45 protein-coding genes and 1 pseudogene (2 of these 46 only partly in view) are annotated in these 57671 nt (G+C 46.9%); 23 read left to right on the top strand and 23 right to left on the bottom strand.

Going from position 1 to position 57671, the window contains the following annotated elements:
- The 5 genes from OZ401_RS16145 to OZ401_RS16125 form a co-directional block, all read left to right on the top strand.
- Window positions 1–343, top strand: the 3' end of a protein-coding gene (locus tag OZ401_RS16145; protein ID WP_341468008.1) for a tyrosine-type recombinase/integrase. 761 nt of this gene lie to the left of the window's left edge; 343 of the gene's 1104 nt are visible here — the last part of the coding sequence; its start codon lies beyond the left edge, outside the window; the stop codon is at window positions 341–343.
- Window positions 333–2192 (top strand): tyrosine-type recombinase/integrase, encoded by a 1860-nt coding sequence (locus tag OZ401_RS16140; protein ID WP_341468009.1) that lies wholly within the window; start codon window positions 333–335, stop codon window positions 2190–2192. Before OZ401_RS16145 ends, OZ401_RS16140 begins: the two co-directional genes overlap by 11 nt.
- The gene (locus tag OZ401_RS16135; RefSeq protein ID WP_341468010.1) at window positions 2185–2583 is read left to right on the top strand and encodes a DUF6262 family protein; all 399 of its coding nucleotides are present in this window, start codon (window positions 2185–2187) and stop codon (window positions 2581–2583) included. Before OZ401_RS16140 ends, OZ401_RS16135 begins: the two co-directional genes overlap by 8 nt.
- Before the next feature lie 280 nt (window positions 2584–2863).
- On the top strand, window positions 2864–5857 hold the full coding sequence (locus tag OZ401_RS16130; RefSeq protein WP_341471474.1) for a Tn3 family transposase: 2994 nt from the start codon (window positions 2864–2866) through the stop codon (window positions 5855–5857).
- A gap of 21 nt (window positions 5858–5878) precedes the next feature.
- Entirely contained in the window at window positions 5879–6643 is a 765-nt protein-coding gene (locus tag OZ401_RS16125) for a tyrosine-type recombinase/integrase (RefSeq protein WP_341471473.1), read from the top strand.
- Window positions 6644–6721: 78 nt separating this feature from the next.
- Here OZ401_RS16125 and OZ401_RS16120 read toward each other — a convergent pair whose 3' ends face one another.
- The 3 genes from OZ401_RS16120 to OZ401_RS16110 all read right to left on the bottom strand — a co-directional run bounded on the left by OZ401_RS16120 (window position 6722) and on the right by OZ401_RS16110 (window position 8891).
- On the bottom strand, window positions 6722–6985 hold the full coding sequence (locus OZ401_RS16120) for a hypothetical protein (RefSeq protein ID WP_341471472.1): 264 nt from the start codon (window positions 6983–6985) through the stop codon (window positions 6722–6724).
- Between the two features lie 529 nt (window positions 6986–7514).
- On the bottom strand, window positions 7515–7769 hold the full coding sequence (locus tag OZ401_RS16115) for a hypothetical protein (protein ID WP_341471471.1): 255 nt from the start codon (window positions 7767–7769) through the stop codon (window positions 7515–7517).
- Window positions 7770–8126: 357 nt separating this feature from the next.
- The gene (locus OZ401_RS16110) at window positions 8127–8891 is read right to left on the bottom strand and encodes a hypothetical protein (RefSeq protein ID WP_341471470.1); all 765 of its coding nucleotides are present in this window, start codon (window positions 8889–8891) and stop codon (window positions 8127–8129) included.
- Window positions 8892–9129: 238 nt separating this feature from the next.
- On the opposite strand from OZ401_RS16110, the gene OZ401_RS16105 reads away from it, so the two are divergent.
- The 3 genes from OZ401_RS16105 to OZ401_RS16095 all read left to right on the top strand — a co-directional run bounded on the left by OZ401_RS16105 (window position 9130) and on the right by OZ401_RS16095 (window position 12450).
- Window positions 9130–9426, top strand: coding sequence for a transposase (locus tag OZ401_RS16105; protein WP_341471467.1), 297 nt, complete (start codon window positions 9130–9132; stop codon window positions 9424–9426).
- On the top strand, window positions 9423–9875 hold the full coding sequence (locus tag OZ401_RS16100) for an IS3 family transposase (protein WP_341471469.1): 453 nt from the start codon (window positions 9423–9425) through the stop codon (window positions 9873–9875). The genes OZ401_RS16105 and OZ401_RS16100 overlap by 4 nt, the downstream gene beginning before the upstream one ends.
- A 436-nt stretch (window positions 9876–10311) precedes the next feature.
- The gene (locus OZ401_RS16095; RefSeq protein WP_341471039.1) at window positions 10312–12450 is read left to right on the top strand and encodes a recombinase family protein; all 2139 of its coding nucleotides are present in this window, start codon (window positions 10312–10314) and stop codon (window positions 12448–12450) included.
- 40 nt (window positions 12451–12490) lie between these two features.
- Here the strand turns inward: OZ401_RS16095 and OZ401_RS16090 are convergent, their stop codons facing one another.
- The 3 genes from OZ401_RS16090 to OZ401_RS26020 are packed head-to-tail and all read right to left on the bottom strand — an operon-like array spanning window position 12491 to window position 13526.
- Window positions 12491–12943 (bottom strand): IS3 family transposase, encoded by a 453-nt coding sequence (locus OZ401_RS16090; RefSeq protein WP_341471468.1) that lies wholly within the window; start codon window positions 12941–12943, stop codon window positions 12491–12493.
- Window positions 12940–13236, bottom strand: a complete 297-nt coding sequence (locus tag OZ401_RS16085; protein WP_341471467.1) for a transposase — start codon at window positions 13234–13236, stop codon at window positions 12940–12942. The genes OZ401_RS16090 and OZ401_RS16085 overlap by 4 nt, the downstream gene beginning before the upstream one ends.
- Window positions 13206–13526 carry a transposase gene (locus tag OZ401_RS26020; RefSeq protein WP_486599299.1) on the bottom strand — a complete coding sequence of 107 codons (321 nt, stop codon included), beginning with the start codon at window positions 13524–13526 and terminating at the stop codon, window positions 13206–13208. The genes OZ401_RS16085 and OZ401_RS26020 overlap by 31 nt, the downstream gene beginning before the upstream one ends.
- A gap of 341 nt (window positions 13527–13867) precedes the next feature.
- Here OZ401_RS26020 and OZ401_RS16080 point away from each other — a divergent pair, with 341 nt between their 5' ends.
- The gene (locus OZ401_RS16080) at window positions 13868–14959 is read left to right on the top strand and encodes an IS4 family transposase (RefSeq protein WP_341467879.1); all 1092 of its coding nucleotides are present in this window, start codon (window positions 13868–13870) and stop codon (window positions 14957–14959) included.
- Window positions 14960–15102: 143 nt separating this feature from the next.
- On the opposite strand, the gene OZ401_RS16075 is transcribed toward OZ401_RS16080, so the two are convergent.
- Complete coding sequence (locus OZ401_RS16075) at window positions 15103–15351, bottom strand: hypothetical protein (protein ID WP_341471466.1); 249 nt, start codon at window positions 15349–15351, stop codon at window positions 15103–15105.
- Window positions 15352–15589: 238 nt separating this feature from the next.
- On the opposite strand from OZ401_RS16075, the pseudogene OZ401_RS25825 reads away from it, so the two are divergent.
- From OZ401_RS25825 to OZ401_RS16060, 3 genes and pseudogenes are all read left to right on the top strand, one after another.
- Window positions 15590–16777: pseudogene (locus tag OZ401_RS25825) on the top strand (IS256 family transposase).
- Entirely contained in the window at window positions 16774–17040 is a 267-nt protein-coding gene (locus tag OZ401_RS16065; protein WP_425607637.1) for an integrase core domain-containing protein, read from the top strand. Before OZ401_RS25825 ends, OZ401_RS16065 begins: the two are co-directional and overlap by 4 nt.
- 112 nt (window positions 17041–17152) lie before the next feature.
- On the top strand, window positions 17153–17713 hold the full coding sequence (locus OZ401_RS16060) for a transposase (RefSeq protein ID WP_341471465.1): 561 nt from the start codon (window positions 17153–17155) through the stop codon (window positions 17711–17713).
- A gap of 152 nt (window positions 17714–17865) precedes the next feature.
- On the opposite strand, the gene OZ401_RS16055 is transcribed toward OZ401_RS16060, so the two are convergent.
- The 3 genes from OZ401_RS16055 to OZ401_RS16045 all read right to left on the bottom strand — a co-directional run bounded on the left by OZ401_RS16055 (window position 17866) and on the right by OZ401_RS16045 (window position 20652).
- Entirely contained in the window at window positions 17866–19659 is a 1794-nt protein-coding gene (locus OZ401_RS16055) for a PHA/PHB synthase family protein (RefSeq protein ID WP_341471464.1), read from the bottom strand.
- Between the two features lie 76 nt (window positions 19660–19735).
- On the bottom strand, window positions 19736–20197 hold the full coding sequence (locus OZ401_RS16050) for a MaoC/PaaZ C-terminal domain-containing protein (protein WP_341471463.1): 462 nt from the start codon (window positions 20195–20197) through the stop codon (window positions 19736–19738).
- An 8-nt stretch (window positions 20198–20205) separates the two neighbouring features.
- Window positions 20206–20652, bottom strand: coding sequence for an FAS1-like dehydratase domain-containing protein (locus OZ401_RS16045; RefSeq protein WP_341471462.1), 447 nt, complete (start codon window positions 20650–20652; stop codon window positions 20206–20208).
- A 291-nt stretch (window positions 20653–20943) separates the two neighbouring features.
- On the opposite strand from OZ401_RS16045, the gene OZ401_RS16040 reads away from it, so the two are divergent.
- The 6 genes from OZ401_RS16040 (at window position 20944) to OZ401_RS16015 (ending at window position 34971) form a co-directional block, all read left to right on the top strand.
- Window positions 20944–21582, top strand: coding sequence for an NAD(P)-dependent oxidoreductase (locus tag OZ401_RS16040; protein ID WP_341471461.1), 639 nt, complete (start codon window positions 20944–20946; stop codon window positions 21580–21582).
- Between the two features lie 17 nt (window positions 21583–21599).
- Window positions 21600–22355, top strand: coding sequence for a 4'-phosphopantetheinyl transferase family protein (locus tag OZ401_RS16035; protein WP_341471460.1), 756 nt, complete (start codon window positions 21600–21602; stop codon window positions 22353–22355).
- Between the two features lie 270 nt (window positions 22356–22625).
- Entirely contained in the window at window positions 22626–27968 is a 5343-nt protein-coding gene (locus OZ401_RS16030; protein WP_341471459.1) for a beta-ketoacyl synthase N-terminal-like domain-containing protein, read from the top strand.
- Window positions 27965–29722 (top strand): SDR family NAD(P)-dependent oxidoreductase, encoded by a 1758-nt coding sequence (locus OZ401_RS16025; protein WP_341471458.1) that lies wholly within the window; start codon window positions 27965–27967, stop codon window positions 29720–29722. Before OZ401_RS16030 ends, OZ401_RS16025 begins: the two co-directional genes overlap by 4 nt.
- Complete coding sequence (locus tag OZ401_RS16020; RefSeq protein WP_341471457.1) at window positions 29709–33308, top strand: PfaB family protein; 3600 nt, start codon at window positions 29709–29711, stop codon at window positions 33306–33308. The genes OZ401_RS16025 and OZ401_RS16020 overlap by 14 nt, the downstream gene beginning before the upstream one ends.
- Before the next feature lie 16 nt (window positions 33309–33324).
- Window positions 33325–34971, top strand: coding sequence for a PfaD family polyunsaturated fatty acid/polyketide biosynthesis protein (locus OZ401_RS16015; protein ID WP_341471456.1), 1647 nt, complete (start codon window positions 33325–33327; stop codon window positions 34969–34971).
- A gap of 70 nt (window positions 34972–35041) precedes the next feature.
- Here OZ401_RS16015 and galT read toward each other — a convergent pair whose 3' ends face one another.
- The 5 genes from galT to OZ401_RS15990 all read right to left on the bottom strand — a co-directional run bounded on the left by galT (window position 35042) and on the right by OZ401_RS15990 (window position 41439).
- On the bottom strand, window positions 35042–36052 hold the full coding sequence (gene galT, locus OZ401_RS16010; RefSeq protein ID WP_341471455.1) for a galactose-1-phosphate uridylyltransferase: 1011 nt from the start codon (window positions 36050–36052) through the stop codon (window positions 35042–35044).
- A gap of 84 nt (window positions 36053–36136) precedes the next feature.
- A complete protein-coding gene (locus tag OZ401_RS16005) occupies window positions 36137–37537 on the bottom strand; it encodes a glycerate kinase type-2 family protein (RefSeq protein ID WP_341471454.1) in 1401 nt (466 codons plus the stop codon).
- A 93-nt stretch (window positions 37538–37630) separates the two neighbouring features.
- Window positions 37631–40012 (bottom strand): FtsX-like permease family protein, encoded by a 2382-nt coding sequence (locus OZ401_RS16000; RefSeq protein WP_341471453.1) that lies wholly within the window; start codon window positions 40010–40012, stop codon window positions 37631–37633.
- Between the two features lie 151 nt (window positions 40013–40163).
- Entirely contained in the window at window positions 40164–40625 is a 462-nt protein-coding gene (locus tag OZ401_RS15995; RefSeq protein WP_341471452.1) for a GtrA family protein, read from the bottom strand.
- A gap of 19 nt (window positions 40626–40644) precedes the next feature.
- Window positions 40645–41439 (bottom strand): dolichyl-phosphate beta-glucosyltransferase, encoded by a 795-nt coding sequence (locus OZ401_RS15990; protein WP_341471451.1) that lies wholly within the window; start codon window positions 41437–41439, stop codon window positions 40645–40647.
- Between the two features lie 671 nt (window positions 41440–42110).
- Between OZ401_RS15990 and ilvD the strand changes: the two genes are divergently transcribed.
- The 3 genes from ilvD (at window position 42111) to OZ401_RS15975 (ending at window position 46462) form a co-directional block, all read left to right on the top strand.
- Window positions 42111–43787: a dihydroxy-acid dehydratase gene (gene ilvD / locus OZ401_RS15985; RefSeq protein WP_341471450.1), complete on the top strand. Its 1677-nt coding sequence runs from the start codon at window positions 42111–42113 to the stop codon at window positions 43785–43787.
- A 313-nt stretch (window positions 43788–44100) separates the two neighbouring features.
- Window positions 44101–45327 (top strand): competence/damage-inducible protein A, encoded by a 1227-nt coding sequence (locus OZ401_RS15980; protein WP_341471449.1) that lies wholly within the window; start codon window positions 44101–44103, stop codon window positions 45325–45327.
- Window positions 45328–45475: 148 nt separating this feature from the next.
- Window positions 45476–46462, top strand: a complete 987-nt coding sequence (locus OZ401_RS15975) for an alpha/beta hydrolase (protein WP_341471448.1) — start codon at window positions 45476–45478, stop codon at window positions 46460–46462.
- On the opposite strand, the gene OZ401_RS15970 is transcribed toward OZ401_RS15975, so the two are convergent.
- From OZ401_RS15970 to OZ401_RS15950, 5 genes are all read right to left on the bottom strand, one after another.
- A complete protein-coding gene (locus tag OZ401_RS15970; protein ID WP_341471447.1) occupies window positions 46459–47007 on the bottom strand; it encodes a DUF6812 domain-containing protein in 549 nt (182 codons plus the stop codon). The genes OZ401_RS15975 and OZ401_RS15970 overlap by 4 nt on opposite strands.
- Window positions 47008–47061: 54 nt before the next feature.
- Window positions 47062–48363 (bottom strand): pyrimidine-nucleoside phosphorylase, encoded by a 1302-nt coding sequence (locus tag OZ401_RS15965; RefSeq protein ID WP_341471446.1) that lies wholly within the window; start codon window positions 48361–48363, stop codon window positions 47062–47064.
- Between the two features lie 2 nt (window positions 48364–48365).
- On the bottom strand, window positions 48366–50630 hold the full coding sequence (locus OZ401_RS15960; RefSeq protein WP_341471445.1) for an APC family permease: 2265 nt from the start codon (window positions 50628–50630) through the stop codon (window positions 48366–48368).
- A gap of 235 nt (window positions 50631–50865) precedes the next feature.
- A complete protein-coding gene (locus OZ401_RS15955; RefSeq protein WP_341471444.1) occupies window positions 50866–52035 on the bottom strand; it encodes a zinc-dependent alcohol dehydrogenase family protein in 1170 nt (389 codons plus the stop codon).
- 48 nt (window positions 52036–52083) lie between these two features.
- Complete coding sequence (locus OZ401_RS15950; protein ID WP_341471443.1) at window positions 52084–52872, bottom strand: class I SAM-dependent methyltransferase; 789 nt, start codon at window positions 52870–52872, stop codon at window positions 52084–52086.
- 302 nt (window positions 52873–53174) lie between these two features.
- On the opposite strand from OZ401_RS15950, the gene OZ401_RS15945 reads away from it, so the two are divergent.
- A complete protein-coding gene (locus OZ401_RS15945; RefSeq protein WP_341471442.1) occupies window positions 53175–54119 on the top strand; it encodes a SirB1 family protein in 945 nt (314 codons plus the stop codon).
- A 49-nt stretch (window positions 54120–54168) separates the two neighbouring features.
- Window positions 54169–56085, top strand: coding sequence for a M6 family metallopeptidase (locus OZ401_RS15940; RefSeq protein WP_341471441.1), 1917 nt, complete (start codon window positions 54169–54171; stop codon window positions 56083–56085).
- 18 nt (window positions 56086–56103) lie between these two features.
- On the opposite strand, the gene OZ401_RS15935 is transcribed toward OZ401_RS15940, so the two are convergent.
- The 3 genes in view from OZ401_RS15935 to OZ401_RS15925 are tightly spaced (at most 54 nt apart) and all read right to left on the bottom strand, a layout consistent with a single transcriptional unit that may run on beyond the window.
- A complete protein-coding gene (locus tag OZ401_RS15935) occupies window positions 56104–56529 on the bottom strand; it encodes a M67 family metallopeptidase (protein ID WP_341471829.1) in 426 nt (141 codons plus the stop codon).
- 2 nt (window positions 56530–56531) lie between these two features.
- Window positions 56532–57488, bottom strand: coding sequence for a PLP-dependent cysteine synthase family protein (locus OZ401_RS15930; protein ID WP_341471440.1), 957 nt, complete (start codon window positions 57486–57488; stop codon window positions 56532–56534).
- Between the two features lie 54 nt (window positions 57489–57542).
- On the bottom strand, window positions 57543–57671 hold the 3' portion of the coding sequence (locus tag OZ401_RS15925; protein WP_341471439.1) for a ubiquitin-like small modifier protein 1. Its footprint extends 150 nt past the window's final position; 129 of the gene's 279 nt are visible here — the last part of the coding sequence; the start codon falls outside the window, past its right edge; it ends in the stop codon at window positions 57543–57545.

Raw genomic sequence — 57671 nt, 5'->3', positions numbered from 1 at the left:
TTATACCCGCTATTTGCTGGATGAATTTGGCGATACTGACAGCGACTATGTTTTCGTCAATTTGTGGGAAGGGGCAATAGGGCAACCCCTGCACTATGAGAGTGTAATCGATTTGTTTCACCGCTTAAGTAAGCAAACCGGTTTGGCAGTCCATCCCCATATGCTCAGGCATACGCATGCTACTGAGCTTTTCCAAAATGGCTGGGATGCAGCCCTTGTCCAAAAACGCCTGGGGCATGCTCAGGTACAAACCACCCTCAATACCTATGTTCATCTGACTGAAGCTGACTTAAAGAAAGCCTATCAGATCTATCTGGAAAGGAGAGCCCCACGTGACGAATAATCTGGAAACAGCCGGGGTAAGTACCCAGCAACAGCATTTAGCCGAGCAACCTCAAGGCTGGTGGGCACAGGACAGGTGGAAAATGGCAACTTGTCCCTTATTTGCTGGCAAGCCTGAGTTCTTAGCTGACAACCGCATAATTGAGTTTAGCTGCAAGTCTCCATTTCTCAATATTGAGCTAAAGTACGGTTGCTGGTATAAACTTGAGAGAGGGGATTGGAACATCCAAACCTGGTCTGGACCAGCCTTGGTAGCCAGCCTGAGCGACTGGCTGAATTCCACAGCACCCAAAGCAACTTCATTGATGATCTATAACCTGGATAAATGGCTTTTTTCCTTGAGAACTTACCTTGTCAGCATGGGTCGCGCCTATAGCCATCAGAGTGCCTATCTGGATAGCTCACAAAAGACCCGGTTCAGTCACTCCAATTCTCAACTTGTTTCAGCCTTTCGCCAAATTTATCTGGTAATTCAAGAAGCTTATGACGACCGTCCCGAATATGAGCGAGAAATCTGGGATTTGCGGCGATTAGGGGTAACACTCAACCCCGCTATTTCCAATTACAAGCTTAATTTCACTAAAATATCCCAACCCTGGTTAGTGCAAGCGGCTAAGCATTTTATGCGCTATAGCCTAGCCAGTTGTACCGCTGGTACCTGTAAAAGTCGGCTGATAGCGCTAACAATCTTTTCTAGTTTTCTAAAGGAGCAATATCCTTTACTAGAATCGGTCGATTTAAACCGAAGTGTGATAGAAGCTTACTTGAGTTACCTGAACAAAAGCGGCATGATGGCTTCCACCTGGTTCCATCACCTGGTTCACTTGCGAATTTTCCTAGAATTATGCAGTCGTGAAGATTGGGCTAAAGTCCCTGGCAAACGTTTAATTTACAATGAAGATTTTCCGCACCTGCCCAAGTTACAACCACGCTTCATTCCGGCTGATGTAATGGAGCAACTTAACTGTCACTTGAATACTTTCCCAGAACCTCTCCGACAGATGGTTTTTATGTTACGAGAGTGCGGGATGCGGCTGAGTGAAATGTTAACCCTCTCTCTGGATTGCCTATTGCAAGATGCCAGCGGCGATTGGTTTCTGTGTTATTACCAGCATAAGATGAAAAAGGAGCATACTATTCCGTTTTCTCAGGAAGTCGCCGCTGTTATTCAACAGCAACAAGCTACTGTCAAAAGCAAGTGGGGCAATACTATCGCTATCCTATTTCCGGGTCCTAAAGGACAGCCCTTCAAACAAAGGGGGTTCTTTAATGCTTTGAACCGGGCTTGCTGCGCCAGGGATATTCGTGATAGTAGTGGGCGGCTTTACCGTTTCCACGCGCACCAATTTCGGCATACCCTGGCTACCCAAATGATCAATAATGGAGTACCACAGCATATTGTGCAACGTTTTCTGGGACATGAGTCACCCGAGATGACAATGCGCTATGCTCATATTCACGACCAAACCCTTAAAGAAGCATATATTCGTTTTCGAAGTCAGGTTATTGACATTACAGGGCAGGTAGTAACAGCGACGCAGGTCAATTCAGGTGAAATGCAATGGTTCAAGAAAAACATCCTGGCTCAAACACTACCCAATGGCGATTGTGCTCTGCCGGTAGTTGCCGGACCGTGCCCACACGCTAATGCTTGCCTGACTTGTACTCATTTTCGCACGGATGCCAGTTTTCTGGAACGTCATAAAGTTCAAAGGCGAGAAACCGAGTGTTTGTTGCTGATCGCTCGTAATAACAATTGGCAACGCCAGGTCGAGATGAATGAGCGGGTCAAGGAAAATCTGGAGCGGATAATTGAGGCGTTGGAAAAAGAGGAGAAAAAAGATGCATAAACGCAACGTGGAAGGTCTCCGGCTGCAGGCACAAGCCCGGCATCAAGCTGCTTTGCAACGCGCCGAACAAGGAATTGCTAGGTTGTTACGAGAGGAACAACCCGTAAATTTTATGTCAGTAAGTAAAGTAGCAGCGGTTTCTACTGCCTGGCTCTACCGGCAAACTGCCATACGAGAACGGATAGAATATTTAAGGAACCAATGCAAAACGGATAATATGCAGCCAGAGAAGCTGGGCGTTAAGACAGGTGCTTCAGAAGATTCGAGGAAGGCTATACTGGTTACCTTGCGTCAGCACATTAAACAGCTTGAGGCAGAAAACCGAGAACTCAAACGACAAATTGAAGTAGCTTACGGACAGATCTATAAGCAGCCCAGTCCTAAACAATAACGCCGAAGGAGTGAAACAGCCCTCTAACAACTCTCCATACCTAACGTACTGCACGGCTGTTTCACGGATGTAGGCGGGTTCGAGGTCGCAACCTCGAACCTATGTATTTAAAAACTTCTACGTTGAAAGTATAGCTACGAAGTATTCATCCCTTTGTTAAGCCCAGAGCCTCTACTCCCCTACAGATAATGTATAGTGTGGGAACTTCTTTGTTTTCTAGCCTACCTTTTCCTACTCCCTAGGCTTTTAGTCGAATCTCAAAAGTGAAAAGAGGAAAATCATGAAGCGTCAATGGCTACCCGCCGAACTAGACGAACATTTCACGCTGCTCCCAGCCGAATTAGCCCTTTTAAGCGGTAAATCCGATGCCCATAAACTGGCAATGGCCGCTTTACTTAAATGCTTCCAGTATGAGGGCCGTTTCCCGCTACATAAAAATGAGGTGACCCGCGCAATATTGGTTTATCTGGCCCGCCAACTTAAACTTGACCCGGACCTTTACCTCCTCTACGACTGGCGCGGACGTTCGGTCATTTCACATCGTGCTCAAATCCGGGATTATTTGCATTTCAGGGAAGCGCGTGATGGGGATGTGGAGGAGATGAGGGATTGGCTTAACACCCAGGCCCTCCGCCATGACCAGGAAGAAGAGCATCTTAAGCAACGCATCTACAGCCGTTTTCGGGAATTAAAAATTGAACCAACTACCCCGGCCCGGATTGATCGTTTGATTCGTTCGGCCTTACACGCCTACGAGGAGCAATTCTTCCAAAACATTGTGAACAAACTAAGCCCGAATAGCCGACACAAGCTTGAGGCCACCCTCACTAGCACCACCGTAATCGCCCCTAGCGTGGAAGCGGTCAACCAACCAATCACGCCAACTATCGACCTTCCTTTCTGGCAACAGTTAAAAGCTGAACCGGGCAAACCTGGCCTAGAAACGGTGCTGGCTGAGGCTGCCAAACTTAAGAAACTAAGGGAACTGGCCTTGCCGCTGGATTTATTCGGCGATGCCACCCCTAAATCAGTTACACGCTATGCGGCTCGGGCGGCCACCGAGAGTCTGCGCCAGCTCAAAACCCATCCCTTAACCATTCGCTATACCCTGATGAGTGCCTACTCTTTATGGCGACTGGGGGAAGTTACCGACAATTTAGTAGAGTTATTGATTGAGATCATCCACGGGATTGGAGCAAAAGCCGAACGAAAAGTAGACAAAGAACTGGTGGCTGAGTACAAAAAAGTAGATGGCAAACCTAATCTGCTTTACAAACTGGCCCGGACTACCGCCAGTAATCCCAAAGGGGTGATTGAAGAAGTGGTTTACCCGGTGATCAACCAACAAACCCTTCAGGATATTGTGAAAGAACACGAAAGCACTGGTTCTAACTACCGCCAGAAAGTATATAGCGTGATGCGGGGTTCTTACGGTCACCATTACCGGCGAATGGTGCCAGAACTCTTGGAGGTGCTGACTTTTCGCTCAAATAATCTGGTGCATCGTCCCCTAATCCAGGCTCTGGAATTATTAAAGAAGTATGCCCAGGTGGACAACGACCAACTGCTCTATCCTGCGGAGGAGAAAGTGCCGCTTGAAGGAGTGGTGCTGGGCAATTGGCTAGAGCTGGTGGTGGAAAAAAGTAAACGCGGTAAGCGCAAGCGGATTAATCGCATTTATTACGAAATGTGTGTTTTGCAAACGCTGCGGGAACAACTGCGCTGCAAAGAAATCTGGGTTGAAGGGGCCGGTCGCTACCGTAATCCTGACCAGGATGTACCCGCCGACTTCGCTACCGCCCGCCAGGAATATTATCAGGCTTTGAACCAACCCCTATCTGTCGAAGATTTCATTACTAACTTGAAGAAAAAGATGCACACAGCCCTTACTATGCTAGACCAGGGACTACCAACCAATCCCTACCTCAAAATTATCACCAAAAAGGGTGGGGGCTGGATCAATCTATCACCGCTGGAAGCCTTAGCGGAGCCTGCCCAACTTGACCGTCTTAAAGTCGAAGTAGGTCGTCGCTGGGTGATGCCCGGTTTGTTGGATTTCCTCAAGGAAACCGATCTCAGGGTGGATTTCACCACCATTTTTCGGAGTGCCGCCCAAAGGGAAAGTTTGGACCGCCCGACTTTGCAAAAACGGTTGCTTTTGTGCCTCTATGCTTTGGGTACAAACACTGGTTTTAAGAGTATGGGTGCCGGTGAATTAGGCGAAGCCTATCGGGATTTACTGTATGTTAAAAATCGCTTTATTACCAAAGACCACCTGCGTGAAGCCATAATTCAGGTTTGTAATGCGATCTTTCGCGCTCGCCTTCCCACTATTTGGGGTGAGGGTACCACCGCCTGCGTCAGTGACTCTAAAAAGTTTGGAGCCTGGGATCAAAATCTCTTAACCGAATGGCATGTGCGTTATGGTGGACGAGGGGTAGTCATTTACTGGCACGTTGAACAACACTCCACCTGTATTTATTCCCAACTCAAGAGTTGTTCATCTTCGGAAGTGGCGGCGATGATCGAAGGAGTATTACGTCACTGCACCGAAATGAGCGTAGACCGAAATTACGTGGATACCCACGGACAGAGTGAGGTCGCTTTTGCTTTCTGCCAGCTTTTAGGCTTTCAACTGATGCCACGAATGAAAAACATTTACAGCCAGAAGTTATACCGACCCGAAACTGGCAAGCCCGAAGCCTACCCTAACTTGCAAAAGATCCTGACCAGACCAATCAATTGGGATTTAATTCGTCAGCAATATGATGAAATGGTTAAATTCGCGACCGCTTTGCGACTGGGTACGGCCCAAACCGAGGATATCTTACGACGTTTTAGGCGCAATAATCTTACTCATCCGACCTATCAGGCTCTGGCGGAACTGGGTAAGGCTATCAAAACCATCTTTTTATGTGAGTACCTCAGTTCCCGAGAGTTGCGGCAGGAAATTCACGCTGGCCTTAATACCGTGGAGAATTGGAACAGTGCCAACTCTTTCATTTATTATGGCAAAAGCGGTGAGTTTCATAGTAACCTGTTAGCCGAACAGGAAATCTCGATGCTGGCTTTGCATCTACTCCAGATTAGCCTGGTCTATATAAATACACTGATGCTACAGCGGGTGTTGGGTGAAAAAGATTGGCTAGCCTTAATGAAACCCGAAGATATGCGGGGTCTTTCGCCCTTGATTTATAACCACGTCAACCCTTACGGACTCTTTCAGCTAGACCTCTCTACCCGCCTGGCAATTGAGGAAGATAGGGCCAGTTAAAGCCAGAAAGCGAGCATTTGGATGGATAATATTTCTATTGAACCCCTGGTCACCCTTATTCCGGCGGATAGTGAGCCTAACCCTTGCGGGCGGACTTCTGCCAAAAAGAAGGCCCACGAGTTGGCCCGCCAATTACGTGGGGAGCGACCAGATTATGCTTATCTCAAAGATGTTTTCCGTTATCTTAGAGACGAATTGGAAATAAAAGTTCCCAAAGCTTCGCATAAATTGCCCTATGTGCCGAGCGAGGCCGAAATCCAGCGTTACTATCAGGCAGTCTGGCAAGCCGAAAATTTTAGTGACATGGTTTTAATCAAGGTACTGTTGTACACGGGGGTTCGGGTCAGTGAACTCTGCAACATGCATCTGGTCGAGGTGGATTTTGAGCAATGCCAGATTAAAATTACTGCCGGGAAAGGTGGCAAAGATCGTCTGGTACCTTTCCCGGTGTTTTTTAAGGAAGCTCTAGCCATGCATGTGCGCCAGCTAAAAGAACGGGGTGCCGCCTATTTATTTGAATCGAGTTGGAAGAAGAAATATACCGAGCGAGGGGTGCGTAAAATCCTGGAACGTTACTCCAGGGCAGCGGGACTTACTCAGCTTATTTCGCCGCATAAGCTGCGCCATTTTCTTTTAACCTGGCTTAAAAAACAGGGGATCGATGATGCTTTTATCCAACCTTATTCCGGTCATGCCAGTCGTCAGGCTTTAGAAATTTATTCCAAATTGGCCCTGGTAGATGCTCAGAAGGAATATAACCAGGTTATTGTTCACTTCCCGGTCTAAAGGTTTTAGTCTCCAGCCTTCCCTGGGTATAACACTATTACCACTGGTGGGATAGCGGCCATATTAAAACCTTTAGGTTTAGGCTTTGGGGCGAGTTGGAGCAGTTCGCTTGGTCTTAATTTTGGAGGTGGTGGTCGGGTTGGGTTGCACCTCAGCCTCAAAGGTGGGAGGAAGGCGGTTTTCAGCCGCTTTTCGGTCTGTTTGAGCTTTGACGTAATCGGCTATAACTACTTCGCCCAAGTTGGAGTTGGAACGTCGTTCCAGTTCGGCTAAATTAGAAAAAGCCGCGTACAACTCAGGTTCAAGCCGTATAAGTAGGGATTTGTATTCTTTCTTTGCCAATATGTTCACCTTATATCATATTATTACAATTTGTATAATATGGTACTAAGGTTGTATCAAATTGTCAAACTATGAAAGAGATTGTAACAAAAAAGAGCTTGTTAGATACAATAAGAAATAAAATGTATCAGATTGTATCTAATTCTTATCAATATGTTACATTCTCTATCAAAAATATGAGTGAATCCCGTTAAAAAACCGCCTAGATTGCTTCTGGCTACAGCTATATTCTACCGGGGCCTACCAGGTCGATTTCTAGAAAACCTGGTTTTACCTCATTCCATTCAGCAAAAGTGCGGATTGGCACCTGGTGTTTGAGAAGTGTACCGGCCTTGGTAGTCCCAATACCTTTTGGCTGATCTTCTTTTCTGAGCCTGGTGAGGATACGATCCGCCGTAGCGGAACTCATGGCAAGTAGTTGCTGATGAGTATCAACTGGCAGTTTGAGATGACCGTGGCGCTCCAAATTAGCCACCAGTTCGGGTAGAAATGGAACCAGGCGTTTAGCACAGATAAAATTGGAGGCGGTTCAGGCGGTAGCTAGCGCTTCTTGTATATCCTTACCATATCTTTTCGGTCGTTCCCGTTTAAGGATAGTCTTAATAGAGACGGACTGCTTTTGGCATTGGGAAAGGATGCGAATGGCATATTTGCGGGTATAACCAGTAACCTGAATAAATTCACTCAGGATAATACCTTTCTGGACTGGGGTAGCCTCAGCATAGCGAGGGGCTATCTGGATCAATAATTCTCTTTTAGCTGGAAAGCTCATAGTTGTTCTCACTTTATTGCTCCCTTCGCCTAATCATAATTTGGGCGTCGGGTTACATTACTCGTGATGCAAAAGAGCTGTCAAGGTTACTTTTTAGGTGATGCCATGCGCCAACGTCATTTCAAGACCGTAATGAACTTTTAGGAATAGCAGGTTTATTTCTTCATCGGTGGCGGTGGGGTTGACTCGCGGGATCGCCTGCCAGACCATTTGCCGGGTGGCCGTCGTAATGGAACGTAACAACCCAAAGCGACGTTCGGGAGAAGCCTGGCGGATTAAACTGACCTGAACCTGCTCGGTTTCTGGACTGGTATCTGAAGATTAGGTTATCATTTTAGCGCCTTCTTTCCGGGTAATCTTATACCAGCGTCAAGCTTCGGCGTGGTAGTAGTTGAGACCAGCTTTCTGTATGCGCTCCTCAGCTTCTTCATTCACCGTCCCATCCTCTCGTTTGATTAACGCTACTCCGGTCAGGGGGAAGATGCCAAAGATGCCGGGGGTTAGTCCCGCCACGCTTTCCCCGCTGGGGGTGTAGCTGTAGCGAAAACTCGGCATTTCCCTAAAAGCTATTTCTCCCGACTGTTGTCCCGCCGGTACCGGTAGCAGGTTATATATTTTCCCCAAGCACGGTCCCTCCTGTGGTCTCGCACCAATTGAGGTTACCACCTCCAGCCCCCGCTCCTCTTCCATTTCTATGCCCGGCGCTATTACGGTGACCCGGTAGTAGTGCAGGTCAAAGGAAGGGGGTGGCTGCAAGTGGAGATGGGCAGGGTTGCTTTTGGGGCAGTAGTCCGGTGGAATTTGCTGCTCCCAGTTGAGATTTATCGCTTTGGGGTGGAGCAGTACCATTTGGCTTTTCCCTGCCGTTAGCTTTTCGAAGGGGAAATTGGCGCGGATTCGCCTAGAAATGCCAAATCGCCGCGCTTCTTCAATAAAGTCCACCACTTGCGGATAATGTTCTTCTCCCACCAAGATGAGGACGTGATAGAGGGGTTGTTCTTCCTCCGGGTGGGCGCTCCACAGTTGCGGCTTATTTATCAAATCCAAAACTTCGGGGGGTGATTGTGGCGAGCAGATTAAGAAATGGTCGAAGGGCAAGCCTCTTTTGCCCAACACCACAGGTTTATCAAGCATTGGCATGTCCGGATACCAACGGTGAAAGATTTTACGCCACTCTTCGGGTTTTATTTTCAGTATTCTCTTGATAGAGTAATTCTGGTTTATCCATTACTAGACTTTTGCCCAGATAAAATATACCAATCGCGAACTTCATGCCCTTAACTGTTTTTGTCAAGGGAAAAAATGAAGTTGACCCGGAATCGTGGAGTAAAGGAAGAGGCAGATGCTATAATAAACCACGAAAGGGGCAGAAATGGGAGATAAGCAGAAAGAGTATCCAGTAGAATTTAAGCGAGAAGCAGTGCGGTTAATGGAAACCAGCGGTAAAACAGCGGTACAAATCGCTAGAGAATTAGGGGTATCCGACAGTGTACTCTACCATTGGCGTAAAATATTGGCTGAAAAAGGAGAGCAAGCTTTTCCTGGTAAAGGTCATCAAACTGAGGCTGAAGAAGAACTCCGTCGGCTGCGACAGGAGAATGAACGACTGCGGATGGAAAGGGATATCTTAAAAAAAGCCCTAGCCATCTTCACGCAGAACCAAAAGTGAAGTTTCAGTTCATTTATGAGCACAAGCAGGAATTTGCGGTGAGGTTAATGTGCAAGGTGCAGGTGGTTTCTGAGAGCGGCTATTACGCCTGGCGGAAACGACCAGAAAGTGCCAGAGCCAAGGCTGACCGAGCACTGGAAGCAGAAATTGAGCCTATATTCGAGCAGTCTCGGCAAACTTACGGTAGTCCCAGAGTAAAGGCGGCGCTAAGGGGTAAGGGGATAAACTGTTCGAGGAAGCGGGTAGCCAGACTGATGCGGTTGCTGGGGCTAGTCTCCTGTCATCGACGTAAGAAGCGAAAGGTCATAACGACTGATAGCCAGCACAGCAATCCGGTGGCACCCAACCGGCTAAAGCGGGATTTCACGGCTACCAAGCCTGATGAGAAATGGGTGGGAGATATTACCGGGGTGTGGACTAATGAAGGTTGGTTGTACCTAGCTAAATGAAATCCACACTACGATATCTGTCGAATCTTCTTGGGATCTTGTACCAGATGGATCCCTAAATAAGGACTTTGAGAAACAGCCAGTCCCAATCCTTTTTAATTTACAAGGCCTTCGCCAACTAATAAATTTTCTCGAACCTATTCTTCTTAATAATCCTGGCTTAGTGGAGCATAATATTAATGCAGATCCCTTAAATAAGGGTTCTGCCAATTGTTCTTGTGCTCCAAATAATTCTTTAAGCGGAGGAGACGAAAAGTGAATAAGGTAAGCGTTTCTCCAGGGCAAATTTCTCCAACCCAACTTTGGCCAACCCTGCGGCCAGAATTACAGCTTAGGCTCATTCAATTATTGGCCCGCCTAGCTTCTAACCTGATCAGCACACAGGTCCAGGTTCAAATTACTAGTTCTAGCAAGATTGAAACTGAGGAGGTTTGTAATGCTACTTAGCCAGCTTACTAGTTCAAAGATTACACCTCAGCACTTCAATCGGCAGGCTTTGATCTATGTCCGCCAGTCTACCCTGGCCCAAGTCCGTCAAAATACCGGTAGTACTTCTCGCCAATATGATCTTAAGCAACGTGCCCTTAAGTTAGGCTGGCAGCCTGAGTGTATCATAATTATTGATGATGACCTGGGGCGCTCCGGTACCTCGGCACTTAATCGGGATGGTTTTCAATGGTTGGTTGCCCAGGTGGGATTAGGTTTGGCTGGAGCAGTATTGTGTCTGGAAGCCTCTCGTTTAGCTCGCTCTTGTAGTGATTGGTATCGTTTACTCGAGATTTGTGCTTTGACCGATACGCTGGTTATTGACGAAGAAGGTGTTTATGATCCTGGTCAGTACAATGACCGTCTGCTTCTAGGTTTTAAGGGTACTATGAGCGAAGCAGAATTACATTGGATCCGTCAGAGAATGGACGGTGGTAAACTGGCTAAAGCCCAGAAAGGTGAACTTCAACAGCCTTTGCCAGTTGGTCTTGTTTATGATCCGCTTGGCCGAATTGTGCTAGATCCGGATGAGCAAATAGCTGGCGCAGTCAGGCTTGTTTTCAATTTGTTTGACCAATACGGTTCGGCCCTGGCGGTAGTCAGGCATTTCAATCAACAAGGCTTAAAATTTCCCACCCGCCCCCGGCTGGGGTCAAGAGAGAGCCAGCACCAGCAATTTCTATCGCAATCTCAGGCCACTCCGCGTTGGGAACCTTTGAAGCATGGCAGAGTTAGAAGTATTTTACACAACCCATTTTATGCGGGAGCTTATGTTTATGGCCGGTTGCGTCAAATTAAAACTGTTGAAACTCAAAAGTTAGATAGCCCTACTAAAACTCGTCTGGTTAGACTTAAACCATCGGAATGGCCAATTGTCTTTTTAGAACATCACCCTGGTTACATTACCTGGCTGCAATTTCTTAAAAATGAGCAGCAATTAGATCAGAATCGTACTTACCGCTTTGAGGAGCGTGCCGGAGCCATCCGAAAAGGGGCAGCCTTACTACAAGGCTTATTACGCTGTGGTAAGTGTGGAAGAAGGATGCGGGTAAATTATCTGGGTAATATACAGGGTCCACTCTATGTTTGTAATGAAGAGCGGATCAGATTTGGTGGGAATATGTGCCAAACTATTCGTGGAGATGGTATAGATGAAGCAGTAGCAAGGTGCTTTTTAGCTGCTCTGCAACTGGCTCAATTAGAGATTTCGCTAGCTGCTATTGCCCAACTTGAAACACAAGCCCAACAATTCGAGCAGCAGTGGAAATTAAGTCTGGAACGAGCAGAATATGAGGCAAATTTAGCGCAACGCAGGTTTATGGCAGTAGAACCAGAAAACCGCTTAGTAGCCCGTAGTCTGGAAAAAGACTGGAATGAAAAGTTAGCTAGGCTGGAAAAATTACAGCAGGAATACCTTGCTAAAGCGAAACTTCAAGCGGAAGTTACATCCTTAAGTGGAGAAGAGCGTGAAAAGATATTGGCTTTAGCCCAAAATGTTCCAGCTGTTTGGTATGCAGCCACCACTACGCAAGCGGAACGCAAACAGCTCTTGCGGTTTCTAATTAAGTCAGTTACCCTACTAAAAAGAGAAGAGGAAGGCACAGTAGATCTGGATATTTGCTGGCAAACCGAGGCTCATACGGTCCTTAAAGTTAAGGCCCCAGTATTATCTTGCAATAAATACCGGACTGACATCAATCTATTGGACAAAGTCCGCCAACTAGCAGTTGATCATACCGATGGGCAAATTCTGCAAATATTGAACGAACAAGGTTGGAAGAACTCCCATGGTCAGCCTCTCAGCGTCGCACGGGTCAGGGGAATACGTCGAGATTTTGGAATTTTCTTAGGCTCACCTGAACGACCGGGGAAACTAGGAATAAGCCAACGCAGTGATGGACGTTATACAGTAGAAGCAGTTGCGAAAATATTACAGGTAGATCCAAGTACAGTAAATGATTGGTGTGTAGCGGGGCGATTGGACAATGTTCAATTACGAAAAGGTGGAACCCGGTGGATCAAATTAAGTTCAGAAGAAATAGCCGAGTTAGGTCGGTCAATATTACGTCATAAACATAAAAGGAATTGAACTTAACCCTAGAATGTGCGAGAAGGGGGTATTGTGAACATTATGAGGCTAGGTACAACCAACCTTCATTAGTCCACACCCCGGTAATATCTCCCACCCATTTCTCATCAGGCTTGGTAGCCGTGAAATCCCGCTTTAGCCGGTTGGGTGCCACCGGATTGCTGTGCTGGCTATCAGTCGTTATGACCTTTCGCTTCTTACGTCGATGACAGGAGACTAGCCCCAGCAACCGCATCAGTCTGGCTACCCGCTTCCTCGAACAGTTTATCCCCTTACCCCTTAGCGCCGCCTTTACTCTGGGACTACCGTAAGTTTGCCGAGACTGCTCGAATATAGGCTCAATTTCTGCTTCCAGTGCTCGGTCAGCCTTGGCTCTGGCACTTTCTGGTCGTTTCCGCCAGGCGTAATAGCCGCTCTCAGAAACCACCTGCACCTTGCACATTAACCTCACCGCAAATTCCTGCTTGTGCTCATAAATGAACTGAAACTTCACTTTTGGTTCTGCGTGAAGATGGCTAGGGCTTTTTTTAAGATATCCCTTTCCATCCGCAGTCGTTCATTCTCCTGTCGCAGCCGACGGAGTTCTTCTTCAGCCTCAGTTTGATGACCTTTACCAGGAAAAGCTTGCTCTCCTTTTTCAGCCAATATTTTACGCCAATGGTAGAGTACACTGTCGGATACCCCTAATTCTCTAGCGATTTGTACCGCTGTTTTACCGCTGGTTTCCATTAACCGCACTGCTTCTCGCTTAAATTCTACTGGATACTCTTTCTGCTTATCTCCCATTTCTGCCCCTTTCGTGGTTTATTATAGCATCTGCCTCTTCCTTTACTCCACGATTCCGGGTCAACTTCAGCCCGCCGTTGTTCCATTACCAGGTGCTGCTCTTTAGGCCGCAAGGTTAGTTCCCGTGGTGCGTTCTTGGCTTTGGTACACAAAGCCCGCTTGGGGCAGGGTTGACAATTTCGCTGCTTACCACCAATTCCAGGTTTTAGAGAACCTTGTAAAGCACCCAAACAATTGATAGTGACTCGTTTTTGAAAATATGCCTTTGAATCCCAACCATAAGAGGACATAACTTTTGACAATTTTCATTGTCATTAGTAATAATTACGGGAACTCGTCTCATTAATCTCTCTTCATTATTAGCATATATCTATGTGGCGGATTTCTAAAACCACCGGAGATTTTCCCAAATGTGTTTATCTGCGAAACACATAAGATCTCAGGCGGCATTTCTATCTAAATAGCGCTCGAAAAGCCAATCCATAAGAAACTTTGAAAAATCAGGATTATCGTTTACCTGCTTTTTGCTACCGTACAGATATAAAGGAGAGGAAAAGGAGGAGAAGGTTGAGGCAGAGTGGTAAACTGTAGTTTTCTTACCGACCAAAGTAGAAAGCAAAAGGATACCAAAATGAGTGACAACCTTCGCCGACATCGTGCCATAAAACAGCAATTGTTGCAACTCCACCCACAAGCGCAGGGGCGCGAATTACAATATTTAACAATTCTAGCGATGGTGATCAGTGGGATTGTAGGTAGTCGGCATAGTGCGTTGCCTAATATCGCCGCCAAAGTGCCAGATAAAACTAAACGGGAAAGCCGCATCATCCGAATGCGCCGATTGCTCAAAAATGATAACTTTAACCAAAAAGTGGTGTATGCTCCTTTCGCCAAACAATTGCTGAGTAGCCTGTGTCATTGTCCACTGGTACTGGTGATAGATGGCAGTCAGGTTGGTGCTGGTGGAATGGGCTTAGTAATCAGTGTAGTATATCAGGGGCGGGCTTTACCTTTGGGTTGGTTGGTGGTTAAGGCTAAAAAGGGACATTTAGCTCAAGCTTTGCACATCAGATTGTTAAAGCAAGTTCACTCGTTGGTTCCGTCTGGTAGCCAAGTAGTCTTTTTGGGTGATGGTGAATTCGATGGCTGTCGTTTGTTAAGACGGTTAGATTATTACGGTTGGCAGTATGTCTGTCGTACTGCTAAAAATAGCCAGGTCTGGTTGGATGAACAAGCTCATTATGCCATCAGTAAGTTAGGGGTTCAGCCTGGTCAGGTAGTGAGTCAGAGCGGCGTAGCATTCAGCAAACACGAGTACGGACCAGTACTGGTCATAGCGGTCTGGCAAAAGCCTTACCGTGAGCCACTTTATCTGGTGAGTAATTTGGCTCTAGCCCAGGAAGCAATCCGGTACTACAAAAAGAGGTTTAGGATTGAAACCTTCTTTTCCGATAGCAAGAGCCGAGGGTTTCGGCTGGACAAGAGCCATTTGGATGACCCTAAACGGCTAGAAAGGTTATTGTTAGCGGCTTGTCTGGCTTATCTTTGGATTGTACATCTGGGTACGATAGCTTTAGCTGAAGGCTGGAACCGGGTCATTCATCGCACCGAACGACTGGATTTGAGCCTGTTCAATTTAGGTTTGAACCTGCTTGAGCATTTTTTGAATGAACATTTACCCTTACCAGTCGCCTTTATCCCTTTTCTTTTAGAGGATTTCTAATTGTGTACGGTAGCAAAACCTGCTTATAAAATTTGAAGTTTTTGTCCAGAAATTCCTGAAGATACTCTTTGGTATTTTTCTCGAAAGTTAAGCGCACATTCTCTGTGGAACTTGCCTTCAAACTGGCTTTCAAAGAAATGTCCTCATGTAATTTCCTCAAGATTATTGATAAGCAATTTATCCTCATCCCCAAACTCTGTGCCAAAGCGCTTATTGAGTTCAGAAATTATCAGAGAGAGGGGCTCTATATCTTCCGGTTTGACCCCGTAATCCTGCTTTTCTTTGATTGGATCAAGTTCACCTATTTGCGCCTTCAGCTTTATCTTGCCCTTAGTGGTTTCCTGTACCCGATACGACTCTATGTCAATTGCCTGTTGTACTTCTAATGGCAAGACGTCTCTTTGAATCGGCAATTTACGCTGTAGCAATTTTCCAAATTCATACAATTTTTCGAGGCTGGTATCGGCGAAGGGCAGTATTTGTGAAATGAAGGCATAAAGCCGAGAGTGTATCCTAACGTGTGTAAAAGGAAAAAGCTGATGGTAAGATAGCCGAAAATAAAAACAGCTATTAAGGAGAAAACCAGTGGCGGCTAACAACAAACCAGCAAATCCAGCAAAACCCAGCAATTTGCCATCAGTAGAAGTGGTCCAGCAAGAACTGGACAAGGCTAGCTCCATCGAAGATTTCTTTGGTCGGGAAGGGATCTTCGCCAAACTGTTCGCTCGCACCCTGGAGCAAATGCTCGAGGCGGAACTGACCGACCATCTGGGTTATGAGAAATATGAGGCTAAAGGTCGTAATAGTGGTAATAGCCGAAACGGCAAAGTTACTCGCCAGCTAAATTCCTCAGCCGGTAGCACCACCATCCAGGTGCCAAGGGATCGCAATGGCGAGTTCGAACCCACCCTACTCAAAAAGTACGGTCATAACACCAACGAACTGGAAGAAAAGATCCTGGGTCTGTATGGCAAAGGGCTCTCTATCCGAGACTTGCAGGAGACTTTACAGGATCTGTATGGGGTGGAAATCTCGCCCGCTACCATCAGCGCCATTACTGATAAGATCTGGCCGATGGTAGAAGCCTGGCAGAACCGGCCACTGGCCCGATCATCTATCTGGACGCCATCTTTGTGAAAATGCGCCGGGAAGGCAAAGTCGAGAATATGGCAGTTTACAATGTGTTGGGGGTCGATCTGGAAGGGCGGCGCGATATTCTGGGTCATTGGGGAAGGAGCTAAATTCTGGCTGGGAGTGATCAGTGCTCTGAAAGGGCGTGGGGTCGAGGATATTTTTATCGCTTGCGTGGACGGGCTAAGCGGTTTCAGTGAGGCGATCCAGGCGGTCTTTCCCTACGCCCAGGTTCAGCGCTGCATTATTCATCAAATCCGCACCAGCCTGCGCTATGTGGTGTGGAAGGATCAGAAAGCCTTTATGGCTGACTTGAAAACGGTTTACAAGGCGGCTACTCGGGAAGAAGCCGAACTGAACCTGCTAAACCTGACCGATAAATGGGGTGGGAAGTATGCGATTGCGGTAAAGAGTTGGGAGAACAACTGGGCGGAACTGTCCACCTATTTCGACTATCCACCAGATATCCGGCGGCTGATCTACACCACGAATTCCGTCGAGGGCTATCATCGCCAATTGGGTAAAGTGATCAAAACCAAGGGGGCTTTTCCCTCCGCGGAGTCAGTAAGGAAGTTATTTTACCTGGCAAATTGTGATATTACCAGCGATTGGACCATGCCGATACCTAATTGGGCATGTATTTTGAACCAGCTTTCGATCTGTTTTAAGGAAAGAGTAACTATTTGAATTCAGCAATCAATTCCATTTACACAAAACTATTGACATACCCGAACGGGATGGCTGAAAGCTTTAACAAGACGGTTAGTTATGAGAAACTCTATTTAGAAGAATTTCAGAATTTGGCAGAGGTAGCAGTGGGTTTGGAAGATTGGCTAGAACGGATTTATAATGAAGGTCGCTTACATTCGTCTTTGGGCTACTTATCGCCGATAGAATTTGAACATAATTGGTTGGCTCAAAAGCAGCTAGAATGTGGTCTGGTCATATAGGGGGCATTCCAGACTGCGAAACAAACGAGCCGAATTAGCCCAGGCGTTAGTTGGTCAGCTTAAGGAACATCACCGTTTTATGCTGGCGGAGTAGTTAAGTCATCTGGATTATTTGGATGAAGCCATCGAACGCTTAAGCACCGAAGTAGCCAGTCGCCTGCAACCATTAGAAGAAGAAATTGAACGGCTGGATCGGGTTGTTGGGGTAAATCAGCGGATAGCTGAGATCGTGTTAGCTGAAATTGGCAAGGATATGAGCCGTTTTCCAACTCATATGCACTTGGCGAGTTGGCTGGGTTTATGTCCTGGCAATCATGAAAGTGGCGGAAAGCGTTACAGTGGTAAAACCCGGAAGGGCAACCAAGCGGCGCGGCGAGCTTTAATCGAAGCGGCTTTAGGCGCGGCGAGAAGTAAGGCTAGTTATCTGGGCACCCAATACCGACGAATAGCGGCGCGACGAGGTAAAAAGCGGGCAGCGGTGGCCGTGGCACACAGTTTAGTAGTGATTATCTACCATCTGCTAAAGGAGGAAAGCGAATACGAAGATTTGGGAGCGAACTATTTTGACGAGCGGGATAAACAAGCCATAGAGAAGAGTTTGGTCAAGCGGTTGGAGCGGTTAGGCTATTCCGTGCAGCTTCAAAAGCGGGCTAGTACCACAGCAGTAAAGTAGGTACGACCCTTTCGGGGCGAGGAAGTGAATATTTTCAGAAGAGTATCGACTCGTGTTCCTACCCGAACCTCTTGAGTTCTGCCGGATTATTTCCGATAGATACTCAAGAGGTTTTTTTACTCTGCATTTATAACCGTGAACTTAATTATTTGCTAGGGCTGTAACACATACGTGCCCGGCGCATCCGCCAAAGGAGTAAAACAATAATGTGAGCCTCCCGGTACAGGAGGTGTAACCAAACCGCTAGAGTTTAGCGTTAACCATTCCTGCCACTTAAGCCACCATGATCCTTTTTGTACGGGAATAGAGGCTTTCCACGTATCAGGGTCAATATATTTTGAGCCAGAGGGATGCTCGGCTATCTGGAAACTACGGCGGGGATGTCCCGGTTCACTTACAATACCGGCATTGTGTCCACCACTGGTAAGCACAAAGGTGGTATCGGTATCGAGAGGTAACATTATCTTATAAACCGACTTCCAAGGCGCAACATGGTCTTTTGCAGTGGCAATAATGTAAACCGGAATACGAATGTCACTGATAGAAACCGGACGACCCTTGACCATGAAGTGACCTTCAAACAGCGCATTTTTAAGGAACATACTGCGCAAGTATTCGGAGTGCATGCGGTAGGGCAAGCGCGTACCGTCTGCATTCCAAGCCATCAAGTCGTTGAGTGGTTCACGATGCCCTAACAGGTAATCTTGCACACCTTTCGACCAAACCAAGTCATTCGAGCGCAACATCTGGAATGCGCCCGCCATCTGCCCGGTATCGAGATAGCCTTGTCGCCACATGATATTCTCAAGGTAATCGACCTGACTTTCATCAATAAAATACATCAAATCTCCCGCTTCGGTAAAATCCGTTTGGGTAGTGAAAAGAGTTAAGGACTTGAGGCGATCATCCCCATCGCGAGCCATAGCGGCGGCAGTTATCGTTAGCATTGTACCGCCGATGCAGTAACCCACTGCCTGAATTTTTCGATCCGGCACAACTTGGCTGATTACCTCGATAGCAGACATGATTCCCATCGTGCGGTAATCATCAAAGCTAATATCGCGATCTTCGGAAGTAGGGTTCTTCCACGAAATCATGAAAACAGTATGACCCTTATCAACCAGATATTTAACCATAGAGTTATCGGATTTTAGATCGAGTATGTAATATTTCATAATCCAAGCAGGCACGAATAAAATTGGTTCTGCCTGTACCATATCAGTAGTGGGGCTGTACTGGATTAACTCAATCAAACGATTGCGATAAATGACCTTACCGGGGGTAGCTGCTACCGTTTTACCGACAACATATTTCTCCGATTTAGGAGGGTTCTGTTTAAGCATGGCGCGTTGCAAATCTTCTGAAAAATTATTCGCCCCACGCACGAGATTCCTACCCTTTTCCTTGATGGTTGTTTCTACAATCTCAGGGTTGGTGGTCGGATAATTTGAGGGAGATACCGTATCAAGCACTTGACGAGCGGTAAAGGAGACAACATTTTCGGAGTGTTGCGCTACACCCGGAATATTCGTAGTGGCATTTTGCCACCACTGTTCAACCATTAGAAAGGATTGAGACATCAGGTTATAGGGCCAAACTTGCCAACTAGAGGCGGTAAAACGTGAATCTTGCGCTATCGGTGGAACTTTTAAACCCGGCGCGGGTATAGCAGCGGTGGAGGCATACATCGCGAGACGTGCAGTATCACGTTGTGTTTTAGTAATCAATTCTGCCTGTTTGCCGGGAGAGTTTGCCAGATGGAAAAGCCAATCGAGATATGCCAACATCATCGATGCCGGAGACATACCCATAGTTAGTTTAGCCTGATAAGAGTGCATTAAGCGATCGAGGTTGGCATAATTCAAATCTGGTGTAGCAGTTGTAGTGGGTGTAGTAACTGGAGTAGCTGTATTAGCTATAGCAGTTGTATCTGTAGAGCTTTCCATATTATTCCTGTGTCTGTAATATGATGTTATGTTGCGTTAAGTTGCTGCTAAAATGTTAATTATTTGCTTTATAGCTCTATTTTTTTGGTATGCAGGCAGTGAAAGTTCCGGTTGCTTTTACCTGACCTTCAGGATTAGTCGCACGAACCTCCGCTTCAATAAAGCCCTTATCACCTTCTTCGTATTTGCGGGTAACTTTACCGGAACATATGAGGATTTCTCCCGGGCGCGACATATTAGCGAAACGCACTTTGAAGTTGCTCAATAAGGCAGGACCGCCGAGATAATCGCTTACCAAGTGTCCTAGAAATCCCATAATTAGCATGCCATGCGCAATAGTGCCGCCAATTCCGATGGATTTGCCAATTTCAGGATTGGTATGTAATGGGTTAAAATCACCGGACGCGCCGGCATAACGCACCAACTGAACATGAGTGATCGGAGGGTTGGTTAAAGTGGGTAATTCATCTCCAACTTCGACGTTATCGAAAAGCAAACGAGTGCTAGGGTTAGACATAGGGGTCATTTGAAGAGTCATCTCACACCTCAATGGATTACAGCCACTTGCCGGGTATGTAATACCGGCTCATGGTGTTGGTTAAAATAATCGAATTCAAAGGTTACTACCTCAAACGGTCCGGTGCTACCCTGCTTTTCATCAACTTTTGTCATGCGCACTGTTCCAGTAATAGTATCTTCGGCGTAAACTGGGGCAAGATAGGTATATTCCTCCTCACCATGTAACATGCTCGACATTGGAATATTCAGATTTTCAAGGATGGAAAAGCCGTCTTCGTGATCCCAGAAACCGAAAAGGATAGGGAAAGTGGGAGAGATGGGAATTTTGGGGTAACCTGCCTCAACGGCAGCGTGCAGATCGTAATAAATTGGGTTAGAATCACCCAAAGCTTCAGCCAGTTCTTTTATTTTTACCGGCTCAATGTGATAAGTGAACACGCTCAAAGGCTGTCCAATTTTTTCGCGATTAATCATTCGCGGATGCTCCTTTCCAGGAGATAGAACTACGACATATATGCGCAAACGTAACTTAAATGTAAAGCATCCTTAATTATTTTATGCTTCCTGTCAAGAGTAGCAATAGTCGCAGTGCTTATTTGCGGTAGCAAAATCAGAAATTCTAGTGGTGAAATTTCCCACAATAGCTAAATATTAGTTAGACAAATAAATTCATAACAGAGAGTAATATTGTAGAATAGTAATTATTCCAGATAATCAAATATTTCATTAGTGTAATAAGGGTTCGAAGAAAGAGAGAGGGAACAAATGAAAATAGCTATCGTTGGAGCAAACGGTAAAACCGGGTTTCAGACTATTTTAAAGGCGTTGGATATGGGGCACAGCGTAACAGCAATTGTCCGCAACCCGGCAACAATTAGCCTGAAGCATGAATGTCTCCAAATCAAACGGGCAGATTTATTGAGCGAGAATACCGCGCTGGAAGAAGCAATTGCAGGACATGACGCAGTAATTTCCGCAATCGGTATATCTTCTGGGCTGAACGCTAAGGTAACACTATATTCAAAAGGGACTGACAGGCTGATTAAGGCACTGTCAAATAAGGGAGTCAAAAGGTTGGTATGTATCTCTTCAATCGGAATAGACCAAGAAAAAGACCCGAATATACCTTTTATTTTTCAAGATGTGTTGTTCCCGCTAATTTTTAGCAATAGTGCCGCCGATATGCGAAAAATGGAGTCTAGTATCAAGGATTCGGAACTTAACTGGACGATAATTCGCCCTGCCGGATTAACCAACAAGTTGCCCACCTGGAAATATCGGATAGCGGTTGCGCCTAGTTTGCCACGTCCATACGTGATTTCGAGAGCAGATGTGGCAGATTTTATGATAAAAGCGCTGGATAAGCCCGAATATTTTCGACAAACTGTATCGTTAGCCGATTAGGTACGAGCAAGAAATTTATGAGTAACCAATCGGAAACTGATTGGCAACCTGCATCGGTGGTGTCAAGCTTGCAGGAAAACGAGGTGCAGGTTTGGAAAATCGAATTAACACAAGCCCGTTTACTGTTACCGCTATTCAATGAGTATTTAACCTCAGAAGAAATAGAAAGAGCTAAACGCTATCGGAGAATTCAGGACGGCGAGAGGTTCATTATTGCACGTGGGCTGTTACGGCATTTGCTTGGGCAATATCTTAACGAAAATCCAACCAAAATTAAATTATCTACCTTAGCTCATGGAAAACCAGCCCTTTCGCAAACTACATATCAAAAACCTGTAGAATTCAATATTTCCCATTCTGGAGAACTTGCGCTACTTGCCTTCAGCACAGAGATGAGGCTAGGGATTGACCTTGAACAGATAAATATAGCTATTGAGTATTCGAGCATTGCAAGGAATTTTTTCTCTGTTTCCGAGATACGGTTGCTGGAAGAATTACCGCTTTCTGAAAAGCCAAAATACTTTTTTCGATTATGGACTATTAAGGAAGCTTATTTAAAAGCATGCGGAAAGGGGCTAACTTTCCCATTAGATCAGGTTGAAATCGTACCCGCACCATCGCAAAATATGGTATATTTTACAATTAAGACACCCACACCTAATTTGCAATACTGGAAAGTATGCGAACTAAAACCGGATGAGGGTTATTGTGGTGCATTAGCGGTAGATGGTAATGATTGGGCGTTACGATGCTTTAAGTGGAAGGAACCATAACGGGTATTTTTACCTGTTATCAACCAGATTTTACTGCTAAATTAACCGGCTTCTAATAATATTTAGGGAAAAGCTGGCAGATAAGCTTGGGTGATGGTATTGGAATTTTTGCTACTTGCGTCTTACCCTGTTAAAATATAATAGTGTTCAAGGCGTTTTCTGCTTTCACTCTCTCAGGCACTAACACAATAATATACACCCATAATAAGGTGTCACGAGGCTGCTGGTTATTGTTCCAGCACAGTCACCCTAGTTAATTATGGAGAACTGATGTCACAACAAATTACTGAAACGGATAAAGCGGGCGCTCCCTTACACCGTACTCCAATTGCAATCGTGGGAATGGCTTCCATATTCCCACAAGCCCGTAACCTGCAAGAATACTGGGATAATATTCTAAACAAAATAGACAGTATTGTTGAGGTTCCGGCAACCCGCTGGAAAATCGAGGATTATTACGATCCTAACCCCAAAACGCCCGATAAATCCTATTGCAAACGCGGGGGATTCATACCAGATGTTGATTTCGACCCAAGTGAATTTGGTATCCCACCTAACCTGCTAGAAGCCACCGATGTGTCTCAGTTACTGGCATTGCTGGTAGCAAAAGATGCCTTAGAAGATGCCGGATATGGCGAAGGGCAGGAATTTGCGCGTGATAAAACCGGGGTAGTGCTTGGAGTTGTAACCGGGCAGCAATTGATGCGTCCTTTGGTAAGCCGCTTGCAATACCCGTTGTGGGAAAAGGTTCTCAAAAGTGTTGGGTTACCTGATAAAGATGTTGAAGTCATCATAGAAAAATTAAAGCTAGGTCACGCCAAATGGGAAGAAAACTCTTTCCCCGGCTTTTTGAGCAATGTAGTAGCAGGACGAATCGCCAATCGACTTGACTTGGGTGGCATGAACTGTGTGGTAGATGCCGCTTGCGCCAGTTCACTTAGCGCACTTAACGTAGCAGTGAACGAATTAGCTTCGTACCGCAGTGATATGATGATTACCGGCGGGGTAGATATTGATAATTCTATCCTGACTTATATGTGCTTCAGCAAAACTCCTGCCTTCTCGCACAAAGAAAATGTACGTCCTTTTGATGCCGAATCAGATGGCATGATGGCGGGCGAAGGCATCGGAATGCTAGTTTTGAAACGGCTTGAAGATGCAGAGCGGGACGGCGATAGAGTATATGCCGTCATCAAGGGTATCGGTTCATCCAGCGATGGACGCTACAAGAGCATCTATGCACCAAGCTCAGACGGACAGGTTAAAGCCTTAAATCGCGCCTACAAAGATGCAGGCTTTGCACCCACCGAAATAGGTTTGGTGGAAGCACACGGAACCGGAACAGTAGCCGGAGATTTGTGCGAAGTAACCTCACTCAATAAAGTATTTGAAGAAGGTAATCCCCGCCGCAATTATATTGCGCTAGGCAGCGTAAAATCGCAGATTGGGCATACCAAAGCCGCCGCCGGTTCAGCCAGCCTCATCAAAACTGCGTTGGCATTGCATCATAAAATTCTTCCGCCAACAATTAATATTACCGAACCTAACCCGCGTATCAATATTCAGGATTCGCCTTTTTACCTGAATACTGAGACTCGCCCATGGTTACGTGAGCCTTCCGCACATCCCCGCCGCGCCGGAGTTAGCGCATTCGGGTTTGGCGGCACCAATTTCCACGTGGTAATGGAAGAATACAAACCGGAATTTAATGGGGCTTATCGCCTACAACGAGGCGCACAGGCTGTCATTGTAGATGCCACAACGCCTGAGCAATTATTAAAGCGGACTCTGGAAATAGTACAACGCCTTGAATCTGACGAAGGTCAAGCCGAATATAACGCTTTGGTCGATTCAACCCGTAATTTACAGATTCCTCAAACCTCTGTAAGGTACGGCTTTGTTGCAGAATCATTGGCAGAAGCGCTTGAATTATTAAAACTGGCTGCCGTTCAATTGCAAAATAAAAGCGCGGAAGAAACATGGGAACATCCACGAGGGATTTTCTATCGCCGCAGCGGGTTGGGAACGGATAAGAAAATTGTCGCGCTTTTCTCCGGTCAAGGCTCACAATATCTTGAAATGGGACGCGAATTAGCTTTAAATTTCCCGCCTTTGCGTGAAGCTTTCAGCAATATGGATGCGTTATATCTACAAGAAGGACGCAAGCTTCTCTCCGAAGTGGTTTACCCTGTACCGGGTACGGATAACGCTGCCAACACCCAAGCATTGCAAAAAACCGATTATGCCCAACCGGCGATTGGGGCTATAAGTAGCGCCCTTTACAAGCTGATGCAACAAGCCGGGTTCAAGCCCGATTTTGTGGCTGGTCATAGCTTTGGTGAGCTAACCGCATTGTGGGCGGGTGGCGTACTTGATGATGAGAATTATTACAAACTGGTGATTGAGCGAGGCAAGGCAATGGCTGCGCCCGCCGGTGAACCGGGCTTTGATAGCGGGTCAATGTTGGCGGTTTCCGGCAAACAAGCTGCTATTCAGGAATTTCTCACCAATTACCCTGAAATTATTATTGCTAATTACAATTCCAGTAACCAATTTGTGCTGGCAGGTGCAAAACAGGAAATTAGCAATATTATTCCGGCGTTAAAAGAAAAAGGCTTTAGCGTAGTACCATTGCCGGTTTCGGCAGCTTTCCACACCAAACTGGTAGCCCATGCTCAGAAACCTTTCTCGAACGCAATCAAGGCAGCAACATTTAATAGCCCGCAAATTCCGATTTTCTCCAACACCACCGGACAAGCTCATTCCAATGATCCCGCTGAGATTCGCGCCGCCCTTGAAGAGCATTTGCTCAAACCGGTGCAGTTCGAGCAGGAAATAAATAACCTGTATGCGGCTGGTGGTTATGTATTTATCGAAATCGGTCCCCGCGATATTCTGACCAATCTGGTCAAGACCATTCTGGGCAATCAACCGCACTTAGCTGTGGCTCTTAATTCCAGCCGCCAGAAGAACAGCGATACCCAATTCCGACGGGCTGCCATACAGTTACGGGTTGCAGGTTTAGCGATAACGGATATTGACCCATATCTGTTACCAACAGCAAAACTAAAGAACCGCAAATCTAAGATTAGTGTCAAATTAAACGGCACTAATTATGTTAGCAACGCCACTCGCCAGACTTTTGAAAAGTCGCTACAAGACGGTTACAAAGTATCAGTTTACGAGAAGGAAACAAGTAGTGCTATGACCAGCCTTCCCAAAAATGGAACTGCCAAAGTAACAACTAATCAACCGCAACCGGCAGTGCAGTACGAACCGGAAGCGGTACGTCAGGTTGCGCCACAACCAACCCCACAACCAGAACCGGGAGTGCAAACGGTAATGCCTGTAGCGGCTGAGCCTGCCTACGGTTTCCAACAACTTGAGCAGAGTATATCGCAACTCAGCCAATTCCAAGCAGGAACCTTGCATGTTCACGAGCAATATCTGAATAACCAGCTTGAATATTCCAAGATTTTCTTCCAGCTTATGCAACAGCAACAGTCGTTGTTGATGGGCGGGCAACCCGCTACACCTCCGGGCGTGCTGGAAAGCGTTGAGCGCAACATGATGCGCTTCCATGACCACCAAGCGGATACCCTGCGCGTACATGGTCAGTATCTAAACCAGCAAGCTGAATTTGCTTCGAACTTTTTCGAGACAACTGCCGGACAAAGCAAAATTGAGTTTCACGCGGTCGCACCTACTCCAGCGGTGACTTATAGCTCACCTCCCGTAAAAGCGGTAGCTGCACCTGCCCCAGTTGCGCCTCAACCTGCGCCGGTAGTAGCCAAACCCGCACCAGTGGTAGCAGTTGCCCCGGCAAGTGTAGAAGCTCCGAAACCTGCTCCCGTTAAAGCGACAAACGGTACAACCGCACCTATCGCGCCAACGGTGGTGGTAGCGGCGGCTCCGGCTGCGCCTCAAAACGATACGCTGGTAAAAGCGTTGGTTGAGATAGTGAGCGAGAAAACGGGCTATCCCACCGATATGCTCGAACTTGAGATGGATATGGAAGCCGACCTCGGCATCGACTCCATCAAACGGGTCGAAATCCTTGGCGCGATGCAAGATCGCTTCCCCAACCTCCCGCGAGTACCTCAAGACGAACTGGCAGAGCTTCGCACCCTCGCTCAGATTGTCGCCAAAATGGGAATATCGGCTGCGCCTGTTACCACTGCGCCCGCTCAGGTAGTGGTAGCTGCACCTGTGCCTGCCGCCACTCAAACTGTGGCTGCGCCTGCCGCAGGGGGCAACTTAGTGCCTGTGCTACTCGAAATTGTGAGCGAGAAAACGGGCTATCCCACCGATATGCTCGAACTTGAGATGGATATGGAAGCCGACCTCGGCATCGACTCCATCAAACGGGTCGAAATCCTCGGCGCAATGCAAGATCGCTTCCCCAACCTCCCGCGAGTACCTCAAGACGAACTGGCAGAGCTTCGCACCCTCGCTCAGATTGTCGCCAAAATGGGAATATCGGCTGCGCCTGTTACCACTGCGCCAGCTCAGGTAGTGGTGGCAGCACCTGTACCAGTCGCCACTCAAACTGTGGCTGCGCCTGCCGCAGGGGGCAACTTAGTGCCTGTGCTACTCGAAATTGTGAGCGAGAAAACGGGCTATCCCACCGATATGCTCGAACTTGAGATGGATATGGAAGCCGACCTCGGCATCGACTCCATCAAACGGGTCGAAATCCTTGGCGCGATGCAAGACCGCTTCCCCAACCTCCCGCGTGTAGCGCAGGACGAACTGGCAGAACTTCGCACCCTCGCTCAGATTGTCGCTAAATTGGGCGTGGGGGTTGCCCCCGCAACGAACGGTGTAGCACCTGTAATAGAAGCGCCGACCTCAGAAATAATCCCAAACGGCGCACCGCTATCGGAAGTCAGGTTGAAATCGCTGCCCTTACCGGATTATCTTGAGTTTGGGCTATCCGAACGCTACATTTGTCTGTTGACCGATGATGGTACAACTCTAACTGCCGGATTAGCAGAAGCGTTGCTAAAGAAGGGTTGGCAGGTAGTGGTACTCGGTTTCCCACGTTCAATCATCGCCGAATCCAGCCAATTGCCCACACAGGCGCACTACGTGCCGCTTGCAGATATGAGCGAAAAAGTACTGGAACAAACCCTGAAACAGATAACTGCCCAATATGGCAAGGTTGGGTGCTTTATCAATCTGAACCCAACCGCTAATCTTACACGAGCGGATGGGCTGCCCTTCTCAGAAATTGAAGAAGCGTTGGTAAAACACGTATTCTTACTGGCTAAATACCTTAAAGCGCCTCTTAACGAAGCTGCTCACGAGGGACGCGCTTGCTTCTTGACCGTATTGCACCTAGACGGCGCGTTGGGAGCCAGCAAGGAAGACGGTTTTGGAGCGATTGGCGGCGGGTTGTTCGGGCTTGCTAAAACCTTACGTCAGGAATGGGATACGGTTTATTGCCGAGCAATTGACCTTTCACCCAAGTTAGATGAGACTCAGGCGATTGGACACCTTTTGGACGAACTGCATGACCCCAGCCGCTTGTTGGGCGAAGTAGGTTACTTGCCGGAAGGACGTGTAACGCTGGTTTCGGAACTGGTAACCGCAAATGAGAAGGTAAGATGAGTAAATTCAAGCCTGTTGATACGAACTCAGTATTTGCGGTAAGCGGGGGTGGGCGCGGCATAACTGCCGAATGCGTGGTACAAATAGCGCACCATTTCCGCTGCAAATTCATACTTTTAGGGCGTACCTCGCTCTCCGGTGAAGAACCAGAATGGGCGAGGGGCTGCTTTGAAGAAGCTGAACTTAAAAAGAAGTTTGCGGCACACCTGACGGCGCAAGGCGAAAAACCTACTCCGGTAAAGGTTCAGAAAGGGCTTGACGCTTTACAAGCCCGCCGTGAAATTTCAAAAACGGTACGACGGGTTGAAGAAGAAGGTGGGCAAGCGGTATATTTGAGCGTTGATATAACCGACTCCCAAACTTTAAAACAAGCCTTGGATAAAGCCCAGAAAATAACCGGAGCAGTCACGGGCATAATTCACGGAGCGGGTAATCTTGCCGATAAATTAATCGAAAACAAGACATTGGCTGATTTTGAAAACGTCTTTACCACCAAAGTGCGTGGGTTGATAAATTTACTGGAGTGCTTACCGCCCAACAAACTCTCAGAACTGGTGCTTTTTTCATCGGTGGCGGGATTTTTCGGTAATGCCGGGCAAGCGGATTATTCAATGGCAAACGAAGTATTGAATAAAACCGCGCTGCTGGTACAAAAGCAACAACCTGAGTGCCGAGTAATCTCACTGAACTGGGGACCTTGGGATGGTGGCATGGTAACTCCGGCATTGCGCGAGTTTTACGCTCGCCGAGGGATTCATGTTATTCCGGTGGAAGACGGTACGCAACGGCTGGTGGATGCGCTGGAGACTGATACGCCCGGTAGCACACTGGTGGTAGTTGGACCACCTTTGCCTGAACCAGAAAGAGCTTTGCCAACTGCCCCCCAGACGTTCCAATTGCGGAGACGGCTTGACCCTAAAGCTAATCCCTTCTTAGTTGACCACCGAATAGGCGGCAACCCGGTATTACCTGCCATCTGCGTTATCGATTGGGTGGCAAACGCCTGCGAGCAACTTTTCCCCGGCTACACCATGTATACGTCTATCAATAATCGGGTTTTCAAGGGTTTAGTATTCGAGACAGACGAAGTAAATGATTATACGCTGGAACTGAAGGAAATTGAGCGCGAGGGTAACGACAAGCTGGTATTCGAAGCTACCATCTGGAGCGTGAATGAAAAGGGTAAACGCCTGTACCATTATGGGGCGCGTTGCGATTTGCGCCGCAAGTTGCCGCAACCGCCGATTGTTGAAGGCATAAAGATACCGCAAACTTCGGTGCTGAATGGCGTTGACCTCTATCGGGATGGAACATTGTTTCACGGACCAGCCTTTCAAGGGGTTAGGCGCGTTCTCAGCGTGGAACGCGAATCAATGCTGGTAGAATGCTATTTGCCAGCCGTTTCCGAAAAAACGCAGGGACAATTCCCGGTACAAAACTTCAATCCCTATGCTGTAGATGTCCAATTGCAATGCATGCTAATCTGGGCGCGGCATTTCTACCAAGCAGGAAGTTTGCCGCTGTCAATCCAGCATGTGGAACAGTACCGCACAATACCCTTTGACAAAGTTTATTACGCCGCTATGCAAGTTCAGACCAGCAGTGAAATGGGCTTGATTGCCAATGTTACGGCTTTTGACGAGCATGGTGTAGTTTACACTCGCATAAACGGAGCGGAAGTAACCATTAGCCAGCGCCTGAACAGCTTGTTCGTGCCGGCAGAGTTAGCAGGGACGACTGGTGCAACCAACTAATTTGGGCATAACCGGGCTGGCAGCCAGCTTACCGGATTTTAAAGAGTTAGACGATTTCGACCGGGCTATTTTTGACGGGCTATGTCCCACAATTAGCCCGGACTCCCTCAATCCACCTCTGGCAGGGCAAGTTGTAAAACAAGCCTTGACGCAAAGCGGAATAGCCCTTTCCAGCAAGATTTCCATTTTATTTTTGACAGCGAGTAACACAGCCCTAACGCTTCCCGGTTTTACAAGCGTGGCAATTTCCAATGTTGCTACCCTCTCAATAGCGCTTGAGACAGCCTCCCAATTGCTTCAAACCGGAGCGGCGCAAGCCGTTGTGCTGGTAGCAAGCAGCAAGGAAGCCGCTGCCGCGTTGGTTATTGAGCAAAGCAATGCGCGGGAATACGCCAAAATCGAAGGGTGGGGGAATTCCGGTAATACCACACAAGCCTGCCGGGATGCTTGTAATTCAGCTGGAATACAGACCAATCAAATCGAGTATCTGGAAGTAGCTGCCGGAAGCGAAGCAAGTTCAAATGTGGCATTGAACGCAGCGTTCGGCGTAACCGAACGAGCGTTCACTTGTGGACTGGGTAGCTTACCCGGTGCGTCCTCATTGCTGGCACAACTGCTCGGACTCATCAAAGTTACTTTAAGCCTTCACCATCGCTATATTCCTGCCAACCCTTCTTTCCCGTCTGATACCGATTCTTGGACAAATCCAGCTTTCTATCGAGCGGAAGAATCGCGCCCATGGTTTTTGGAAAGTGGCGTAAAGCGGCGCGTAGCAGCTTTGAGCGGCACACAAGGTCAGGAAAGCTATCTCGTGCTACTTTCGGCGGATGCTAACCGCCCTGCTCCACAAAACCGCTATCTAACCCGCCTTCCTCTCTATTTTTGCCCGTTCGCGGGGGAGAATGTGTCGGCTTTATTGGGGCAACTTCAAGCCCTTAAATCGTTGCTGGCATCAAGCGCAAACCTCGCAAATCTGGCGCGCCAATGCTTCCAGAAGTATCGGCAAAATTCTAATGCCGCTTACGCGCTGGTATTGGTGGGGCAGAACCGCGAAGAGCTAACAACAGACCTTGATAACGCGCTAGAGAATCTGGAAAAATCCTTCGCTAAAGGCAAGGAATGGAAAACCACGCGCGGCAGCTATTGCACGCCAAACCCGTTGGGCAAAAAGGGCAAGGTTGCTTTTGTATATCCCGGCGCATTTAACTCATTTCATGGTTTGGGGCAAAACCTGTTTCACCTGTTTCCGGGCTTACAGGATAGCTTTGGGGCATTAACCTCAAATCCGGGGCTGGCATTGGGCGAAAAGAAGCTCTATCCCCGCAGCCTCGAAACGCTTGGCAAAGCTCAAATCGAGACGCTGGAAAAAGAGCTTGAAGCCGATTCGCAAACGCTGATTGAATCTGGCGCAAGTTTCGCTATTCTGTTCACCATGATTATGCGCGACTATTTCAAGGTGCGCCCCCAAACCGCTTTTGGCTACAGCATGGGCGAAACCAGCATGTTCTGGGCGTTGGGAGTGTGGACTGGCGGCGATAAAGGACTTGATGCTTTCCACCAATCACCTTTGTTCCAAACCCGCCTGACAGGCCCTAAAGACGCAATCCGCGAGCAATGGCAAATCAAGGGCGACAGAACAGATGATACCTTCTGGAGCAATTATTACCTGCTCACACCGCTGGAAAAGATTAGCGCCGGCTTAGAAGGCGAAAATCGGGTTTATCTGACCCATATCAACACACCCGAAGAGGGGTTGATTGCCGGAGATAGCGAAGCTTGCCGCCGAGTTATTGCAAAGATAAAAGCGCACAACCTGAAAAGTCCTTCCAGTTTTGTGCTACATTGCGAACCCACAGCCAGTGAGTATAATGAATTGTTGCAACTGCACTCGCACCCGACCCGGCAAGTTGAGGGCGTAACTTTCTATAGCGCCGCCAATTACGCGCCTGTCAAATTGGACAGCGCGGAGATTGCCCAAAGCGTGGCGCGAATGGTCTGCAATCCTCTAGATTTCCCGCGTCTTGTCTCGCGCGTATATGAGGATGGGGCGCGTCTTTTTGTAGAACTAGGTCCCGGTAGCACCTGTTCTCGCTGGATTGGTAAGATTCTGGGCAAAAAAGAGCATGCCCGTTTGAATATCAGCCAGAAAGGTACTAGCGACCATACCTCGCTACTAAAATTACTGGCACAATTGGTAAGCCATCTGGTGGATTTAGATTTGTCGCCCCTTTACGAACAAAAACAGGAAACGAATAACTTGCATCAGCAGCTTGACCGACTTTCGAGAAATAATACCAGCATTGCTGAAACTCAGCGTGCCTTGCTCAATTCAAGACGAGAAGGGCTTGAACAGCTTGGGGGATTGATTAGCCTGCAACTCAAGCTTTTGCAGGATGCCCGCAACGCCGGAACTTTGAGCGCGGTAGTCGAGAAGCCCCGCGCTTCAGTAGCCACTATCACGCGCCCTGCCTTATTCGATGAAACCAAAATCGAAGAATTTGCCACCGGTTCAGCCGCAAAATGCTTTGGGGCGGAATATAATATTTACGAAGGTCGGCGATTATCGCGCATCCCCAACGGCGATTTGAAATTCATGAGCCGCGTTACCGAAATAACGGGTGAAAAGAAGGATTTTGACAACCCTTCTTCCATCACGGTGGAATACGATGTGCCGGATGCGCCGTGGTTCTACCAACAGAACGCCGCGCCCTATATACCTTATTGCGTGGTGATGGAAATTGCCTTGCAGCCTTGCGGGTTCTTGTCTGCCTACAAGGGCAGCGCGTTAATGTTCCCAGATACCGACCTCTACTTCCGCAATCTGGACGGTACGGCGGAATTGGTTCAAAATCTGGATGTGCGCGGTAAAACCGTTACCACTCACGCCACTCTTTTGGCAACCTCCGCCTTTGATGGCACTATTATTCAGCGTTTCCGCTTTGAGTCAAGCTGCGACGGGCAAACCTATTATCGGGGCGAATCGGCTTTTGGCTTCTTCAGCCGCGAGGTAATGGCGAATCAGGTGGGGTTGGACGGTGGCAAAGAAGTGTTCCCGTGGCTCAACCAACAACCCGCCACCGTGTTGGATTTGCGAACACAGCCAGAATGGTTCATCGGCAACGCCAGCAAGCCCAACTTCAGGCTCTCCGGTGGACAACTGGACTTTCTGGACGAAATTAAAATTGTGTCGAATGGCGGCAAACATGGCAAAGGTTATATTTTCGCCAATCGCAAGATCAACCCGGCGGATTGGTTTTATACCTGCCATTTCTACCAAGACCCGGTTATGCCCGGTTCTTTAGGGGTTGAAGCTATTCTCGAAGCAATGCAAGCCTACGCCCTGCAACAAAATCTGGGGGCTGGTTTCCGCGCCCCACGCTTTACGCTCGTCCCCGGTAGCAATACTACGTGGAAATATAGAGGGCAACTTGGACCTCAAAACGAGCTTTTGAGACTTGAAGTTCACATCACCGGGATTGTAGAAAATCAGGGTCAAGTTACTATTACCGCTGATGCCAGCCTTTGGAAAGATAAACTGCGTATATACGAGATAAAGCAGCTAGCGCTCAATATTATTGAGGCGTGATTTAAGGAGAAGAGGAATGTTGAAGGCAGATAATAGCCTCAGTTTTATGTCAAGTTCAGTTGAAATTAACAAGTTCTGGACAGGACCTGTAAGTTCGATTGTATTTGATGAAGAAGGCATCCGGGCTTGTCTCTTGCAGTTGGAACGCCCATGCTTTGCGGTGCGGGTGGATAATCGCATCGGTTTTAGCAATGAGGGAGAATTGACTACAGACGGCAGCAACGGAATTGAGTTGCTGGTAGCAGTACCGCCACAACCTGCGCGTAGTTGGGGCAATCCCGAATTTAACGAACTATTCGGGCTAACCTATGCTTATGTGGGCGGCTCGATGGCACAAGGGATTTCTTCGGAAGAGCTTGTTATTGCGCTTGGCAAAGCCGGAATGCTTGGCTCATTTGGGGCGGCAGGGCTAAGTCCTGCGCGGATTGAAGCTGCCATAAAGCGTATTCAGGCTGAATTACCCACCGAACCCTACGCCTTCAACCTAATTCACAGCCCAAGCGAGGAATCAATTGAACGCCGGGCGGTTGAATTATATCTCCAATATGGAGTCGGTATTGTAGAAGCCTCCGCTTTCCTTGATTTAACTCCGCATATTGTACGCTACCGGGCAGCCGGGTTAAGCCAAGATGCAGCCGGAAACATTCAAATCAAAAACCGAGTAATCGCCAAGCTTTCGCGCCGTGAGGTTGCCGCCAAGTTTATGCAGCCTGCACCTGAAAGGATTTTGCGCGATTTGGTTGAGGCAGGACAGCTTACTACCGAGCAAGCAGCACTGGCTGCAAAAGTGCCGGGGGCTGACTATATCACGGTAGAAGCGGATTCGGGTGGTCACACCGATAATAGACCACTGGTTTGCTTACTGCCCTCCTTGATGGATTTGCGCGATGAGATTCAGGATAAATACGGTTATGCGCGCCCGGTGGGCGTAGGTGCAGCCGGTGGTATCGGAACGCCCGCCGCAACGTTGGCAGCCTTCATGATGGGCGCAGATTATGTGGTAACAGGCTCGGCAAACAGCGCGTGTGTGGAAGCCGGAACATCTGAACATACCAAAAAGCTGTTGGCGCAAGCTGAAATGCCGGATGTAATGATGGCTCCTTCCGCCGATATGTTTGAAATGGGCGTAAAGGTGCAGTTGCTCAAACGCGGCACGCTTTTCCCGTTGCGTTCCCAAAAACTCTATGATTTGTACCGCGCCTATGACTCAATCGAGCAGATTCCCGCTGCCGAACTTTCGGTGGTAGAAAAACAATATTTCCGCAAGAGCGCAAATGAAGTTTGGGAGGAAACCGTTAAATTCTTCCAAGAACGTGACCCTGAACAACTTGCCAAAGCGCAAGAGAACCCCAAACGGAAAATGGGTCTTATCTTCCGCTGGTATCTGGGATTATCCTCGCGCTGGTCTAACACCGGCGAAAAGGGGCGTGAGATGGATTACCAAATCTGGTGTGGACCTGCAATGGGCGCATTCAACGATTGGGTACGCGGCACCTATCTGGAACAACCGCAAAACCGCAAGGCTGTTGACGTTGGTATGCACCTGCTCACCGGCGCAGCCTATCTAAATCGCTTGCAAGCTCTGAAAATGGCGGGTCTGCAACTTCCCATAAGCTTTAAACGCTACCGACCAGAAGCGGGTAAGTTCAACGCTATCGGCTAAAGCCTCGCATAAAGACAAGGGGCTTAAGCCCCTTGTTCCAATCCTTACACCTGAAAACCCTAGTTATGTCTTACGCTTCCCCTAAATCGTTCAAGAAATTCGCATCTGCTTCCGGTAGTGAAGGGTTAATGCTGATGCCCGAACCCATTTCAAAGCCCGCCGGAATGGTAAGGCGCGGGCTTATCTGGCAATACCAGTGCAATTGAGGTTCACCGCTTTTGTAACGAGCGGCTGACATTATGGCGTAATTATAATTCGGATTGTTTAGCTTAGTATAGAGCTTCGCCAGCACTTCATGAAGTAAGGCAGCAAAAGCAGTAACCTCTTTCGGTGAAATTGTGCCAAAATCGGAACGATGCTCTTTCGGCATTATCCAAATTTCAAAGGGAACTTCCGCCGCAAAAGGCACAAATGCCAGAAAATGCTCATTTTCACCTACTACACGCTTACGGTCTTCTACCTCAAACTCCATCGTGTCGCAATAAGCACATCTACCCCACTCATCAAAATAGCGTTGCGCCTCATCCTCGCGCCAGCGATAATGGCGAGGCACTATGGGAGTAGCGATTATTTGAGAATGAGGGTGTTGCATCGAAGCTCCGGCTGTTTTCCCATGATTGCGAAAAATTATTATAAAGAGATTGTCCCTGATCTTCATCAATTCTAGGTAACGTTGCCGATAGGTTTCTACAATAGCGTTAACCCTTTCAAGAGACATCATAGCCGGGTTAAGATTATGTTCAGGGCTTTCAATTACTACTTCGTGATGACCATAGCCGGGTAGTTCCAGATATATGCCCGATAAAGAGCGGGTGGGTTTCTGGTCGGGCGATAGCGCCGGATACTTATTTTGTACAACCCGTGTGAGCCAACTATCGCCGTCAGCGTTTTTTATTTCAAATAAGATAACTTCATCCTTGGCATCATCAAATTTGCAGAAGGAACAATCAGCCGCATAGGGTGGTTCAATTATGATAGGCTCATGTCCGTTCCGAAATTCTTGCGGACGTATGCGGCGGCTGGGTGCATAAATCACCCACTCACGAGTAGCACGGTTTAATCTGATATGAGTATTACCCATTTTTCCCTCCCTGCTTCATCAAAACTACTGCCTGAATAACTTTACCCATCTCTAAGTGACCTCATAAGTACAAGGAAGGACGAATCACCAGACCAGAAACAGGGTTAAATCATTTACATTGGTATTGGTGGGACCAGTTTTGAGTAGTTCTGTGCTTCGTTGGAAAAAATGATATGAGTCATTATGTGTAAGATAGGTAAGAGCATCGAGTCCGATAGCATGTGCCTTGCTAACACTATTTCCATCAACCAATGCACCGGCAGCATCAGTAGGTCCGTCAGAGCCATCGGTGGCAAGCGGCAAACATAATACGTTCTCCAAACCATTCAAAGCCAGCGCGGCGGCTAATGCCAATTCCTGATTACGTCCGCCTTTACCATCCCCTTTTATTGTAACGGTTGTTTCGCCGCCTGCCAACAGGCAAGCAGGTTTTGGGATAGGCGAATCATAAGTGGCAATTTCTTTAGCAATGCCTGCCAACACTCGCGCTACTTCTCGCGCTTCCCCCTCCACAAAGGTAGAAAGGAGCAGCGTGTTGTAGCCGAGTTCGTCGGCTCTTTGGGCGGCTGCCAACGCTGCTACCCGATTATCCCCTACTATGATATTTCGGGTGTTCGCGAAAAGTGGGTCGGCGGGCTTTGGCGTTTCGGGAATCTCGCCATTAACCCCTAACTGTAAATGCTTTAAGATTTGCGCGGGAACTTTGTCCGGTGTCGTCAAGCCAAATTGCTCTAGCGCAAGCCAAGCCTGAGCAAAAGTGGAAGTGTCCGGCACAGTAGCCCCACTGGCGATTACATCTAACGGGCTTCCCACTACATCGGACAAAATCAGGCTTACCAACGTGGCAGGGTAAGCCATCCGCGCCAGATTGCCGCCCTTCACCTGTGAAAGATGCTTGCGAATTGTATTTAGTTGGTTGATTGTCGCGCCAGCCTTTAGCAGTTGCGCGGTAAGAGCTTGCATATCCTCCAGCGTCACGCCCTCAACGGGTAGCTCTAACAAGGCAGAACCGCCGCCGCTCATCACCGCAATAACCAAATCTTCGGGAGTAGTATCTTTCAAAAGCTCCGCGATTCGTCTTGTGCCAACCACCCCATTCATATCGAGAATCGGATGTCCCGCTTCGGTAATCACAATATTGCTATTTTCGGGCGCACCCCCCAAATGAGCATACTTTACATTGATTGCCCCGGCTGTAACTCGCTCTCCTAGAATATGCGCTACTGCCCCTGCCATAGGCGCAGCAGCTTTACCAGCGCCAATCACAAATACTCTTTTATAGTAGTTGAGGTCATAGGCAAACCCTTCGATGGTTAGAACAGCCGAATCCGGGTTATAAGCCAGCTTGTTCAAAACCGCTCGCGCTGGATCCACCGCAGCCAAAGCCGCACTCATAATGAGCAAAGCATCCTCTCGCCTTTTGCGATTCTGCGGAGAATGCCCAACTAACAGTTGTTGTATTTCTGTTTTTTCAAGTAAGTTCATTTAGTAATACCCGATTTATGTAAAGCTATCTACTTGTGTTCAAAAACGGCTTGTGTTGGATTACTTGAGTTATTCTGAGTTGAAGATAGGGTTTTAACCGTATCTAAGAATAACGCCCGTTTTAACTCGCGCTGCTCCAAGCGCAGGAATCAGGCTGGCAGAACCAGAAAGTACCAAGGCAAATATAAAGGTGAACAGCACTATTTGCCAATCAAACAAAAACTCAATCGGAAAAGTCGCTTGCGAAATAAGGTTCACAATAAGACGTGCCAGCGGATAGCCAAGAAGCGCCCCTGCAAAAAAGCCAAGAACCCCCAAGAATAACCCCTCGGTAAGAAATAGTTGCACCATGCTTCGGTCTGACGCGCCCAAGCTACGCAAAACGCCAATTTCTCGCCTTCGCTCTAGCACATTCAGGGTAATAGTATTTACCACCCCCAATGTCCCTACCAAAGCGATTAATACCACCATCGCATACAACAATAATTTTAGCGATTGGCTGATTTGCTCGATAATCTGGCGATCGCTATAAGCGGTTATAGTGGTGGGCTGAAGTGTGCGGAAACGTTGCTCAATAGTTCTCAGAGTTTGATCGACAAAAGCCGGGTCTTTCTGGGTAGTAGTTATGGTGAAATAATCTGCCTGAGCCTGATGCCCCATCACTCTCTCTGCTTCATCCAAAGGCATAAATACCTTTCCAAGTGCATTACTGGTGAGGTAGCGAGTGCTGTCATCCAGAATCCCGATAACGTTATAGCGATACAATTTACGGTTGATCTCAAGCTGAATAATGTCGTTGAGTTTTATATTTTTGGCAGCAGCCAGCACATTTGAGATAGCTACTACCCCATTTTCGCCGTTATTAAACCAGCGTCCTGACAGGATGCTTTTTCGATAAATCTGAGTATCGGGCAATACTCCGAAAACATCGGTGCTACTGGCGCTGATAATGCCTCTGGATTTTGACCAGGGTTCTGCCAATTCTACACCCTCAACTGTTCTCAATGAAGCAGCAAACTGGTTGCCAAGCCGTCCTGTATCAAAGGAAACCCAAGCATCGGTTAGATATAGTCGGTAGAAACTTTCGGCGGTTTTATCAACTGAAGCGCTGGTACTCTGGGAAGCCAGAAAAGCGGCACAGCTAAGGCTAATAACGCCGAAAGTTACCAGATTTCGAGCTTTCCGGCGAGTCAGGTTGCGTAGCGCCATCGCTACCAGCGGCGGAAATATTCGCAGACGAGTCAGCAAACGATCGACCCAACTTTTGCCAAAGCTATTGCTGATACCATAGCTATCCAAAGCTTCTCGCACGGGAATTGTAGTACCGCGCCAAGCCGGAAGCAGCGTTGCCACAACCGAAACCAAGATGCCGACTACAAATCCTAGCACTAAAGCATTCCATTGGAATAAGAAGCCTTCTACCTGAAAATTGAGCATGTTGCCCAAAAACTCCAACAAGATTTTCCCGCCAGCAAATCCGGCTAAAACCCCTAAAATTGTACCTGCTAGCCCATAAAGTAACCCTTCTATCAGATATAGCTGTAAAATCTGCCTCGAACTAGCGCCTATAGCCTTTAACGCACCGATTTCACCCATCTGCTCGGTCACAATCGCCGAGAGGGTATTCGCCACCAAAAAGCCGCTAATTACCAGTCCGAGTACAGAAAAAACCAGCAATAAGGTTAGAAGAATATCCAATTCATTCTTGCCCAGATAAGTCTCAGGGTCGCGGGCGACAAAACTGCCAAACTGGAGATTCCGCTTTTTAAAACTATCTTCTATTTGTCTTCTCGTTTCATCCTTGCCCGCAAAATCGTTCAGGCGCACTAGAATCTCGTTAAATCCCTTTGTGCCGAGCATACGCTGCATTTCGGATTGGTTAACAAAGGCACTGGCAGTTTGGAGCAAACTGGCGTTGGGGTAGGCAGGCGAACGGGCGAAGCCACTAACCATCAACTGGTGTTCACGATTATCCGAACCGCCCCGATAAATAATAAAATCGCCAATTTTAAGCGCAGGCAAAAGACTACGAGTGCTGATTTCAAAGGCAATTTCACCACTGCCCGGCGGACGACCTTCTACAAAATCAATTTGGTTTACCTGAATATTGGAATAATCTTCGTAGGCATAAAAATCTATATCCCGCCATTGTTCATCACCGCGAAATTTGGTGGAATATACGCCCCGCCGTTCCACTGCCGCTACATTGGGAAGTTGTTCAAGAAGAGGTTTTAAAGTGGGTGGGTTATTCGAGACAATCCAGCGCAAATCTGCCTGACTGCTATTTGCTACGTTATAGCGTTGCGCCTCGGTCAGGTTTGTAGCAGTTGCCACTATTGCCACAATACCCGCCACTCCCACGAATATACCTAATATCGTTAGAGCCGAGCGGATTTTGCGGCGCGAGATGTCATTTAAAGCTTTGCTTAATATCCACCATTCCATCACTCTCATTTTAGCATAGCGTGCGCTCAAAAAGGATTTACATTGTCAAGGTTGAGGCAAGAAAGGAAATTGAGAGGAAAAAAGAATTGATGAAAAACCGCTGAGGCTTGGTCAAGAACTTAGTTAGTTTAAGCCTACCTAAAAGCCTAAACTAACTACTACCCTATTTTTCAGAGGAACATCAAGAGTTGGGAACTTTGCTGAAAGTCCAAAAGCGATTGGCGAAAAAGTTCCATAACAATACCACTCCGGTTGCAATTATTTTTGCCGGTATATAACCGTAATGTGAATTAGCCAGTAACCACCCGGCAGGCGCTTCTAAAGCGAATACCAACAGATTATTGAGTAATAGCCCGACCAGACTGATTAGAATAAACCTAACTCCCTGTTGTAAACTGCCTTCCTTTCTCGCCTCTGGATAGACCCAATAGCGAGAAAGGAGATAGTTATTAAGGATTCCACAGGAGTAAGAAACCAAATTGGCTACTAGAGTAAACCAGCCAAACCAAGTTTTTAGTACGCTCAGAATGGCAAAATCTAGTAGAGTTCCGCTTAAGCCAACTGCCAGAAACCGTAAGAAACGCCCCGCCTCATTTTGCCATCTTGGTATGACTATCAAGTTTCTATTCCGCGTACCCAACATGATTTCACTCTCCCTAGCCCTAAGCCGCCCGATTTAGCGAATCGGTTATTTTCGGATTGATTTCCTTTGCCTCAGCGAGATGCCCTTTGCCACTCCAGAAGGATTTGCGCATACGCCATAAACCCTTTAAATCTTCCTTGACAGTTTTGGTTATATGTACCCGACTATCAAGGTCTTCCACCCAAGTAACGGCTACTTCATGTATTACCATTCCGTTATGTTCCGCCAATAACAGCGTCTCTGTATCAAAGAACCATTCATTATTCTCAACCAAAGGCAAAAGTTGACGGGCTGTTTTAGTAGTAATTGCTTTAAAACCGCATTGGGCATCGCTGAAATGATTCAGGAACACCGTTTTTATCATCAGATTGTAGCAGCGGGAGATAAGCTCTCTTTTCCATTGGCGCGTTACCTTAGCCCCTCGCGCCAGTCGCGAACCGATTGCGATTGAATTTCGCCCTTCTACCAGTGGCGTAACCAGCGGCAAGAAAGCTTCCAGCCCGGTAGAGAGATCCACATCCATATAGGCTACTACTTCAGCCTCGCTGTTATTCCACGCTTGTCGCAAAGCCCGCCCACGCCCTTTCTGATCAAGATGTATTGCTTTTACTTCCGGCATGGCAACGGTCAGTTGTCGGGCAATTTCCCAAGTACGATCTTTACTAGCATTGTCGGCTATTGTTATTTGCCAACTATAAGGAAAATCTTGTTTCAAGAATTGATGCAATTGTTTTACGCTTTTTTCCAATGCTGCTTCTTCGTTGTATACCGGTATTACAATTTCTACCAAGGGTTTGTTTTCTATTGACTTCATTATTTTCTACGCCTTTTCTAAAATCTTTATTTTCGGTATCCGGATTATCTTCCGGTAATACCAGAATACAAAACACAAATTAGGTTTCAATTGAAAATTTATGTGAAATTTCTCATGAGTTGGCAGTTAGTAACGTAAAATCGCAAATAACGTAGCCCCAAACAGAATTTTACGATAAACCTAAATACATAAATAGTTGCCCAGAATTAAGGCAAGCGGTGTGGACTGAGAAAGGTTATGCTGCTACAATAAAGCGCAATGAAGCCCTCTAAAAAAGAACTGTCAAAGTAAAAGTGCCAATAATTTGAGTATGGAAAAAAACGCTATAAGTTGAGAACAAACCTAAAAAGATATAAAGTAAATTAAAGTTAGTAACGGCAAGGCAGGCTGGTGTCTTTTGGCAACAAACCGCTCAAATTGTCGAGCTTAACGTCAGCCGAGCCACCAACTATCGCTAAATGGATGAATGCGAAGGGCTTAGTTTTACCGGATGGGTGGCAGTTGAGAAAAAAGCAGTGCTATACAAGCCAAGTGTCGGGGAAATTAGACTAGGCATAGCTACCTCTGAAAATCTAATCCCAAGCTATTCCGTTAGATCGAAAACGAGTTGAGTTCTTGTTGAAGCAGGTATAAATGAAGAGTCGGACAAAGTTAAAACAAAGGAAGGTACAATGCGCTCAGATTTAATCAAAATTGGCTTTGAACGCGCCCCACACCGGGGACTGTTACGGGCAACCGGAGTGGTAGGCGAGAACGATTTCAATAAGCCATTTATTGCCGTTTGTAATTCATATATCGATATCGTTCCCGGACATGTCCACTTGCAAGAATTTGGCAAAGTTGTCAAAGATGCTATTCGTGCTGCCGGTGGTGTCCCTTTTGAGTTTAATACTATTGCTGTTGACGATGGTATTGCTATGGGACACCTCGGGATGAAATACTCCCTGCCCAGCCGTGAACTTATAGCCGATTGTGTAGAAACGGTGGTGGAAGCTCACCGCTTGGATGGTATGGTTTGTATCCCTAATTGCGACAAAGTTGTTCCCGGTATGTTGATGGCGGCAATGAGGCTCGATATTCCCACTATTTTTGTAAGTGGTGGCGCTATGGCAGCAGGAAAACTGGCAGATGGGCGCAGTGTTGACCTTATCAACATTTTTGAAGGAGTTGGAGCTTACCAAACCGGCAAAATTGATGAAAGCCAACTTCTGGAACTGGAAATGAAAGGTTGCCCTTCCTGTGGCTCTTGTTCTGGGATGTTTACAGCAAATTCCATGAACTGCTTGCTAGAAGCGCTAGGTATGGCTTTACCGGGAAATGGTACGCGGCTTGCTACATCCGAGCAACGCCGGGAACTTGCTCGAGAAGCGGGTCATGCGATTGTTGGGTTAGTTAAGGCAAACCTGACTCCTCGCCAGATTGTTAATCCAGACAGTCTTGATAATGCCTTTGCGCTCGATATGGCGATGGGTGGTTCAAGCAACACCGTTTTACATACTTTGGCGCTGGCACACGAAGCTGAAATAGATTATTCGTTGGAACGTATTAATCAGATTGCAGAACGTACCCCACATTTGTGTAAAGTAAGCCCTGCCGGGCAATGGCACATTGAGGACGTTGACCGGGCAGGTGGCATAAGCGCTATTCTAAAGGAACTTTCCCGCAAACCGGGCACTTTAAACCTAGATCGACCTACTGTAACCCTTAAAACCCTAGGTGAAAATATAGCTGAGGCTGAGATTAAAGATACTGAAGTAATTCGTACTTTGGAGAATCCCTATAGCGAACGCGGGGGTTTGGCAGTACTTTTCGGTAACTTAGCACCTGATGGCGCAGTTATTAAGGTAGCAGCGGTCGCTCCCTCCATGTTACGACACCGCGGTCCGGCTCGTATCTATAACTCTCAGGAAGATGCCTGTGCTGGAATTCTTAACGGGGCGGTACAGCCGGGCGAGGTTGTAGTTATCCGGTATGAAGGTCCACGGGGCGGACCGGGCATGCAAGAAATGCTAGCTCCTACTGCTAATATTATGGGAATGGGTCTCGGTGAAAAAGTGGCTTTAGTAACTGATGGACGTTTCTCTGGTGGGACTCGTGGCGCTTGCATCGGTCATGTCTCGCCAGAGGCTGCCGCAGGTGGCCCTATTGCCGCATTGCAAGACGGAGATATTATCAATATTGATCTAATAGAGCGAAAACTGGAGGTAATGCTTACCTCAGAACAGCTTGAGCAGCGTCTAAAAGAAGTAAAACCGTTCAAGAAACAGGTGAAAAGTGCCTGGCTACGTCGCTATGCGGCAATGGTTACCTCTGCTAGCACCGGAGCAGTCCTAGCCGATCCTGAATAACAAAGCTTGTTTATTTCCAAATTCCCTTGGCATGGTTCTTGGTAACCATGCCAGCACTAAGTTCGGCTTTTTCAAAACTATCATAATAAGCTAAGGCGTTGTTACGCCTCGCTACTGGAACAAAGCTGGAATTCGGCTGTTTCTTGAACCGCAAAGTTTTCAATTTGAAATATTCAGCGAAGTGGCTAGAATATTGGTAAAATAGAACTGAATTAGCACTAGATTCCGATTTAAATAACAGCGCCTGAGTAAACGGTTCTCGTTTCATATCCTCTTGCGCCTCTACTCAAAAGGAAGAGCCGGGTAACAGAAAATGAAAGCTGAAATCCTTTCAATCGGTACCGAGTTATTGCTTGGACAAATCGTTGATACCAACGCTCAATGGTTAGCAGGCGAACTATCCGGACATGGCATAGATTTATACTTTATCTCTCAGGTAGGTGATAACCGGGGACGCTTGGTGGAAACACTTCAGCGTGCGTGGAATCGCTCCGAGTTAATAATCTGTTCTGGAGGCTTAGGTCCAACAGATGATGACCTTACTCGTGAGGCGATCGGTGATTTGCTTGAAGAAAAAATGATTGTACAAGAGCCTATAGCAAACGCATTGCGGGAATATTTTTCTCTACGTAACATTATAATGCCCGAAAAGAATATCAAACAGGCTGCACTGATTCCTTCAGCCGAATTTCTTGATAATCCGATAGGTACAGCGCCGGGTTGGTGGGTTAGCAAAGACGGGCATATCATCGTGGCTATGCCCGGTGTGCCGCATGAAATGAAACAGATGTGGGAAAATCAAGTGGTACCACGGCTTAAACCTTTGTTTCCACCGGGTGTTATTCTCAGCCGTACTCTAAAAATACTCGGTAAAGGCGAGTCGGCGGTTGAGGAAATGGTAAAAGACCTGATTACCTCCAACAACCCCACTATGGCTACTTATGCCAAACCGGATGGAGTCCATTTACGTATAACCGCAAAGTCTGCCGATGAAACAACTGCTCGTGATTTAATTTTCGAAATGGAGATAAAAGCTCGCACAATTCTCGGTACTTTGATCTACGGTGACGATGATGAAACAATCGAGGGTGTGGTGGGGACGATGCTAACCGATCGAAATTTGACCCTCGGTATAATGGAGGTGGGAACCGGTGGTATGGTAGCGGCTTTGTTATCAGAAGCCCCAAACAGCATTAATTTTTTGAGAGGTGGACTGGTCAGCCAACAGCGCTCAATGCTGGCGGGTTGGGGCGTAGATAGCAATATGCTCGAAAAATATGGAATTATGAGCCGAGAGGTGGCAGAGGTAATGGCAACTGCCGCGCGCCGCCAAACTGGCGCAGAGGCGGGCTTGGCTATTTGTGTTTCACCGGGTCATGGTGAGTTTGAAGGCAAGCCTGCCGGGCAAATTATTATGGCAGTAGATTTGGATGGACACCTTGAGAGCAGTGAACTAAACTACCGTACAAAGCCATCGGAAGTAAAAAGACTTGCCGCTGTGTTTTCTTTAAATCTTTTGCGAAGAGCCCTTCTCAAATAAGATTAATCCGGCTATAATAATTGTATTGAATTTGAAACAGGGACTTGGCATGAAAATGCTTGTCCCTTTTGCGTTTATATAATACTTGTAATTAGCTACGATATATAAATAGATCGGCAATGGCGCCGATGTATGGAGGTGTGGTGCTATGCGAGCCACAAACTTTAACAAATCTTTTGAATATATAGATACCTATGAGCGGAATCGTCAACGCCTGAGAACAGCGGTAAAGGCTATCTCAGTGGCAGGCGGTGGCGCTACCGCGCTTGTTACTACGATATCGGCTTTTGTGGGCTATAAAGCTGTCAGACCTCGCCGCCGTGTTAACGATAAACTTGTCGCCCCCCTTCCGCCCGAAAAAGTGGACTTTAAAAGTGTTGATGGTTTAACTCTAAAGGGCTATTTTTACCCCGGTTTCCATCCTAATGGCGCAACAATAATAATCCTGCATGGCTTTCATGGCGCTGCAATTGATGTCCATGAACCGGCGCTTACCATGCAAGCAGCCGGATTTAACGCGCTTATCTTTGATTTCAGGGGCTGCGGCGCTAGTGGTGGGCATACCACCTCAGTAGGTTATTATGAAGTGCGCGACCTACTAGGCGCAATTTCGTATGTAAAAACTCGTGCAGATGTAGATGCCACCCGGATAGGGGTTTATGGTTTTTCAATGGGCGGCGCAACTGCCCTAATGACTACCGCCATTTCTCCCGATATTAAAGCGGTGATAACCGATAGCGCCTTTGCTTCTCTAGACGCTGTTTTGAAAAGCAGCTTCAAGTATTTCTATCGACTTCCTCGTTTCCCTTTCAAACCGACTACGGTTCTGGCAAGCAGGGTGTTTTCACGAACGGTATTGCGTCGTATTCATCCGGTTGAGTCGCTTCGTAAGCTGTCAACGGAAAATCGCAAAATACCGATACTTTTTATCCACACCGATAACGACCCGGCTATTCCGGTGTCGGAAGCTGTTACTTTATATAGCGCCTATACCGGACCAAAAGAATTGTGGATTGTTGAAGGTTCGGGGCATATTGCAGCATTGCAGATTGATCGAGATATTTATACCAAAAGGATAGTAAGTTTCTTTGACGTGCATCTTGGGCGTAAAACTAGCCTGCTCCCTTTGGTTTAATAAGCTCCCGAACATACAAATTCGACATGGTTTTTGTTGATTAGCACCGTGCTGGTAGTAAATTTCCGGCTTGGATTAGGTAGATAAATAATACTGGCATCCGTTACGCCAATAAAACTGTCAGTACGGTGCAGCAATAGCGATTTGATTTCGATTTCTTGCTCAAGATGCAAATTGCCGCTTATTTCAAAATTCCCCATCCCCATTAGTACACGCCGCAATAGTGAAAAACCAGAAGCGCGCGGGCGACCGGCTAACCGTTCATTTTCCGCTTCTTCGTTTGGTACAGCCAGTTTGATTGAATTTTTATCAATTCTAGCATAGCGGCTTTCTATTCCTGAATCTATACTGCGAATTAAGCTAGTGGTAATCACTTTATGTAATACCAATTGCGGTTCGCTATCATTTAAAACGCCATTGGTGCGGTTTACTGCTGTGAAAAGCGAGCCGGTGATGCGATAAAAATCGGTAAACAATTCCATGGGCAACTCATGCTCGGCTGAGTCATAGGGATCTGTTTCAACCGGCAAGGTAATATCACTCATTATAGGTCTCCTGAGGCAGTGAGTTTAATCTTAGTATTATAAGTATCTCAATAATTATACTATTCTTGCAATAAAAGCGGGAGGTGTAACTTTTAATGGGCTGAAAATAAAGGCATTGAGAATTTGTACGGTTGCCTTTTTGAGTGATTCGCTGGTACGGGCATGAATTTCTAGTAAAGGTTCTCCCCGTTCCACAAAGTCCCCGACTTTGTGCTGCAATATTAAACCCACTGCTGGATCTATTGGATCTGTTTTTACTTTACGCCCTGCTCCTAGCAAATGCGCCGTAATGCCTACCATTTCGGCATCTATAGCGGAAATATAACCGGATTGTAGCGATAAAACTTCCCCCTTAAAGGGAGCGGTAGGTAAAAGTTCAGGATTGTCCAAATATTTCGTATCACCGCCCTGATTAGCTACGAATTGCTTGTATTTTTCAAAAGCTGCACCTGAATCCAGCGCTTGATGTAATTGAGCGCGTGCCTCTAACTCATTTTCCGCACGTCCGCTCATTACAATTAATTGGCTACCAAGTATAAAAGCCAATTCTAAAAGGTCAGGTGGTCCCTTTCTCTGAAGGGTTTCAATTGCTTCTCGTACTTCCAGTGTATTGCCAACCGCCCACCCCAACGGTTGTTCCATACTACTCAACACGGCACGTACTTTACGCCCTGCGCCCCGCCCTATTTCCACCATAGTTTCTGCCAGAAAGGTGGCATCCTCAAGCGTTTTCATAAACGCACCTTTGCCGAACTTTACATCCAGCACAATACAGTTTGCGCCTGCGGCAATTTTTTTGCTCATAACGCTTGCGGCAATTAAAGGGATGCTTTCAACTGTGCCAGTTACATCGCGTAGGGCATATAATTTGCCATCGGCAGGCGCAAGTTCGCTACTTTGCCCGCTTACTACTAAGCCTACCTTAGCAAATGCTTCGAGAAATTCGGTATCGGATAAAGCGGCACGGAAACCGGGAATAGTTTCCAATTTATCCACCGTACCGCCAAAATAACCCAAACCACGCCCGCTCATTTTGGCAATAGGCAATCCGGTAGCTGCTACCAGAGGAGTAACTACCATTGTGGTTTTGTCACCCACCCCACCGGTACTATGTTTGTCAGCAACCACCGGAGCAATGTGGCTTAAATCCAGTTGTTTACCACTAGAAGCCATGGCAAGCGTAAGCATAGTGGTTTCTTCCACACTCATTCCACGAAAAAAAACCGCCATTGCAAATGCTGCCGCTTGATAATCCGGGATTTCGCCCTTGCTATACCCCTCGATGAAGAAATTAATTTCTTCCGTAGTAAGAGCGAATCCGTCACGCTTCTTGATGATAATATCAACCACACGCATTGCTATCTCTCCAAGTGATAGGGAACAGAAGTGATTACCACTCCTCGCATACTGTGTAGAGAAGCTCTCAGACGAAACGCGGTCTGATTGTGTAGCAATCGTTGCCACCACTTGGCAGTTACAAATTCCGGAATAACTACTGTAATTGTTTCATCTGGGTCTTGCCGATGCAAATCATCTATGTAAGTCAATAGCGAGCCTATGATATTGCGGTAAGGCGTTTCTACCCCTACAAGTGGGATTTCCACACCTGATTCGTCCCATTTTTCGCGCAATTTATCTATTGCTTCGCTGCTATCGCTTACAAAAACCGCCACAACTTCATCTGATAAGGCTTTGGCATAGGAGAGAGTACGCAAAGTAACTTGGTTAAGATTGGACACAGGCACAACCACAGTATGGTGCTCCATATTTAAGGATTGCACTTGTTTTGGCAGTACTTTTTCTTTTGAAACGGTCAGGTCTTCACCAAATCGGCTATAGTGGCGATGTATCGACAGGAATACTAAGTATAGGATTGGAATAAGCGCCACCACTAACCATGCCCCCAATAGGAATTTGGTAGAAGCAATTACTAACAGAACTACGAAAGTGGTAAAACACCCCAACCCATTCATTGCAATATTTTTACCCCAACCCGGTGTGCGTAATCTCCACCAACGCACTACCATGCCTGCTTGCGAGAGCGTAAAGGAGGTAAAAACCCCAACTGCATACAAAGGTAACAAAGCGTTAGTATTGCCGTCAAAAATTACAACCAATACGCCCGCAAGTAAACCTAGTGCAATAATACCGGTCGAAAAAGCCAGACGGTCACCTTGATGCTTGAACAGGTTTGGCATAAAACGGTCACGCGCTAAAAACCAAGAAAGGCGCGGGAAATCGCTGAAAGCGGTATTCGCTGCCAGTATAAGAATCAATGCGGTAGTGGCTGAAACTACAAAGTAGAAAGGGCTATCCCCCACAATACGCTTGGTAAGCTGTGAGATCAAAGTCTCATAGTTCGTAGCGGTTTCTTCGATTGGTACAATGTGGTAATGCGAAGCTAAGAAGGAAATGCAGATAAACAAAGTTACCAAGATAGCAGCCATCCAGGTCAGGGTGGTGCGGGCGTTTTTAGCTTCGGGGGGACGGAAAGCCGGCACACCGTCTGAAATTGCTTCAACCCCGGTCATTGCCGTACACCCCGAAGCAAAGGCACGCAGAATTACAAACAGGCTTATATTTTCGAACTGCTTAGGCAACTCAATCTGCGGAGGATTTATAGGGTTACCAATACTAAAGCCAAAAGTAATATTAATAAAGCCTAATACCACTAATAATGTGATGCTGAAAATGAACAGGTAAGTGGGTAGAGTAAATATCATGCCACTCTCACGCACACCGCGAAGGTTTGCCAGCGTTATAAACGCAATAAACACTAGGCAGATTTCAGATCTCACCACGTTCAGTTCAGGTATTGCAGAAGTTATAGCGGAAACACCTGCGGAAATACTCACGGCAACGGTCAAAACATAGTCAATGAGTAGTGAAGCCGCCGCTACCAAGCCCGGAGTGACTCCCAGATTATCCTTAGCAACTATATAGCTTCCCCCACCTTTGGGATAAGCAGCAATAGTTTGTCGATAGCTAAGCCCTACAATTATGAGTAATAAGCCGATACCCATTGAGATAGGTAATGCCAGCCCTAGGTTATTTTGCCCGGTCAGAATCAACACCAGCAAAATAGCTTCGGTGGCGTAGGCTGTAGAGGATAAAGCATCGGAAGAGAGCACTGCCAGCGCTTGCACTTTGCTAAGTCGTTGATGGTGTGCTTCGGAACTGGCAATAGGTTGCCCAATTAGAAAGCGTTTGGCTCTTAGTATGGAACGACCAAAGGAGGTACGAGGGGCAGAGGTAGATTCTGCGGTAAAGCTTAACCCACTTTGATAGCGGACATTATTGCCAGATTGGGGTTTGACAATTCGCACGTAGCGGTCACCCGGTTTTTTCCCCCGCCGTAAGGGTTCCTCATACCAATCGTTTTCATCTTTTTCAGGTAGGGTAACTGGAGAAGTTTTGCCGGTAGCACTACTCGTATTGGCAACTTCGGCAGAGGTTCTAGGGTCAGGAATGGCGACTGCACTGTCGATTTGTCCTGTGATTGTTTCACTTTTGGTGTTTTTGGAACTAACTTTAAAGCTCTGACGTTTTGTTCCCGAATTTGCAGTTGAGGTAGTGCCAGCACCCGTCTCGGTCTTCTGCGACGGGTCTATTTCTTGACTCATAGTAAACTTGATTCCTCCGAAGATGCGTAATGCATTTTTGTCAACTTAAAATGATTCAACCTATATAAAATACTTGCCCTATTTATGCTTCCCTAAGTAAGCAGTTTTCCTTTCTATACTAATAAATTCTTCTAAAAAACTTAATAACCATCTGGTTTTGTAACAAGCGAACAGGCTGGTTAAAAAATCTTTACATTTATAGCCTTATTATACGCCTCAATGCAATAGATTCCGATTAAAAGAAAACCATTTGCCGCACTGTTGTTCCTTGCGCCAGTTTATCAAATCCGGCATTGATATTATCTAGGATTATATGCTCACTAAGCAATAAATCTACAGGTAGCTTGCCTTTCATATAAAGGTCAATCAAGCGTGGAATGTCGCGACTAGGTATCGCCGAACCCATGAAAGAACCCTGTAATATTTTCTCCTGATAGGTTAAGGTATAAGCCGGAATAATTAGCTGTTGCTCAGAATGTGGCATCCCAATGCTAATGGTCGTGCCGCCTCGCTTAGTGCTATCGTAGGCTTGCGCCAGCACTTTCGCGCTACCTACCGCCGCAAAGGCATAATCCGCGCCGCCTCCGGTCAATTCACGGATTGCTTTAATGGGGTCTGAATCTTCTGGGCTTAGTGTGTAATCTGCGCCTAATTGACGTGCCAGTTCAAATTTTGAAATAACCGGGTCAATCGCAATGATAGGATTTGCACCCGCCAGTTTTGCACCCATAACCGCGCTCAAGCCAACTCCACCAAGACCAAAAATCGCGGCAGATGAACCGGGTACCAATTTTGCAGTATTGATCACTGCGCCTACTCCGGTCACAATTGCACAGCCAAAAAGCGCCGCTTTATCCAACTCAATCTCATTAGTGATTTTGACCAACGATTCCTGAGCAGCGACGGTATATTGTGAAAAACCCGCTACCCCTAGATAGTGTAAAACTGGCTTTCCGTTGGTTGTGTGTCGAAAACGCACTGAGCCATTTATAAGAGTTCCAGACAGGTTGGATTTACCGCCTACTTTGCATAAAGCTGGTTTCCCGGCAATACAAAACTCACAACGCCCGCACATGGGTACAAATGAAAATACCACATGATCATCGGGCTTAAAGTCAGTAACGCCTGCGCCAACTTCACGCACAATCCCGCTTGCTTCGTGTCCCATTACCACCGGTAACGGTTCTCGAATGGTTTCTCCACCATACTTGCGCAAATTCGGGCGCATTATCGAGCCGTTGATTACCGATAAATCAGAATGGCACAAGCCCGCTCCCGCCATTTCAACCAGCACTTCTCCCGCCCCCGGTGGGTCTATTTCTATTTCCTCGATTACTAAAGGGAGTGACTCTTCATAAGGTCGTGGTTTGCTGGTATCATATAGTACTGCTGCACGGGTCTTCATAATTATCTCCTCCCACTATAGATAGAAAGTAACAGATAATAGTGTAGTTTAGCATGCAATAAATAGCCCTGTGTTTTTCCGTATGAAAAAATAGCCTTGCCGTGCTATCTCAGTTTCTACATATTCAATAATCTGGTTTTTTTGCGATTCGGTCAAATGCTGGTATGAAACGATGTAATTTACAACCGGGATTGCTTCGGTGACGTGCAAGTTTCCTTCAAAAAGAAAAAGCTCCACACTGGTAAAAAATGCCTCAAGTTGTGAACGACCATTGGCAAGGCTGAAGGCGCGCGCATGCGTAGGATGCGGATTATGATCAAAAAATTTAACCATCAAGTCGCCCAGTTCTTGCAAATGATCCAACCCATTGGTAGCAGCATAAAAATGACCACCCGGTTTTAAGACTCGTCTTATTTCCGTCAGCCCTTTTTTGCGGTCAGGCAGGTGGTAGAGCATGTGGTTGGCAATAATTGCATCAAAACTGGCATCAGAATAAGGTATAGCCTGTGCATCAAAATTGGAAAATTCGAAACAATTTAGCTCTTTTAGCTGGTTTTTGGTTGCTTGCAGCATCCCCTCCGAGAAGTCAGACAGGGTAACTTTCCAGTCGGTGGGTATTCGGTCAAGATTTGCAGACCAAAGTTTGCCGGTTCCACAACCAAGTTCAAGCACGCTAGCCTGTGGCGGCATTTTGAAGTGGTCAAATACCCAGCGTTGCCAGGGATAATTTTGGGTACTATACCGCTCATGTAGCTCGATGCGGGCTTTAAGGTTATCTGCGGAGCAATATTGCTGATTCAATAGATATGCTTGATTAGTAGCCTCCGGCATTAACATAGCTCAGTGTACCCCTTTCTAAAAACCATTATAGTGCGCTTTTGTGAAATTCCAAACGTTATTAGATATCAATCTAGGGGTAATACAGTTTTGATTACTCGGTTTTGACAGAATTTCGAGGTAGGTTATTGGAGCAGGGAAACGCCGAAAGCCTTTTACTGGAGCAAGTTCGCCAACCGTATCAGCCCTATTTCTTAATCCGGTCGTCATTGACAAAAGGTCTCTAAGGTTATTACAATGGATTCAATAAATGGTAACATAATAACATAAGGTAAACAGGTAATTTTTCTAAAGGTTGTTTTATGCGGTATACAATTGAAAGCAGTATATTTGATTACGAAGCCGAGAAAATCCATCCAGTCCCCGGCAGTCCATTAGCGCGTTTTGCAGAGCATGTTTCTCGAACCGACGAAGAAATTGATCTGATAGAAGCTACCATGATTATCGCTTCCTCCGAGTATCCCGGTTTGAATATAGGCTACTATTTGCAGCGACTTGAAATAATGGGCAATGATATTCGGTTGCTACTTGCCGGTGAGAATGACCCCTACAAATGCATCCAGTTTATTAACTCATACCTTTTCCAAACCCTTGGTTTCAAAGGCAACCAGACTGATTACAATGACCCTCGCAACTCGTATTTAAACGATGTTCTGGAACGTCGCATTGGAATTCCCATTACACTCTCCTTGATTTACATCGAGGTTGGCAGGCAAGCTGGTTTGCCTTTTGAAGGAATCGGTTTACCCGGTCACTTTATTGTACGGTATCGGCAACACGCCCAACACACCACCGGACGTTGGGAACATGGGGCAGAATCTGGCGCTAATCAGCAAGAAGATATTCTGCTTGACCCCTTTAATGAGGGCAGTATTTTAACTTTAGAGGATTGTGTTCGCTTGGTGGGTGAAATATTTGGCAACCCTGTACCGTTAGTACAATCCTTCTTAAATCCTGTATCAAATCGTGCTTTCTTGAGTCGCATGCTTAATAATCTTAAAAGCAGTTATATTAACTTTGAAGATTTTGAGCGGGCGTTGGCTATCGAAGAGTTCCTCACCGTATTAAACCCTGAAGATTGGGAAGAAATACGGGATAGGGGAGCTATCAAGAATCGTATGGAACACCGCTGGCAAGCTATCCTTGATTATCAGAAATACTTGCGCCATGCTCCCGATGCCCGCGATGCTGTACTCATTAACAGCCAAATTACGGGTATTCTGAAAGACATTGCCATCAACAATTAGATTAATCAGATTCCTCATTTTATGCGCGCTTTTATGCGCGTTTTTGTTTTTGCCTTCCACTACACCAATTTCAATCGCCCAAACCACCACCCTTACTCCTCCTGACGTTCTTGCATATCTTGACGAGTTTCAAGCGAAAACCACCACCCCACCGCTACGGGACGAATACGCTATATATGATCGCTTAAAGAGTAATGGCGCTAATCCAAATCCGCCGCATACCACTACTCGCCCACCCTACCAACAAGGGGATGAGGATAATTTCTGGGTATTCGATACTCCTCGTAAGAGTTATTTGCAGGTTAGCGCACGTTTGCAGGTGGTTACCGACCATGTTTACTGGTTTGTGGACAAAAACTATGCAATAAATGCAGCAGCGCTTGCAAATGCAGCACGCTTGTTTGAAGAAAAAATTTACCCTACCAATCGGCGTTATTTTGGCGAGGAATGGACACCCGGCGTAGATGGTGACCCACATTTGGTAGTTTTAAATACCACTCTTAGTGGCGGAGTTATAGGCTATTACAGTTCCGATGATGAGCTTTTGCGAAGTATTAATAGTAAAAGCAACGAGCACGAAATTATCTATGTAATGGGTCGCCCTGAAAACACCGACTCATACTTGAGCTTGCTGGCGCACGAGTTTCAGCACATGATTCACTGGCACAATCAGCCCAATCAGGAAGTCTGGCTCAATGAGGGGGCAAGCGTGCTGGCGCAAACCCTCAACGGTTTTAGTAGTAGCGGTTACGAAAGCGCCTTTTTCAATCGCAGTGCAACTCAATTAGATAATTGGACTTGTACCACCTGCGCCCCCTCGCGCTTCTACGGATCAGGTTACTTGTGGATGGCGTACCTGCAGGACGTTTACGGAGAGAAGGTTATCAGGGATACCATCGCGAACGACAAAGGATTGACCGGGTTTAATGCAATAGATTATGGGTTAGCTAAAAATGCAGACCCACAAATCTACAGTGATAAAGTTTTCAAGGATTGGGCTTTGACAAATTTTATAAATCACGCTACCGCCGACCCTACCTTTAATTATAAGAAAGTAAGCTCTCACATAAGCAATCCTTCCAATACTATCAGCAAACTGCCCGACAGCAAGAGCGGTAATACTTTCCAATACACCGCCCAATATTACAAGGTGGAGGCAGGGACGGGTGGCTTTACTCTTAATTTTCAAGGCGCACCCACCGCCTCCCTTTTTAATACGCAGCCTGCCAGCGGTAAAATGGTATGGTGGACAAATCGGGGCGAAAATTCTGACATGACTCTAACCCGCGAAGTAGATTTATCTAGTGTGCAGAAAGCTACCCTGAAGTTCAAACTATGGTTCGATATAGAGCCACAGTTTGATTATTTGTATTTTGAGGTATCTGACAATGGTGGCAAAACTTGGCAAGTGTTGCCGGGTAAATACGCCACTGTTTACGCTCAATCGGGCAAGAATTATGGAGCCGGATGGAGCGGGCGTAGTAACAGCAATGGTGCAGACTTGACCGATAGCGATAACCTAGCAGCAGATTGGGTGCAGGAAGAAATAGATTTGAGTCGGTTCGCGGGAAAGCGCATACAGCTACGCTTTGAGTATCTGACCGATGAGGGCTACAATCGGCAGGGCGCGATTCTGGACGATTTCGAGATACCGGAGATAAATTGGCGTGATAATGCCGAAAGCGGCGATAACGGTTGGCAAGCTAATGGCTTTCTGCGTACGGGCGCAGCAATTCCACAAAAGTTCTGGGTAAGAGTGATGAAACTGGATGGGTCTTGCGCTGACAAAACCACCACTTCCCTTTCAACTGCCGATAACGGCGCTTCGTGCGTTCAAGATATGGCTCTGGATTTCACCAACGCCGGGATTTTGAAAGTGCCGTATGAAAATGCGCTGGTAATGATCGCGCCATATGCTCCCAAGACGCTGGTTCCAGCCGAATTCACATTAAATTTCAGCCGCTAATGATAGATCAAGCGTGACTCAAAGAATTTGTAACTCTTGCCCTACAATCTCGCCGCTTTCGCCCCACGGGTCGGGCTTGACGATTTTGTAAGCGTGGATAACCGGATTATCTGGTTCTGCAAAAGAGACCAGCACATAGTAACTGTCCGGGTAATAAGCGGTGCGTACATCGGTAGGCGAGGGATAGGCGGGCGTATGGGTATGGCTGTGGTAGATTGCCACCAATTCCAGACCGATAGAATCTAGTTCTTCTTCCGCTTCCATTTGTTGGCGTGGGTTTATCAGATAGCGTTTATATTTGTTTTCAGGTTCGACATTCTCGGTGGGGTAATGATGACTGACTAAACCAGCCTTCCCACCTAACAAGCCGCAACCCTCATCGGGATACCAACGGCGCAAATGCTCTATTATCTCTTTGTAAATTTGGGCAGGAATAACCAGCATGCTCACCACCACATCTTCTGTTCCATCGAGTCTTCTAGCACGTTCAGGTCATGGGTGAAAAGCCCCGCGCTCAAGTATTTCCAGCCACTTTCTGCCAGCATTACCACAATCTTGCCTGTCTTACCGCTTTCGCCCCATTCACGCGCCAGTTTGAGCGCACCATAGACTGCCGCCCCGCACGATACTCCCGCAAAAATGCCGGTTTTATCCAGCAAAGCGCGTTGCACCCTGACAGATTGGGCATTGGTCACCACAAATTTGCGATCAAGACGCGATAATTCAATGATAGGCGGCACAAACCCACCGTCCAAATTGCGTAAACCTTGCACTATTTCGCCCATCATCGGCTCAACCGCAACAATTTGAATGGCGGGATTTTTTTCTTTAAGAAAACGGCTAAGACCCATGAGAGTACCGCCTGTACCAAGTCCGGCTACTATTGCCGAAGCATCCGGTAAATCGCGCCAGATTTCAGGAGCGGTGGTACGGTAATGTGCATCGGGGTTAGCATTATTGGAATACTGGAATGGCATGAAATAACCGGAATCTTTCGCCGCCAGTTCCAGCGCCAATTCCACCGAACCGTTACTACCTTTGCTGCCATCGCTCAGCACTACCTTTGCGCCGTAGATTTCCAGCAATTGGCGACGCTCTGCTGTAAAGCTGTCGGGCATAACGACGGTAACATTATAGCCTTTGAGCTTGCCGATCATCGCCAGCGCAATGCCGGTATTACCGCTGCTAGGCTCAAGAATGCGCTGTCCGCTGCCCGGTTTTAGCTTGCCAGCACGCTCTGCCGCTTCAATCATCGAAAGAGCGATGCGATCTTTGATACTGCCGCTGGGGTTATGTCCTTCGAGTTTGGCATAGAGGCGCACCGAATCGGGGTACGGGCTTAGCTGACTAATTTCTACCAACGGCGTATTGCCAATTGCCGCCAGCAGACTAGGGTACAACATTTACTACCTCAATTTATATGAAAAGGGCGCATTAAACTGCGCCCCGGTAAAGCTTTATAGCGAACCGCCGCTCATAGCGGGCAAAATTACGATAGTATCACTTTCCTTTACGGGCGTAACTAAACCCTGCAAGAAGCGTACATCTTCATCGTTTAAATACAGGTTTACATAGCGTGCAATTTC

This window comes from Candidatus Chlorohelix allophototropha (assembly GCF_030389965.1).
GTDB classification, from domain to species: Bacteria; Chloroflexota; Chloroflexia; order Chloroheliales; family Chloroheliaceae; genus Chlorohelix; species Chlorohelix allophototropha.
This window is presented reverse-complemented; position numbering and strand designations above follow the sequence as displayed.

Coding starts and splice junctions, on each gene's coding strand:
- OZ401_RS16135 (WP_341468010.1), top strand. CDS start 2,185: ATGCATAAACGCAACGTGGAAGGTCTCCGGCTGCAGGCACAAGCCCGG.
- OZ401_RS16130 (WP_341471474.1), top strand. CDS start 2,864: ATGAAGCGTCAATGGCTACCCGCCGAACTAGACGAACATTTCACGCTG.
- OZ401_RS16125 (WP_341471473.1), top strand. CDS start 5,879: ATGGATAATATTTCTATTGAACCCCTGGTCACCCTTATTCCGGCGGAT.
- OZ401_RS16110 (WP_341471470.1), bottom strand. CDS start 8,891: ATGCTTGATAAACCTGTGGTGTTGGGCAAAAGAGGCTTGCCCTTCGAC.
- OZ401_RS16105 (WP_341471467.1), top strand. CDS start 9,130: ATGGGAGATAAGCAGAAAGAGTATCCAGTAGAATTTAAGCGAGAAGCA.
- OZ401_RS16095 (WP_341471039.1), top strand. CDS start 10,312: ATGCTACTTAGCCAGCTTACTAGTTCAAAGATTACACCTCAGCACTTC.
- OZ401_RS16085 (WP_341471467.1), bottom strand. CDS start 13,236: ATGGGAGATAAGCAGAAAGAGTATCCAGTAGAATTTAAGCGAGAAGCA.
- OZ401_RS26020 (WP_486599299.1), bottom strand. CDS start 13,526: ATGTCCTCTTATGGTTGGGATTCAAAGGCATATTTTCAAAAACGAGTC.
- OZ401_RS16080 (WP_341467879.1), top strand. CDS start 13,868: ATGAGTGACAACCTTCGCCGACATCGTGCCATAAAACAGCAATTGTTG.
- OZ401_RS16055 (WP_341471464.1), bottom strand. CDS start 19,659: ATGGAAAGCTCTACAGATACAACTGCTATAGCTAATACAGCTACTCCA.
- OZ401_RS16050 (WP_341471463.1), bottom strand. CDS start 20,197: ATGACTCTTCAAATGACCCCTATGTCTAACCCTAGCACTCGTTTGCTT.
- OZ401_RS16045 (WP_341471462.1), bottom strand. CDS start 20,652: ATGATTAATCGCGAAAAAATTGGACAGCCTTTGAGCGTGTTCACTTAT.
- OZ401_RS16040 (WP_341471461.1), top strand. CDS start 20,944: ATGAAAATAGCTATCGTTGGAGCAAACGGTAAAACCGGGTTTCAGACT.
- OZ401_RS16035 (WP_341471460.1), top strand. CDS start 21,600: ATGAGTAACCAATCGGAAACTGATTGGCAACCTGCATCGGTGGTGTCA.
- OZ401_RS16030 (WP_341471459.1), top strand. CDS start 22,626: ATGTCACAACAAATTACTGAAACGGATAAAGCGGGCGCTCCCTTACAC.
- OZ401_RS16025 (WP_341471458.1), top strand. CDS start 27,965: ATGAGTAAATTCAAGCCTGTTGATACGAACTCAGTATTTGCGGTAAGC.
- OZ401_RS16015 (WP_341471456.1), top strand. CDS start 33,325: ATGTTGAAGGCAGATAATAGCCTCAGTTTTATGTCAAGTTCAGTTGAA.
- galT (WP_341471455.1), bottom strand. CDS start 36,052: ATGGGTAATACTCATATCAGATTAAACCGTGCTACTCGTGAGTGGGTG.
- OZ401_RS16005 (WP_341471454.1), bottom strand. CDS start 37,537: ATGAACTTACTTGAAAAAACAGAAATACAACAACTGTTAGTTGGGCAT.
- OZ401_RS15995 (WP_341471452.1), bottom strand. CDS start 40,625: ATGTTGGGTACGCGGAATAGAAACTTGATAGTCATACCAAGATGGCAA.
- OZ401_RS15990 (WP_341471451.1), bottom strand. CDS start 41,439: ATGAAGTCAATAGAAAACAAACCCTTGGTAGAAATTGTAATACCGGTA.
- ilvD (WP_341471450.1), top strand. CDS start 42,111: ATGCGCTCAGATTTAATCAAAATTGGCTTTGAACGCGCCCCACACCGG.
- OZ401_RS15980 (WP_341471449.1), top strand. CDS start 44,101: ATGAAAGCTGAAATCCTTTCAATCGGTACCGAGTTATTGCTTGGACAA.
- OZ401_RS15975 (WP_341471448.1), top strand. CDS start 45,476: ATGCGAGCCACAAACTTTAACAAATCTTTTGAATATATAGATACCTAT.
- OZ401_RS15970 (WP_341471447.1), bottom strand. CDS start 47,007: ATGAGTGATATTACCTTGCCGGTTGAAACAGATCCCTATGACTCAGCC.
- OZ401_RS15965 (WP_341471446.1), bottom strand. CDS start 48,363: ATGCGTGTGGTTGATATTATCATCAAGAAGCGTGACGGATTCGCTCTT.
- OZ401_RS15960 (WP_341471445.1), bottom strand. CDS start 50,630: ATGAGTCAAGAAATAGACCCGTCGCAGAAGACCGAGACGGGTGCTGGC.
- OZ401_RS15955 (WP_341471444.1), bottom strand. CDS start 52,035: ATGAAGACCCGTGCAGCAGTACTATATGATACCAGCAAACCACGACCT.
- OZ401_RS15950 (WP_341471443.1), bottom strand. CDS start 52,872: ATGTTAATGCCGGAGGCTACTAATCAAGCATATCTATTGAATCAGCAA.
- OZ401_RS15945 (WP_341471442.1), top strand. CDS start 53,175: ATGCGGTATACAATTGAAAGCAGTATATTTGATTACGAAGCCGAGAAA.
- OZ401_RS15935 (WP_341471829.1), bottom strand. CDS start 56,529: ATGCTGGTTATTCCTGCCCAAATTTACAAAGAGATAATAGAGCATTTG.
- OZ401_RS15930 (WP_341471440.1), bottom strand. CDS start 57,488: ATGTTGTACCCTAGTCTGCTGGCGGCAATTGGCAATACGCCGTTGGTA.